The 57,671-nt window shown below is 35.7% G+C and carries 45 protein-coding genes, 3 tRNA genes and 8 pseudogenes; 32 read left to right on the top strand and 24 right to left on the bottom strand.

Translation table 11 applies throughout. The annotated features are described in order from the left end of the window. Positions 1 to 35: 35 nt before the first annotated feature. Positions 36 to 308 (bottom strand): annotated as a pseudogene (locus OOK90_RS00875) (transposase); the annotation flags it as partial. Between the two features lie 133 nt (positions 309 to 441). On the opposite strand from OOK90_RS00875, the pseudogene OOK90_RS00870 reads away from it, so the two are divergent. Together OOK90_RS00870 and OOK90_RS00865 are read left to right on the top strand one after the other, a co-directional pair. Beyond that, positions 442 to 1,274: pseudogene (locus OOK90_RS00870) on the top strand (IS982 family transposase). Continuing rightward, complete coding sequence (locus tag OOK90_RS00865) at positions 1,267 to 1,515, top strand: transposase (RefSeq protein WP_264705960.1); 249 nt, start codon at positions 1,267 to 1,269, stop codon at positions 1,513 to 1,515. The pseudogene OOK90_RS00870 and the gene OOK90_RS00865 overlap by 8 nt, the downstream one beginning before the upstream one ends. 344 nt (positions 1,516 to 1,859) lie before the next feature. Here the strand turns inward: OOK90_RS00865 and OOK90_RS00860 are convergent, their stop codons facing one another. Genes OOK90_RS00860 through OOK90_RS00850 form a run of 3 tightly spaced genes read right to left on the bottom strand, consistent with a single transcriptional unit; the run spans position 1,860 to position 3,618 of the window. Continuing rightward, a complete protein-coding gene (locus OOK90_RS00860; RefSeq protein ID WP_015589263.1) occupies positions 1,860 to 2,246 on the bottom strand; it encodes a cytochrome c-type biogenesis protein in 387 nt (128 codons plus the stop codon). After that, positions 2,243 to 3,256: a hypothetical protein gene (locus OOK90_RS00855; RefSeq protein ID WP_264705958.1), complete on the bottom strand. Its 1,014-nt coding sequence runs from the start codon at positions 3,254 to 3,256 to the stop codon at positions 2,243 to 2,245. Before OOK90_RS00855 ends, OOK90_RS00860 begins: the two co-directional genes overlap by 4 nt. 2 nt (positions 3,257 to 3,258) lie before the next feature. After that, entirely contained in the window at positions 3,259 to 3,618 is a 360-nt protein-coding gene (locus tag OOK90_RS00850; RefSeq protein WP_155969176.1) for a ferredoxin family 2Fe-2S iron-sulfur cluster binding protein, read from the bottom strand. Positions 3,619 to 3,754: 136 nt separating this feature from the next. Here OOK90_RS00850 and OOK90_RS00845 point away from each other — a divergent pair, with 136 nt between their 5' ends. From OOK90_RS00845 to OOK90_RS00830, 4 genes and pseudogenes are all read left to right on the top strand, one after another. After that, positions 3,755 to 3,892 carry a hypothetical protein gene (locus OOK90_RS00845; protein ID WP_010962879.1) on the top strand — a complete coding sequence of 46 codons (138 nt, stop codon included), beginning with the start codon at positions 3,755 to 3,757 and terminating at the stop codon, positions 3,890 to 3,892. 611 nt (positions 3,893 to 4,503) lie between these two features. Continuing rightward, positions 4,504 to 6,057, top strand: a complete 1,554-nt coding sequence (locus OOK90_RS00840) for a Mur ligase family protein (protein ID WP_007549232.1) — start codon at positions 4,504 to 4,506, stop codon at positions 6,055 to 6,057. Between the two features lie 6 nt (positions 6,058 to 6,063). Next, the gene (locus tag OOK90_RS00835; RefSeq protein ID WP_264705956.1) at positions 6,064 to 6,654 is read left to right on the top strand and encodes a COQ9 family protein; all 591 of its coding nucleotides are present in this window, start codon (positions 6,064 to 6,066) and stop codon (positions 6,652 to 6,654) included. 22 nt (positions 6,655 to 6,676) lie between these two features. Continuing rightward, positions 6,677 to 6,952, top strand: a pseudogene (locus OOK90_RS00830) (hypothetical protein); the annotation flags it as partial. On the opposite strand, the gene rsmD reads toward OOK90_RS00830, so the two are convergent. The 8 genes from rsmD to OOK90_RS00790 all read right to left on the bottom strand — a co-directional run bounded on the left by rsmD (position 6,949) and on the right by OOK90_RS00790 (position 22,679). Next, positions 6,949 to 7,497, bottom strand: a complete 549-nt coding sequence (gene rsmD / locus OOK90_RS00825; RefSeq protein WP_010082416.1) for a 16S rRNA (guanine(966)-N(2))-methyltransferase RsmD — start codon at positions 7,495 to 7,497, stop codon at positions 6,949 to 6,951. The pseudogene OOK90_RS00830 and the gene rsmD sit on opposite strands and share 4 nt — an antisense overlap. 122 nt (positions 7,498 to 7,619) lie before the next feature. Continuing rightward, positions 7,620 to 8,252, bottom strand: a complete 633-nt coding sequence (locus tag OOK90_RS00820) for a WD_0853 family protein (protein ID WP_010082417.1) — start codon at positions 8,250 to 8,252, stop codon at positions 7,620 to 7,622. Further along, complete coding sequence (locus tag OOK90_RS00815) at positions 8,242 to 11,949, bottom strand: TrbL/VirB6 family protein (RefSeq protein WP_264705955.1); 3,708 nt, start codon at positions 11,947 to 11,949, stop codon at positions 8,242 to 8,244. Before OOK90_RS00815 ends, OOK90_RS00820 begins: the two co-directional genes overlap by 11 nt. A gap of 89 nt (positions 11,950 to 12,038) precedes the next feature. After that, positions 12,039 to 15,017: a TrbL/VirB6 family protein gene (locus OOK90_RS00810; protein WP_264705954.1), complete on the bottom strand. Its 2,979-nt coding sequence runs from the start codon at positions 15,015 to 15,017 to the stop codon at positions 12,039 to 12,041. Continuing rightward, positions 15,014 to 17,401: a TrbL/VirB6 family protein gene (locus OOK90_RS00805; protein WP_208571613.1), complete on the bottom strand. Its 2,388-nt coding sequence runs from the start codon at positions 17,399 to 17,401 to the stop codon at positions 15,014 to 15,016. The genes OOK90_RS00810 and OOK90_RS00805 overlap by 4 nt, the downstream gene beginning before the upstream one ends. A gap of 9 nt (positions 17,402 to 17,410) precedes the next feature. Continuing rightward, on the bottom strand, positions 17,411 to 19,975 hold the full coding sequence (locus OOK90_RS00800; RefSeq protein WP_213863603.1) for a TrbL/VirB6 family protein: 2,565 nt from the start codon (positions 19,973 to 19,975) through the stop codon (positions 17,411 to 17,413). Further along, a complete protein-coding gene (locus OOK90_RS00795; protein ID WP_010962886.1) occupies positions 19,968 to 22,373 on the bottom strand; it encodes a VirB4 family type IV secretion/conjugal transfer ATPase in 2,406 nt (801 codons plus the stop codon). Before OOK90_RS00795 ends, OOK90_RS00800 begins: the two co-directional genes overlap by 8 nt. A 9-nt stretch (positions 22,374 to 22,382) precedes the next feature. Continuing rightward, a complete protein-coding gene (locus OOK90_RS00790) occupies positions 22,383 to 22,679 on the bottom strand; it encodes a type IV secretion system protein VirB3 (RefSeq protein ID WP_007548615.1) in 297 nt (98 codons plus the stop codon). Positions 22,680 to 22,787: 108 nt separating this feature from the next. On the opposite strand from OOK90_RS00790, the gene OOK90_RS00785 reads away from it, so the two are divergent. Both OOK90_RS00785 and OOK90_RS06615 read left to right on the top strand, forming a co-directional pair. Beyond that, positions 22,788 to 24,323 (top strand): lysine--tRNA ligase, encoded by a 1,536-nt coding sequence (locus tag OOK90_RS00785; RefSeq protein ID WP_264705953.1) that lies wholly within the window; start codon positions 22,788 to 22,790, stop codon positions 24,321 to 24,323. Positions 24,324 to 24,942: 619 nt separating this feature from the next. Next, positions 24,943 to 25,104: a hypothetical protein gene (locus tag OOK90_RS06615; protein WP_010962888.1), complete on the top strand. Its 162-nt coding sequence runs from the start codon at positions 24,943 to 24,945 to the stop codon at positions 25,102 to 25,104. A gap of 280 nt (positions 25,105 to 25,384) precedes the next feature. Here the strand turns inward: OOK90_RS06615 and alaS are convergent, their stop codons facing one another. After that, positions 25,385 to 28,018, bottom strand: a complete 2,634-nt coding sequence (alaS, locus tag OOK90_RS00775; RefSeq protein ID WP_264705952.1) for an alanine--tRNA ligase — start codon at positions 28,016 to 28,018, stop codon at positions 25,385 to 25,387. A 165-nt stretch (positions 28,019 to 28,183) separates the two neighbouring features. On the opposite strand from alaS, the gene OOK90_RS00770 reads away from it, so the two are divergent. From OOK90_RS00770 to gpmI, 7 genes are all read left to right on the top strand, one after another. Continuing rightward, complete coding sequence (locus OOK90_RS00770; protein WP_264705951.1) at positions 28,184 to 28,627, top strand: PAS domain-containing protein; 444 nt, start codon at positions 28,184 to 28,186, stop codon at positions 28,625 to 28,627. A gap of 98 nt (positions 28,628 to 28,725) precedes the next feature. Then, entirely contained in the window at positions 28,726 to 28,932 is a 207-nt protein-coding gene (gene rpmI / locus OOK90_RS00765) for a 50S ribosomal protein L35 (protein ID WP_007548610.1), read from the top strand. Positions 28,933 to 28,952: 20 nt separating this feature from the next. Next, positions 28,953 to 29,318 (top strand): 50S ribosomal protein L20, encoded by a 366-nt coding sequence (rplT, locus tag OOK90_RS00760; protein ID WP_006279340.1) that lies wholly within the window; start codon positions 28,953 to 28,955, stop codon positions 29,316 to 29,318. Between the two features lie 12 nt (positions 29,319 to 29,330). Further along, positions 29,331 to 30,230 carry a methionyl-tRNA formyltransferase gene (gene fmt, locus OOK90_RS00755; RefSeq protein WP_209472592.1) on the top strand — a complete coding sequence of 300 codons (900 nt, stop codon included), beginning with the start codon at positions 29,331 to 29,333 and terminating at the stop codon, positions 30,228 to 30,230. Positions 30,231 to 30,310: 80 nt separating this feature from the next. After that, a complete protein-coding gene (gene purH / locus OOK90_RS00750) occupies positions 30,311 to 31,822 on the top strand; it encodes a bifunctional phosphoribosylaminoimidazolecarboxamide formyltransferase/IMP cyclohydrolase (RefSeq protein ID WP_209472590.1) in 1,512 nt (503 codons plus the stop codon). Between the two features lie 803 nt (positions 31,823 to 32,625). Next, positions 32,626 to 32,697 (top strand) — tRNA-Asn (locus tag OOK90_RS00745). 33 nt (positions 32,698 to 32,730) lie between these two features. Further along, the gene (gpmI, locus tag OOK90_RS00740) at positions 32,731 to 34,251 is read left to right on the top strand and encodes a 2,3-bisphosphoglycerate-independent phosphoglycerate mutase (RefSeq protein ID WP_264705949.1); all 1,521 of its coding nucleotides are present in this window, start codon (positions 32,731 to 32,733) and stop codon (positions 34,249 to 34,251) included. Between the two features lie 39 nt (positions 34,252 to 34,290). Here gpmI and fabD read toward each other — a convergent pair whose 3' ends face one another. Beyond that, complete coding sequence (fabD, locus tag OOK90_RS00735; protein ID WP_264373760.1) at positions 34,291 to 35,271, bottom strand: ACP S-malonyltransferase; 981 nt, start codon at positions 35,269 to 35,271, stop codon at positions 34,291 to 34,293. Positions 35,272 to 35,399: 128 nt separating this feature from the next. On the opposite strand from fabD, the gene rpmE reads away from it, so the two are divergent. The 3 genes from rpmE to OOK90_RS00720 all read left to right on the top strand — a co-directional run bounded on the left by rpmE (position 35,400) and on the right by OOK90_RS00720 (position 37,884). Beyond that, positions 35,400 to 35,603, top strand: coding sequence for a 50S ribosomal protein L31 (rpmE, locus tag OOK90_RS00730; RefSeq protein WP_007548602.1), 204 nt, complete (start codon positions 35,400 to 35,402; stop codon positions 35,601 to 35,603). 38 nt (positions 35,604 to 35,641) lie between these two features. Continuing rightward, positions 35,642 to 36,436, top strand: coding sequence for an NAD kinase (locus OOK90_RS00725; protein ID WP_070356930.1), 795 nt, complete (start codon positions 35,642 to 35,644; stop codon positions 36,434 to 36,436). An 83-nt stretch (positions 36,437 to 36,519) separates the two neighbouring features. Beyond that, positions 36,520 to 37,884, top strand: coding sequence for a hypothetical protein (locus OOK90_RS00720; RefSeq protein WP_264705948.1), 1,365 nt, complete (start codon positions 36,520 to 36,522; stop codon positions 37,882 to 37,884). Between the two features lie 197 nt (positions 37,885 to 38,081). Here OOK90_RS00720 and OOK90_RS06670 read toward each other — a convergent pair. The 5 genes and pseudogenes from OOK90_RS06670 to OOK90_RS00690 all read right to left on the bottom strand — a co-directional run bounded on the left by OOK90_RS06670 (position 38,082) and on the right by OOK90_RS00690 (position 40,986). Then, a pseudogene (locus OOK90_RS06670) lies at positions 38,082 to 39,175 on the bottom strand (IS3 family transposase). Between the two features lie 72 nt (positions 39,176 to 39,247). Then, positions 39,248 to 39,851: pseudogene (locus OOK90_RS00705) on the bottom strand (transposase); the annotation flags it as partial. Between the two features lie 42 nt (positions 39,852 to 39,893). Further along, positions 39,894 to 40,250, bottom strand: a pseudogene (locus OOK90_RS00700) (transposase); the annotation flags it as partial. Next, positions 40,235 to 40,393, bottom strand: coding sequence for a hypothetical protein (locus tag OOK90_RS00695; protein ID WP_209472578.1), 159 nt, complete (start codon positions 40,391 to 40,393; stop codon positions 40,235 to 40,237). The pseudogene OOK90_RS00700 and the gene OOK90_RS00695, both read right to left, overlap by 16 nt. 520 nt (positions 40,394 to 40,913) lie before the next feature. Further along, a tRNA-Gly gene (locus OOK90_RS00690) sits at positions 40,914 to 40,986 on the bottom strand. A 180-nt stretch (positions 40,987 to 41,166) separates the two neighbouring features. Between OOK90_RS00690 and OOK90_RS00685 the strand changes: the two genes are divergently transcribed. From OOK90_RS00685 to radA, 9 genes are all read left to right on the top strand, one after another. Further along, on the top strand, positions 41,167 to 41,787 hold the full coding sequence (locus tag OOK90_RS00685; protein ID WP_264705947.1) for a ribonuclease D: 621 nt from the start codon (positions 41,167 to 41,169) through the stop codon (positions 41,785 to 41,787). Between the two features lie 116 nt (positions 41,788 to 41,903). Next, the gene (gene trxA, locus OOK90_RS00680) at positions 41,904 to 42,227 is read left to right on the top strand and encodes a thioredoxin (RefSeq protein WP_209472576.1); all 324 of its coding nucleotides are present in this window, start codon (positions 41,904 to 41,906) and stop codon (positions 42,225 to 42,227) included. 42 nt (positions 42,228 to 42,269) lie between these two features. Beyond that, positions 42,270 to 42,346, top strand: a tRNA-Ile gene (locus tag OOK90_RS00675). Positions 42,347 to 42,416: 70 nt separating this feature from the next. Then, a complete protein-coding gene (locus OOK90_RS00670; RefSeq protein WP_022626367.1) occupies positions 42,417 to 43,073 on the top strand; it encodes a CADD family putative folate metabolism protein in 657 nt (218 codons plus the stop codon). A gap of 39 nt (positions 43,074 to 43,112) precedes the next feature. After that, positions 43,113 to 43,499 (top strand): dihydroneopterin aldolase, encoded by a 387-nt coding sequence (locus OOK90_RS00665; protein ID WP_007548841.1) that lies wholly within the window; start codon positions 43,113 to 43,115, stop codon positions 43,497 to 43,499. Continuing rightward, positions 43,496 to 44,776, top strand: coding sequence for a dihydropteroate synthase (gene folP, locus OOK90_RS00660; protein ID WP_264705946.1), 1,281 nt, complete (start codon positions 43,496 to 43,498; stop codon positions 44,774 to 44,776). Before OOK90_RS00665 ends, folP begins: the two co-directional genes overlap by 4 nt. Next, positions 44,773 to 45,252, top strand: a complete 480-nt coding sequence (locus OOK90_RS00655; protein ID WP_209472572.1) for a dihydrofolate reductase — start codon at positions 44,773 to 44,775, stop codon at positions 45,250 to 45,252. Before folP ends, OOK90_RS00655 begins: the two co-directional genes overlap by 4 nt. 1 nt (position 45,253) lies before the next feature. After that, entirely contained in the window at positions 45,254 to 45,991 is a 738-nt protein-coding gene (locus OOK90_RS00650) for a putative folate metabolism gamma-glutamate ligase (protein WP_264705944.1), read from the top strand. A gap of 783 nt (positions 45,992 to 46,774) precedes the next feature. After that, entirely contained in the window at positions 46,775 to 48,118 is a 1,344-nt protein-coding gene (radA, locus tag OOK90_RS00645; protein ID WP_264374231.1) for a DNA repair protein RadA, read from the top strand. Here radA and ftsY read toward each other — a convergent pair. Beyond that, positions 48,105 to 49,016, bottom strand: a complete 912-nt coding sequence (ftsY, locus tag OOK90_RS00640; RefSeq protein ID WP_010962907.1) for a signal recognition particle-docking protein FtsY — start codon at positions 49,014 to 49,016, stop codon at positions 48,105 to 48,107. The genes radA and ftsY overlap by 14 nt on opposite strands. A gap of 191 nt (positions 49,017 to 49,207) precedes the next feature. Between ftsY and iscU the strand changes: the two genes are divergently transcribed. Genes iscU through hscA form a run of 4 tightly spaced genes read left to right on the top strand, consistent with a single transcriptional unit; the run spans position 49,208 to position 52,194 of the window. Further along, entirely contained in the window at positions 49,208 to 49,591 is a 384-nt protein-coding gene (gene iscU, locus OOK90_RS00635; protein WP_007548853.1) for a Fe-S cluster assembly scaffold IscU, read from the top strand. Between the two features lie 12 nt (positions 49,592 to 49,603). Further along, positions 49,604 to 50,017: a HesB/IscA family protein gene (locus tag OOK90_RS00630; RefSeq protein ID WP_209472564.1), complete on the top strand. Its 414-nt coding sequence runs from the start codon at positions 49,604 to 49,606 to the stop codon at positions 50,015 to 50,017. After that, positions 50,010 to 50,468 carry an iron-sulfur cluster co-chaperone HscB C-terminal domain-containing protein gene (locus tag OOK90_RS00625; RefSeq protein ID WP_209473383.1) on the top strand — a complete coding sequence of 153 codons (459 nt, stop codon included), beginning with the start codon at positions 50,010 to 50,012 and terminating at the stop codon, positions 50,466 to 50,468. The genes OOK90_RS00630 and OOK90_RS00625 overlap by 8 nt, the downstream gene beginning before the upstream one ends. Further along, positions 50,446 to 52,194 (top strand): Fe-S protein assembly chaperone HscA, encoded by a 1,749-nt coding sequence (hscA, locus tag OOK90_RS00620; protein WP_264705941.1) that lies wholly within the window; start codon positions 50,446 to 50,448, stop codon positions 52,192 to 52,194. The genes OOK90_RS00625 and hscA overlap by 23 nt, the downstream gene beginning before the upstream one ends. A gap of 7 nt (positions 52,195 to 52,201) precedes the next feature. On the opposite strand, the gene lepB is transcribed toward hscA, so the two are convergent. From lepB to OOK90_RS00605, 3 genes are all read right to left on the bottom strand, one after another. Further along, entirely contained in the window at positions 52,202 to 52,948 is a 747-nt protein-coding gene (gene lepB / locus OOK90_RS00615) for a signal peptidase I (protein ID WP_010962911.1), read from the bottom strand. Positions 52,949 to 53,898: 950 nt separating this feature from the next. Then, positions 53,899 to 54,786: an aspartate carbamoyltransferase catalytic subunit gene (locus tag OOK90_RS00610; RefSeq protein ID WP_006280416.1), complete on the bottom strand. Its 888-nt coding sequence runs from the start codon at positions 54,784 to 54,786 to the stop codon at positions 53,899 to 53,901. Positions 54,787 to 54,989: 203 nt separating this feature from the next. Then, positions 54,990 to 56,015, bottom strand: a complete 1,026-nt coding sequence (locus OOK90_RS00605) for a Fe(3+) ABC transporter substrate-binding protein (RefSeq protein ID WP_010082338.1) — start codon at positions 56,013 to 56,015, stop codon at positions 54,990 to 54,992. A 497-nt stretch (positions 56,016 to 56,512) separates the two neighbouring features. Here OOK90_RS00605 and OOK90_RS00600 point away from each other — a divergent pair. After that, positions 56,513 to 57,056, top strand: a pseudogene (locus tag OOK90_RS00600) (DUF6444 domain-containing protein); the annotation flags it as partial. 7 nt (positions 57,057 to 57,063) lie between these two features. On the opposite strand, the pseudogene OOK90_RS00595 reads toward OOK90_RS00600, so the two are convergent. Beyond that, positions 57,064 to 57,471, bottom strand: a pseudogene (locus OOK90_RS00595) (IS4 family transposase); the annotation flags it as partial. Positions 57,472 to 57,671 lie beyond the last annotated feature (200 nt).

The following is a 57,671-nucleotide window of genomic DNA, read 5'->3' as shown; positions in this document are numbered from 1 at the left end:
ATATGACATTTTTAAAATAAAGATTTAGAACCTGTTTAAAATCTTCTCAATAGAAGAGAAATGAAGGAAAGAACGACCATTTGTAGGCTAGTGTTAAGTTTTCGCTCGCAATTTTTCCACAATCGTCTGCATTTTTCTAACCAAGCGAAAGATCGCTCTACAACCCATCTTTGTGGCAATACAGCAAAGGAATGTAATTCACTTCGTTTTATTACTTCTACAGTTGCTCCAATAATCGTTTTTATTTGAGTTGCAAAATTTTCTCCTGTATAACCTGCATCAACCAGTATATTTTTAACTTCCGAGAGGTTTTCTTTTGCGCTTTCAACCATTCTCACAGCACTGCTAACCCCAGTTGTAAATTAGAAAAAATAGAAAAGGTAAGGAAATAGGGTAAACTCCGAGGTATTTGATATTCATTCCTAAAATAGGAGGTTACCAATGAAAGAGAAAGTAACAGAAATCTTTTGTATAGTCGATGATTTTTGCAATACAGTCGATGAAAATTTTGCAGAAAAACTTCTACCAAGTGGCAAAAAACCAACCAGGACGCCAGAGATTACGCATTCAGAGATTTTTACCATAATATTGCTATATCAAGTGCGACAATTTTAAAATTTTCTATGTGCATTATTTGAAATTATTATACGAATCAGCGTTTCCAAAATTGCCATCCTATAGTAGGTTTATCAGGCTAAAATCGCGGGTTTTATGGTATTTAGCGCTCTTAATGCAATGGTTTTGCGAACAGTCAAAAGTGACAGGGATTTCGTACATAATCTATCGCTGTTTGCCATCCAAAAAGGACCTCGAGAAACAAAGTTTTCAAAGGGTTGGCAAAGATTGGAAAGACTACTTATGGGTGGTTTTTCGGTACATCTAGTAATCAATGAAACTGGCGAAATTCAAGGGGTTACGGTGATAAAAGGCAACGTTGATACCTGTGCCAAATTTAACTAAGAAATTGACTGGATTATTGTTTGGAGATAAAGGATATATCAAAAAAGATCTTTTTCACGAATTATTCGATAGAGGGTTAAAGCTTGTAACCAGTATAAAAAAGGGTATGAAAAACTCATTAATGGCGCTAAATGAGAAGATTTTGTTAAGAAAAAGATCGATTATTGAGACAGTTTTTGGCTCTCTGAAAAACAAATTTGAGATTGAGCATACTCGCCACAGATCACCGATAAATTTTTTGGTACACATTTTTTCTACGCTTGTTTCATATTCCATGCAGCCGCTGCATTTCTAAGCTTTACTTCGTTGGCTAATCCGCAACTGGGGTATATAGGGTTGACACCAAGGCAATATTCTTCTGGAGAAGTTGATCGGCATGGCAGCATATCAAAGATGGGACCAGCGGAATGTAGAAGTATGTTATATGAAGCTGCACAAACAATGCTTACAGTTACCAAGAGGACATTTAAATTAAAAAACTGTGGTTGCGAAGAAAAAAGGAATGAAAAAAGCAATTGTAGCAGTAGCAAGAAAATTAGCTGTAATTATTCATAGGATGTTGGTTGATAAAACAGAATTTTATTATCAATAAACATCAAAAGAGCATAGGACAATAATTTTATTGAAAATAAAGATAGCAATGCCGATGGAAGGGACAAGCAAGAACTTAGTTAGACTTCGTGGTAAACATGTTGCCGTCCACTTCCGCCTAACAAGTATAATGCGGCTTGACAAATTTATTGTCATCTCAGACCGCGGAGAGAACCATATGCTACTTTTAACTTATGTAAAATTACCAAGGATTATGGAGAAGATATGCTGTTTTGATTTGTGTGAAAATTATTGTTGACTTATGTGCAATTAGAGAACCTAAGTCACTTTAGCTATATATAAAAGGTTTAAGTGGTTGTATTGATGTATCTTTGTATTAAAAAACACCCAATAAGCAGAGTTGTAAGTGGAATAAACCACAAAATGTAAGTGCTAGATTTTATAGGCGGTACGATTATAATTGAATTGCCGTAAGAATTTTTTAACTCTGAGATTATCTCTTCATCTGTGTATCCATCATTGATTTTTTTACGAATTGCTTCTCGCATATCATACGCGATCTGAGATCCAGATTCAGACAATGATTCGCCAGAACATATTGGACACCTTATTATTTCAAATAAACTTGTTGCTCGTTTTTCCATGCTTTTATCTCTGAGTTTATTATCCAGAGTAAAAGCATTTACGCCTGAGTGAAATATCAATATGAAAAGTAAACTAACTACTGCTCTCATCCTTGGTTAATTGGGTTGAGTTGGTTCATAAAATCAGTGATGGATAACTTTCCAATAAAGCTTGACCCTACATCATCATCGTACTTTATTGAAAATTGAACGCTGTCATCAGTTGTTTTTTCCGATAAGGAAGATATTAATTTTTCGAACGCATCTGAAATTTTTGAGTCATCAGTCATAACCGAGATTAATTCTTTATAATTTGATATGGCCACGTTAATCTTGTCTTGAAATGAAGACGTAACCAAATTGTAATTTTGCACTCCACCATCTGCAGCAAGAGAAAAATTATTACTTTGAATTAAAAATTTTTCTATATTGAAATTAATTCTGGAAGCTGAGATGTGGTTTACAAATTCAAAATCAAATTTAGTGTTGATACAACTTTCAGGACTTGCAGTACTTTTATACCGATAAGTATAAAAATCAAATCCTAGCTTAATATTTCCATTCAGTTCTTTATTGAGATGAAATTGAATGTAATTACTTTTATCATTCACCTCGGTTATAACACTTTGCTGATTTTCTGAAACATCACATTGTAATCCATAATCTTCGTAACGAAGTGTATCTATATAGTCTATTATTGTACTATTTCTATCAAACCTTAGCGAAGATGGTAAATCATTTAGTCTAACAACAAAGTGGCTGCTATCGTTTGTGTGGCATTTTATATTCTTTTTCTCATCACCATGAACAGTAATATCAACTTCATTACTTGGTGTATAAATATATACTGATTTATCAAATAATCTATTTTTTATCAATAAAGCATCAGATGAGATGGTTAATTGCTCATTGGAAAATTTTGGGTTTGTCACACGAAAAATTAGGTTAGAAGGAAATCCACTAAAATCATGTGAAATATCAAATTTTTCGTCGTTAATGTATAGTATTGTTTCAGCTAAAAGATTTTTTACCTTACATGCAGAAAAATACCAAAAACCACTATACGCTACAGGAATAAACAAAAGTAAAGAGATGATAATATAGATAAAAATCTTACGCATAGCTAATCACTCCCCTGTTTATCCAATGATATATTTCTTGTACCCCTTGGTATGGTTACACACAAGCCGTCGATATCTTTTGTGATTTTTATTTGGCACCCAAGTCTTGATGTCTCTGTTAAGCCGAAAGCTAGGTCTAACATATCATTTTCCTCATCAGATATGGGATTATGCGTTTCTACAGCATCATAAGATTTTGGATCAACAATCACGTGGCATGTAGAACAAGCAAGAGAGCCTTCACATGCACCTTCAAGCAGATCTGGATCACTTCTATGGGCTAAATTGAGCAGAGTTTCTCCCTCTGCAGCTTCATAGCTTTTCTTACTCCCATCAGGTAAAATAAAAGTAACAGATGGCATATTATTCCTATTAAAATCCTTACTAATTTCTCTATATCCTACAGGTAATAACTAATATTTGCAAACTCTTTACAATTCCAGTGCCTATTTTTTGTTATCCAAGTAGCCGACACTGGTTTCCAGAAAAAAGGGTGTTATGCAAGTAGCTGACACTGGTTTCCATCCAAGACGGCAGTGCCCTCTTCTTGTCATCCTAGTGCCTTCTTCTTGTCATCCCAGTGCCCAGACACTGGGATCCAGGAATTTTATTAAGTTAGTAAGCATAAAAGTATAGCTAACGCGAGCTCTACGTCATACCGCCGCGGTATCTCTAGATCCCGCTAACACGTAGCGGGATGACGGTTGTTGTTTAGCTACAAACGTTAAGAAATTTACTAAGCGAAAAAAAAGGCAAAAGAAGCCCCGTGGTTGGCTAATTACTTACATTATACTTTCAAGTATGGCGTTTTTTTATTCTAAACGTTTAATAACCGCGATTCAGTTGCTTTTAAGCCGCAACTAATCTAAATTATAAACATTAAGAAATTTACTAAACAGAAAAAAAGGCAAAAGAAACCCTAGGGTAGCTAGTTATTCACTATCCATTTTTTAAATCGGCGTTTTTTGATGTTTTAAATGCTTTATAAGCGCATTTCAGCTTATATTAGGTAAAAACCTAGAAATTTTATAAAGACATAAGGTGCACATAGTGCAAAAAATTAAACATGGGACGCCAGATACGTGAGTTTTTTTGTCATTTAATCTGTACAGAGAAGATAAATAAATAGCTTCAGTTTCATGATAAGGGGGCTGGCGGAGTTTGTCAAGTAAGTTTTTTGTTTCTATTGAATGACAGTTGTAACCTACGAAAGAAGTCTGTTGTAATTTGTACGATATCTTTATAAAATGGTTCGCATAAGTTATCTAGCAGTGCAACTAAACAAATACAAAAATCAAAACGTCGCGGTTTTTGGTCTTGGTAAAACTGGTTTATCCGCCATTAACGCTCTAACAAAGAGTGGTGCAAGAATATATGCATGGGATGATCATGAAGAGCAAATAGCAAATGCAAAAATGATGTATAAAAAATGTAATTTTATTCATCCCAAGGAATACAATTGGCATGAGATCAGTGCATTGGTTTTAAGCCCTGGAGTGCCAACAGAGCCACATTGGATAGTAAAACTTGCAAGGAGATTTGATTGCAAAATAAAATCAGACATTGAGCTATTTCTTGAAGCTAAAACTACGAACCAGAAGGTAATAGGCGTCACAGGAACAAATGGTAAATCAACCACTACATCACTAATAGGGCACATATTAAAATCTGCAGGGAAAAAAGTAGCTATTGGTGGAAATTTAGGCGTTCCTGTTTTGGATCTAGAAAGAGATGCAGAAATTTATGTAATCGAACTCTCCTCTTTTCAATTGGAGTTGATGAATGAAATTAACGTGGACATTTCAGCACTGCTCAATATTACACCAGATCACATAGATAGGCATGGAAGTATGGAGAACTACATAGCAACTAAATTAAAACTGATAAACGGTAGTGAGGTTGCCGTAATAGGATGTGACAATGAGATTACTGCTGATATATTCAACAAATTCACTGGAGACAAAATTCCAATCTCAGTAACATATTCCCCGATGTCATTCCAGCGCGTGACGCTGGAATCCAGAAAAGAAAAACCATTGCCAACTACTCAGATGACAGAGGGTGGTGCAAGAGATCTAATATCATTGGCAGGTAACAATTTGCTTGATTATAGTGAACAGATTACTGGTATAGATCGAAATTATCTGGATCCCAGTGTCAGCTACTTGGATGACAAAAGGGGCACTGGGATCCAGAAGATCTCGTTAAAACTAGAGAATCATAGCTTATCAGTAAGCGACGTGAAAATAAACCTAATATCCAACGCAGAAAACATAGCAGCCACATATGCCGTATGTAAGGTACTTGGAGTAGATAGCAACACTATTATCAATGGAATCAAGTCCTTTTCAGGACTGAGGCATAGGAATGAACTGCTTGGCAAAATAAGAAATGTGTTTTTCGTGAACGATAGCAAAGCAACTAATGCAAAATCGAGCGAAAAGGCGATCTTATCTTATGAAAACATAAATTGGATCGCTGGTGGAAGAAGCAAAAAAGGTGGAATAGAATCATTAAGCAAGCATTTTACAAGGGTTAGAAAAGCTTTTCTTATTGGAGAATCAACCGAAGCTTTTGCAAATGTTATGGAGAATAAAGTAGATTATGTTAAATGTTGCAATCTAGAAGATGCATTCAGATTGGCTTTTGAAGAGGCCTTAAATAGCGCAGAAGAAGTAACAATATTACTTTCTCCCGCGTGTGCTTCTTTTGATCAATGGAAAAATTTCGAGGAACGTGGTGAAGCATTTTGTAGAATGTTTGAAAATCTCAGGTACAATCACACATGCTGTTTAGTATGATGTTGCGTGGAACAAAAGTTAATAATAGATAAGCTAATTAGGGTTATTCCATTTGAAGGGATAAGCGATGAAACCCTATTAAAGGTGTGCACTGACCTTAATCTAGCTAATAGCTTTTGCAAATTTCAGAATGGAATATATAGCGCTTTGGAGCACATAGCAGAGGACTTAAATAGCTCAATGGAAGCTGAATTAAGAAATTCTAATTTAGAAGATATGAAAGTGCGAGAGCGAGTAAAGTTAGCTATTCAAATACACCTTTCAAACTATGCTAAGCTACCGAATTATAGAGAACTTTTAAAAAATGTTTTATCATTCTCCGTATCACCAAAAAATACATATTTTTCTAGTAAACTTTTATACAGAACTATTAGTGCGATTTGGTATGGCATTCATGACCAATCAACAGATTTTAACTACTATACAAAAAGAGCAATATTAGCTGGAGTGTACTTAAGTACGATACTTTTTTTTATCAATGATTATTCAGAAGATTTTGTGGATATTTTATCGTTTCTTGATAACCGTATCAACAATGTCATGACATTTCAAAAATTCAAAACTCGCTTAAAAGGAATCATAGGAAATTTCTTATAAGCTATTGATTGTTGGTAGAAAAGTACTTGAGCACGATCCTGAAAAGGTTTGTGAAAATAAAAATATTCATGCTGATCATAAAGAACATTTAGTTTATTGTGAGGATAATAATGGTACAACAAAATACACCAGTTACGAAGAAAAAGAAAATAAATTTATTGAAGAAGCACATGAATATTTAATAGACTCTGAATTTAATAAAAATTTTGATCTAGGGCAGTACAGAATAAGTAATTTCTCCGGAAACTTGACGAAAATAGAACTGGAACTCATCAATGAAAAGTATATGCAAGTTTAAGTTGATAGAGAAAGAAAAATTATTCTTGCTATACCGTAAATACGTTCCAAGATTATACTAAAGTCTTTATTGCACTCAAAACCTTCGTTTTTCCTAATCTCTAGAATTATCAATGCATCATCACTTAACCAGCCTGAGTTAGCTAGTCCATTCAACGTTGATTCAACTAGATTGCTATTGTAAGGTGGGTCTATAAAAACTATGTCGCATTTTGAAATAGGTTTTGGTAAGCAGTTAGCACTGCAGCAAATTAGCGTAACATTGTCCGTAATTCCAAAATCTTCTGCTGTTTTTTTAGGCAGTTGCAAATTGTAATAATCTGAATCCACCATGAATGCATGTTTAGCGCCGCGAGAAAGCGCTTCAAATGAAAAAGAGCCACTTCCGCAGAACAAATCAAGTACATTCAAGTTATAAATAGGTTTTCTTGAGGAAAGTATACTAAATATTGCTTCTCGAACAATACTCATAGTTGGTCGTGCAGCTAAATGCTTACCTGTAGTTATTTTTCTTCCGCGATATTTGCCTGCAATGATGCGTAGCATATTAAATAAGCTCCAAAATAATTAATTATTTATACTATATGATTAATGTCAATATGGCTTTAGCAGTTTAATAGAGAGAAGCTATCGAGTCGCTTGTAAGAAAAACACAAACACAAGACTCATCAGTTATCTTTTTCTGATTTGCCTGCTGCATTAATTGCTTGACCAATCTCATCTTGTAAATCATCATGATCATTTTTTTCATCATGATTTAGCCCTTCAATTCTGCTTTCTAACTCTAACTTAATTATAGTATTGATTTTATCTATATTATCAAGAAAGCCTCTACATTCTTCTTCACTATACTCTTCACCAGATGCTTTTTTTTCAATAAATAGGTTTTTAAATCCTGCTAGATCAGAATTCTGATCGGTATTTAGTACAACATTTCTCTCTATGAAGCTAAGATCTGACAGCAGTAAGCTAACCTCTAACAGATCTTCACTTTTCACGCTTTTAAGGTCTTCAAGACTTTCTAAAATACTAAACACCTTAATCCTTTCTTGTACAATCTCTTTGTCTTCCTTATCAAATTCAGACAATAAACTATGATTATCTACAAATTTCTCACTCAAAGCTTTATTCAATTTAGCAAAATTGACATCCTTGTCAAGTGATGTGTTATCCCGCAACAAGTCTACCCTTGCCCTACGCGCATTTAAAATGTCGTCGTAGTCATTTAACTTTATGTTGCCATCTTTGTCTTGCTGCAATTTATAATAATCAAGGCCTTTGAAATTTTTATTAGTCTTCATCTTCAATCCTCTTCTCATCTCCTTTTGCATCTGGTTTCCTCATTGGTTCCAGTAATTTCCTTTTACTGTCTTCTCGATTTCTTTTTTCCTCTCTTTCAGCACGTTTTTTTATAGCTTCCTGGGTATTCATTTCAAAAAGTGCCTTAACGTACTCTTCTGGATTTTTTGGTTCTTTAAATAAAGGCTTAAGATTATAAACTTCGTCTTTTCGATCTCTTTCTTCTTTTCTTCTAGCTCTTTCAGCACGTTTTTCTACAGCTTCTGGAGTGTTCATTTCAAAAAGTGGTGAGAGGTTGTAAACTTTATCTTGATTTCTTCTGCCTTCTCTTTCAGCACGTTTTTCCATACCTTCAAAAGCAGATCCAAAATCATCAATTTCATCTGAACCTTTTGGTTCCGTGCCTAAATTTCGTGTCACTTCATTTGATTGATCAGGCTTATCTTCTTCTGTTGGCTGATCATGCTGTAGTTGATTAGGCTTGTCTTCTTGTTCTGTGCTTAGTTCTCGTACTACCTTATCTGGCTGACCTCCCCCTCGTAGTCGAAGAGGGTCGCCTTCTTCTAGTGGCTGATCATGGTTATCTCTTACTAGTTCCGTGCCTAACTCTCGTTCTACCTTATTTGATTGATCAGGATTGTCTTTTTCCGGTTCTCTCTTACGGCCGATAGTGTAATCATGAAGCTTCTCTAAGAAATCTCGCCTATATTCTTTTGCTCTATAGAGTAGGTTATGATCATAGCCATGCTTTCCTATAGAGTCAAGACCATGCTCCCAAGTAAACTTCATAGCATCTTCTATTGTATAGCCCAAATGTGATCCTACGTATCCTTTATAATAATCTAAATATTTACCGATCCTTCTGTGTGTAATATCTTCCTTATCAACTCCAAATGCCCTGTAAATTTTTTCCTCGAGCTTATCAACATCATTTTCAGGCGATGTTGCAAACTTCGTTGCTTCAATAGTAGCACCTACAAATTTACGTGGCACATCAATAGCGTATTTCAGCACTCCTCCAACTCTTGGTACTCTCCCCAGCAGATTAGCTGCACCTCCGGCTAATCTATCCGGTAAATGAGTAGCCCAACTGCCTAAAGACTCAAGTCCTCTACCAGCAAAATTTTGCCACTGCTGTTTGAATCCTTCCATTATGCCAGTCAAAGGCGATGCCTGATACATACTAGATATATTGTAAACGCTGAATCCACCACCAGCGATACTTGAGCCCATTTGTTGTACGAACGTGCGTAAGGAGAACATTAAAAATGAAAGCAAGAATAGTATAAAGATTTCCCCTGCATTGATTAAATAACCTCTCTGTATGTCTTGCACCCTTTGGTAATCGCTATTTTCTTGATAATTTTTGCAATCCTCACAATCTTTACATTTCTGACAGTATTCACTGTTGGGATCCTTATATAAATCATGAAGTTTCAGTATTCTACAACCTTGTTTTTCTACCGCACTCCGCACTAAAGATCTTATTTCATTAATTATTTCCCTATAACTATTGCATTTATTTATATCTTGACAGTAGCGTTTTATTATTTCACTAACATCACCTATCCTTTTCTCTATATTGTTGATCAGTAATATAATGTCAGCCCTCTCTGATGCATGAGATAAACTATTTGTTAAGCGCACTAGATCTTTTTCACTACAGCCATTACTAACTACCATATCACTTTCTGCAATATAATGGTCTGCTGGATTCTCTTTAGTACCAGGAATTGGGTTAAAGAAAGGATAATCTATATAACGAAACCCTTTTTCAATGTAATCCGGTGGAAGAGGGATATACCCAGCACCGCCAGTAAATTTTATTGTACCACCTTCTCTGCTTATCTTTTCTATACCTTCTATGTTCTTATCTACGTTCAGCGGAGAAGCTTCTCCAAGAGTGTAAGGTACGAAAATTTGCCCTGGGGTCCAACCAAAGTACTGCTTATCAACGATACAAAAACCACCAAACACCCATTTTGGAGCACATAACATTACCTCAAACCATTTATTGTAGCATACAGTAAAACCTAACTGCCTATAAAAGGTATTCATTATAATGGAAGCCAGTAATGACAAGAGAGCAAATATCATAATCGACTGTAAACAAAAGCTGATGCAGAATTTTATCCAACCTTCAAATAGACTTTTCAGCGGTGAAAATAAAATAGAAATTAGAAACAGTGGCATAATGGCTATAAGAAAAGCTATACCCATAAAACCAGAGAGAAATATTATGTAAGCATATAAGCACAGCAAGAAGTATAGCACAATCCCTATGAAAATTGCCGGTATCATAAGAAGGCTTGCCCACATTTGGTAATGTAAAAACGCTGCAAACTTTTTCCAAACAGAATAAGCAAAAAACTTATTGAACATGTCCTCCATGAAGCTAAACAACTTAGCTTCATCTCCTTGAGCAATACTTCCGGTGTTCATGTTGGGAGCAAAATTAGTAATTATACTTATCAATTGTTCAAGACCTTTAACGAATAAAACAAGAAAATGATCATAGAAAAATCTAAAACTTCCAGGAGATATAAGCACTATTACTAGAGTGATTTTCATCATTCTGATGAGCATATCATGCTTAGTTTCTTGTATCATGCCAAAAAGACAAAGAAGCGATGAAATCATTACAAATAGAACAAGCAAGGAAAGAACAAAATTGTGAAAGCTCGTACTTTTTTCAGCTATATTTTCGAACATAGCTTGTGCAACTGCAGGATCATTGCTATTAAAATGTTCTTTGCAATTTTCGTTAATCAATAATACACATTTTAGATAGTTATAAATGTAATCAAAAAACCCAAAACTACTTGGCTGCTGCACTCCACTTAAGAACTCAAAAGAGTAGCCACCTACATTATCTAAGTAATATCTATCTAATATTTTTACATATATTTTCCATCCCTTTTTTAACTTCAACTCATTACAATTTCTGTCCTTTAATTTAGTGTTATCTCTGTCTAAAGTAAAAAATCCATTGTCGCCCTCTGCTGTGGAGTTATAACCTAGATGTACAGTAGGATATTGAGGATCGCGCATTAACTTTAGATTTTCGTTAGGATCATCTTTCCCCGTTTGAAACAAAAGATAAGCACCATGACCATTGGTAAACCAACATGGAGCACCACGTGATACTGTATTTGCGCTATCATCTTCATTAATGCACTTGCAATTTACAGTGCAACTTGTATCAGACTTACTTGAAAATTTTTGTATGCTAGGTTTATAATCATTACAAACTAAGTGAAAATTAGGTAAACTATTATCACTTTGTTTACCTTCAAATTTAGTTGCATATTTTAACTGCTCCAAGCTTTGTAAGGTATAACTGCCTTTTTTAGATTCCTTCTTGTTATTATTACTCCAAGATGTCCATGCACCATTAACTCGCACTTTTAAACTATCTCCATTGGTTTCGAGTCCGGTATCCTCCCACTTCACCACTTGGTTATGGTGAAAACCATAATTAATTTCGCCAGTTTCAGGATCAATAACTTCTCCATCTCCTGGAATAAACGCATCGTGGTCGCTTGAAAAATGAGCGCTTACTGCAATAGGTTTAGGACCAAAATAGTCAGCAGATATACACCTTGGAAAAGGCATATCGTTTTTACTACAACCTGTGATCAGCACATAAGCTGCAAGAAGTAATACCCTAAACCAACATTTGCCTAAACGTGATTGCATATCTAAACTTTTTCCAAATACAGAATAAATTTCTAAAACTTTACTTAAAATATCTTTTTAATTAGTTACTCCATAATATCATTTATATCTTACTCCTCTCCATTTTCTTCCTTGTTTTTAGCTTTAGCACTAGGATCACTTCTTATTGTTTCATCAGAATTTTTTTGCTGATCTGATTGTTTTAATGTTTTAGGTCTATCACTCGTTGTTTTATCAGAACTTCCTTTAGAATCTTCTTTTTTGTCTGGTTGCTTTGGTGTGTTAGGTAATTTAGCCTCAATTTTTCCCCGATCTTTACTCATTTTCTGCTTGATACTCTGTATCATACTTTGGGTCTTATCATCAAGGCCAACGGTTGACAGCATAGCTTGCGATGCGCTCTTAGCAACTGTACCAACACCGCCAGTAACTCCATAACCAGAGCTAAATAGTGTTTGTACCATAGTTTCCGATATAGAAACAAAAGCTTCCATTGCACCGGCAATAATGAGGTATATAAACGCCTGGATTAGGTCTATAGGTAATGCTGCAAAGTGTCCACCAGCCCTTTCTCCGGTACTGAGTGCAACATCAACGCTAGTGCCAGGACTGTATCCAAGAGGCAGTATTGATTTCATCAAGCACAGATCATACGATAAGAAATTTACGCTAATTAAACATTGATAGCATGCAGAAAAATTTGTGAGGTTATATAAAACTGAATACATCAACTGATTTAAAAGAGATAAAAATGAAAATAAAATGACTGGTTCTAATGAAACATGAGCCAACGTTTTTATCCAATTATCAAACAAGGGTTTAGTCTTTTGAAATAGAATAAATACGATAAATAAAGGTGTTAATGACAGTAAAAACGCCACTAGAACAGTAGATATTACATATTTAAACGTAGCGCTAATAATGCATTTTAAGAACATAAAAGTAGCATAGAGTATTGCCAAAAATGCAATAAAGCCAAAAGGACCAGAGAGCATCAACGATAAAAACTTTAGCCAAGTTTCTGTTGTGAATAATACTCCTGCTGTCAAGTCTAAGAATGCAAATTTTCTCCCCCCTTCCCCTATATAGCCAGAAAAGCTATCAACTAAATAAGTGCTACCATCTACAAAAAGTCTGGATAAAGTTGTACCAAAGAGTTCCCAGCTTCTATCGCTAAAGGCAAAAGCTATAAATGCTATCTTGAACATCCTTACAATGAAATCAAATTTACTTAGCTGTATTGTTCCAAGCATATAGCCAATGACAGTAAATATAACGTATAGAGTAAGTAAAGCTCTTACCCCCTGAAGAAGACCTCTTGCATATCCTTTGTATGAATCTTTAACGCTGTCCCCAATTACTTCTTCTTTTATAAATTTAAATACCCCGTTTACATTCGATGAAATAAAATCATTAATTTTTCTTTTGACAAATAAAGTTACACTATACTTATTGTTTTCGTAATATTTGCCATTTTTGTCCGTAATGTCATCTTTCTCTACGTTGCTTACATTGATGCCGAAATATATCTTCTTAGGTTTGCATTCATCTGTTATAGGTTTTTTGTCTTTGCATTCATCTGTTAAAAGACCTCCATCTATTATATAATATACCTTATCCTTTGTTTTATCTAAGTGCTCTACTTTTTTGAAATCATTAGTCTTTGGAGCAGATGGATCCCCTGGCGGGTTATCACCCAAATACACATACAGTTTTTCACCATTGATATATTCACACGATCTAGTCACTTTAACATGGTACCCGCCCCTATTAGCTCCATAGTAACCATAATCTGCTATAGCAAGCATCACACTACTACCATATTTTACATTGTCATTTACTGCATAGTCACTATTTAATTTCAGAGAAAAATCCTCGAAATTGTCACTAATTTGCGAACACACATTATCCTTTCTTGCACCTACTTCATTATCTGGAAGACATTGCATACCTTTATCAGTATCTTGATCACCAAGATCACCAATTTTTGCAACAAGAGCCTCAGCCCAAGATTTATCATCTTCAGTAAAACTACCTGCTTTAACATTCCCTTCCATTTTTTCTAGATAAGAATACATATCACATTTATTTCCTTTATCGTACTTCTTATACCTTATAGAGGAGACACAGTTCCGTTCTCCTGCTCGACCTGAATCATAGCTCCATATACCTTTTCTAGTATAGCATATATTCTGATAGTAACAATTAAGCTCATAAGAACTGTACTTTTTTTTCTCATCCAAACTACAGTTTTTTCCATCACATAACTCATTCAATCCTATTTTAGCTCGGCGTAAATCGAACAGCGAGCCATGTATCCATGGTTCGTTGTTTTTAACATAACCTTTATTAAAATGTACCTTATTACCATATGGAGTGTACCCATTGCCAACTAGCACTTTGCTTTCCTTTGCTTTTGTTTTATCAAGAGGTAAAAATTTTATTTTATTTCTCTTTCCATCCTTGCCCTCACAAAAAAATTCCTCTCCCTCTTGCTTGCTAACATTCAATATTTCACTTGCTGACACTTTTTCACCTCCTTCTTCAGCTCTATAACAATTGTCATCAAAGCTGATACCTTTCCCTCCTGGATTGTCATAATCAATTGTTATTTTTCTGGGAACTAAGCTAAAGCTTAACTTATCACCAGGATTTACTTTAATTCCAGTGTCTACATAACGTCTATTGCTGCCAAATCCTTTACCACCGCACAATTCGTTTTTATTTACGCCTTTTTCATCAACGCCATAATTATTAGGCACATCGTTAATATTTGCAGCTTTACTATAATTTGGTTCTGAGCCATCAGCACAAAAGCTAGCTGGCACAAGTACTTTCCTTGGATTTTTGTCTTCTTTAAAAGGGCAAAAATTTACTGATCCATCGAGGGTGAATTTGATTTCCTCACCCTTACTAATTACTTGACCAGAATCAACCCAATGAATTTTAACTTCTTCACCAGCTTTATGAACTGGAACATCCACGTTAACACTAGTGTTTCTGCTCTGCAACCCAGGTTCGACACAATCCATGTTACAACCAGTGATTGCAAGACACAGTATCAACAATAGTGATCTTTTACTTATCATTGCTGTCTTCCTGGTGGTGGTATCTGAGGCGTTGACCTTTGAGTCCCTTGTGGTATTTGAGGTCTTGACGTACCTGACTGTTGAGAAGCACCTCCTCTTTCTCTTCTTTGAACGCTTTGTTCATCTAACCCTACTGTTCCCATTAAGCTTTGTTGATACTGTCTTCCAGGTTCGCTTGCTACATAAGCACCAAACAACGAGTCAGATATTGTCGAAGAAGCTTCAACTAAAGCTTTCATAGCGTGTCCCAAAATAACAAAAGCCATCATAGCGGTAATATTAGGTGTATATTTGGAAGCATAACCATAAAAAATACAAGGGTTAAAAATCTTTAAGTTAATATTAAGTATACATGTAGAGCAGACCTCAAAATCAAATACTGAATACACAATATAATCCATAACCTGGCTTATCAGTGATATAAAAATTAAAAGCACTACTGGATGAATCGCAAATCTTGCTAAATTTTTAACCCAGTTGTGAAACATCTGCCTAGTATACGCAAATAAAAGACAAATAATAAAAATAGGTGCTAAAGAAAGCAATAACGCAACTATTGCTATAGATGTAATAAAAGAAAATAAGGCATTAAAAATAGATAAGCTCACTGTGATTAAACCCCAAATCACCAAGCAAAAAGATACAATGCCCAAAGGGCCAGAAAATATAAGAGATACTATTAACAATACTGAATGCGATGACAAGAACCTATTGAGCGGCAAATCAAGAAACTCAAAAACATTTGAAGTAGTGCCTCTAAAATTTGCTATTTCTATTAGTTGTTTTGGAGTGTTAATAAATATAGAGAATGCGTTGTTATAAAAAAAGTCCCAGCTATTATCCTGCAATAGCTGGGCGATGATTCCTATCTTTACGCATATAATTAAAAACTCATATATAGAAATATGAGTTAATCCAAAAAAGTAATAAAGAGTATATAAGATTATATATAGTACTAATAGTGATATTATAGTAGATCTAATGGTATTTGTTCTGCTTGATTTTATAAAACTTTCGTAAAGAGACTTTACAGGACTAGTATCAGAGTGAATTGCGTTAGGGTCTTTATAATTAGAGCCGAAAAATGCAGTTTTCACTTTTTCATCAAAGAAATTATATATTGCACTAAAAGTTTTTGTAGGTGGCTCTTTAGTTGTTAGGTTAATACTAAATTGACCTTCATTTTTGTAATCGCAGCCATGGTCTCTTATTCCGTAATATATGGTGCCTGTTTTGTCTTTTAATTTTCCTTTCAAGTTTTCCATGTCATGAACTTTGCTGATATCTACAGATATATCCGCTTGATTTTCACCAGGCTTATGCTCAGGGAATTTATCGGAAACACTTATATACAAGCTATTTTCCAGACTATGGTTCTTCGTTACTCTTATGTTGAACCCGCCTTTGTCATTTGTATTGTAGCAGCTCTTGTCATTTCTGCTACATAGACTAAAAGTTAAACTTGGTATTTGATGGTCATTCTCCATCTTATGATCACAACTAGTACATAAACCACCACCTGGAATGTGTTCAAGAGTTTCATTATCCATACCAACTTTTAGAAATGTAATGTCAGTTTTTACCTGTTTTCCCTTTAATACGTTACTAATAATTTCAGCAACAACAGATTCACCACTAGAATTTAAAGCATTGAATAGCTCAATTTCTATATTATTATATTCAATATACACGCAATCCTCGCCTCTACGACCAGAAGAAAATTTACATATACGTCTACAGAGTGAATTTAAAATGTGCGTATCTATCTTACTTGCACTGCTCTCTGAAAGCTTACTGCAATCTATATTCTCTCCTTGTTTTATAGAGTTAATAATATTTTCAATTTCCTTTTTTCTTTCATCTTGATCTAACTTCGAAAACCAGTACTCTCTTCCACTCAACCATTGCGCATCGCCTATTATATATTTATTAGGACATATCCCATCCTTGCCACCTTGGCATTTCTCTTGATTTAAAACATGTGCAAAATGTTCCGTTTCTTGCTCGCTACACTTTTCGTCGATTTTCAAATACCTGATTTTTGTCTCACTCTCTTTATCTTTACACACTTTACTTCCAATCACACTAAAGCTTATCGTATCGCCTTTTTTAAGTGCAAATGGTAATGCAACGTCATTTCTCCCAGGCCCAATTGCAAAATCTGCATACTGCTTAGGACAAAAATTAACCTTACTAGGCACTATATCAATCTCTGTTACTCTTATTCTATCTGAGATATTAACACCAGAATCAACCCATTTCTGCTCTGTTGACACTATATCTAGTTTTTCACGCAAACCTGATAAATTTTCTGGCTTAATACAGTGATGTTCCCCGCAGCCTGACAGAAAAAAAAACGGTATTATCAGCAAAAATTTTAGCATAAATCCAACTCATTCAGTGCTTTTGTTAACACTCTCGGAGCTACTAGAACCAGAACCTCGAGATTTACTCTTGTCTCCACCACTCAACTTCTTAGCAGCAGCACCAGCAACTCCAGCAACACCCCCAGCAGCAGCTTTGGCAGCAGATAAAGCTTTGCCCACCATTTGTCCAGGTGTCTGACCTGAGCCAAGTGCTGCTCTATGGTTACCAGCAAGTTCAGCAGCCATGCCAGGAAGAATGTTTAAAAAGTGGTAAAAGAGGAATAATACTAAACACAATTTTAATAATTCTCCGATGAGAGAGCTGCCAAACTCCATGTATGTAAAGTCGAATAGACCAAGTATGCTGCTCTTTTTAAAGCTATAATTTTGCATCATACATGCAAGAGTAGTTTCATTTTTATCACATTCCCCATCTTTCAATTTAAACCACTGTTTTTTCTTACTATATGAGATTTCTGCTTGTTTCTTTTCATATGACTTGTCCGGTTGTTCATTTTTATATGACTCGTCCAGTTCAAAATTTAAATTTTTAAAATAGATTTTATCACATGCTATGAACATAAAGGACAAAAACGCAAAAAGGATAACCGGGTATAAGCTATAGGTAATCAACTCTTTCACCCAGCCTTCAAAATATCCTTTGGTGTGTTGGAATAAAACCATAGGAATGAACAAAGGTGATAAAATGATGATTACACTTAAAGCAACTAGAGATAAAATAAATACATAGCACAGCCACAAAATAACCATCATCATCAGAACGGCCATAAATATACAGACAAGAGCTACTAAAATTTGTCCACCAGCAAAAATAATACCGATTACCGAACCTGCAACTAATAAGACAGGAGCAGCACCAAGCAAGACTGCTAACGTTGCAACACCTCCAGTACCAATTTTGCCACCAATTCCATCTAAAGGGGCACCTAAATAAAATAAAATTCTACAATCAAGCCTATCCCAAGGTGCAAGATAACTGTAAGATACCCTCTTTCCTGCACGAGTATATTCATAATCTGTACCTGCTTTATAATTACATATGCCTTTACTTTCAGATGATGCTTTTAGCACTATCTCTGACAAACCATTTGAGAGACGAGTTAATTCTCCATAATAATGAGACATGGTACTGCCTGTTGTGAAGTAAATCACTAAAGCGAATTTTATGATCAACATATACATTTCTTGAGGCCTCTGAACTCCACCAGACATGGCTTTTATAGAGAACAGTATTAAAGCTAAAACTAAAACAGCAGTTACAGTGTTTTTCAGCCTTTTCTGTGCTACAGATATAAAACTCTCACCATTTGGTGCACCTTTACCTGCAACTAAATTATCTAACGATTCCTTAATGCATTGCACTATCATAGAAGTTACGGGAATAGGAGCTAATGATTTACTCCCTGCCTGGTTATAACAAGCTTCAGAAACATACGAGCTAAAACAGCCAGCATTATCATAACCTACAAAAATTTTCCCCCCTTGTCCGTTGAGTCTTTTTTCTTTAGATCTGATAATAGTTTTATAGTCATCATTATTACCAATAGGAACTTTTTCCTCTCCTGTACCATCTTTATTTTTGAATATCATCACAGATTTTTCACACATAGGAGCAAGTGGGTCAGGTGGCAATTCCGTGCACCCCATATCAACCCCTTGCGGCCAAGGAGTCATTTCGATACCAAGCATGCTAACACTGGCTAACTCCACACATAATCTGCCCGTTTTTCTCACTGCTTTGAATGTAGCTCCATGTATGGGTTCGCTCTGTCCTGCTTTGAGAACTCTACATTCCAGACCACCATCAACCTTCGAGGACCATGACCCATCTACGTATCCAGTGTCTTTCTCCCTGACATCAAAGTCTATGTATCCAGGTTTTCCTCTGGAATTAAAGTCTACCTTATTAAAAAGATTACCAAAAGTTAAAGGGTTTCGATGACATACTTCTATATATTCACTGTATTGCACACCATTTTTTGGCCAGTAATAACTCTCTGTACTCTCCTGAACGTTAGAATTTAAGGCTTCTTTTTCTGCTCTTTTCCCGTCATAATCTTTTTTGTTCACGTCTTCCCGAGCTTTATTTTGCAAACAAGAAAAATATTCCTCTTCTGTTTGGTAATTTTCATTGGTGCAGCCACTATAACCTGTGTCTTCTAATTTAAAATTTTTGTATTTTCCATCATGATCACGTGCAACTGGGTGTTTAACAAAACTATGTTCACAAACAACAAGCCCTCCTATCGCTTTCCAGACTCCAACAATTGCAGCTATCATTCCAACAATAACAAGAGCGGTAAACAAACCAGCAGAAGAAACGATCAAAACAATGCCAGTAAATATTGCGCCAACAGCAATCGCTATTCCAGCAAGTGCTGCAGCTGTTTTAAACGCTCCACAATCAGGATTAGAGGCACGACTAAAACTGCCAGTGGAATTAAATCTGCTAACAAATTCTGTCTTGTCAGTACCACTTACTCCATCTGCAAGCACTGGATATGAGAGTAAAAAGTCTATATTTAGTAAAAATATCGCAATTAATAGCAATGACAGCTTAGTCTTAAACATTTTTTACCTTCTGATAAAATATAGGCAACCATACTTTTGGGTTGTCCCCAACTTCATTTAATATATCGTGTAACAATAGAACACTTTCTGCACGTCCGGATAATACGTTGATTATATCATCCAGGCCTTTTAAGTCTATTCTAGCTACTACAGCATTGACTCCTTGTTTCACCAAAAAGAATCTAGTACTCGGATCTGTGTGCTTAATTAATATATATTCACGTTCAGTTAACATAAAAACATCCCGATAGACACTAGTAGCTTTCAGATTTGGTAAAAAAATCTGTGTCGCTGTTTGTTGTACAAGCGTATCGCTAATAGTACTTTTACTTGCATCCTCAACACTCTGAGTAGCAAAAATCACAAAAGCATTTAGTTTTCTCAGTACCTTCAACCAGTCTTTTATCTTGGGTGCAAAAACTGGATTATCTATTAACGCCCATGCCTCATCAAGAACGATAATAGATGGAGTGCCATCAAGAGATATACTAATCCTATGAAATAAATAAATCAAGACCGGTCCAAGAGCAACAGGATCTTTGAGCAAGCTAGCCATCTCAAAACCAAATACTCTTGCTCGTGAAAAATCTAGCAAATCTTCTTTATTGTCAAATATTGCAGCATGAGAACCATTATCATGCCACATAGATATTGCCCCAGCTAGAGTATCAGGACCTGCAAGCCCTAAAAACGGTACGAGGTTTCTCAAGAATCTGTCTTCTTTTCTTAATTTAAAATTTCCTTCAATTGCATCATTAATTCGTGCAATATCTTCTGAAGTAAATTTATCATTATATACCGAAATTAAAGACTTTATCCACTCCATTAAAAATGTTCTATTATCAGAGGTATCATCAAGTTGTAAAGGATTAAAATTTGTTTTAGTTCTTGGTTCTATTACAGTATAGATACCACTAAGTGCTCTTAAGAAAATCTCTGCACCGCGATCTTTATCAAAAAAGAATATCCTTGGAGAAAACTTCATCGCTTGGGCACACAGGAAATTCATTAAAACAGTTTTACCAGCACCAGTTGGGCCAATTATCATAGTGTGTCCAACATCCCTTATATGAAAGTTGAAAAAAAATGGAGTACCAGATGTCGTGTCAAAAACTGTAACGGCATCTCCCCAGTGGTTATTGAATTTATTACCAGTAGGATAATTATGTTGAGATGCAAATCCAGCCAAATTAAGACTACTTATTGTAGCTTTTCTCACTATATAATCGAAATTACCAGGAATTTGCGCCCAAAATGCTGGTTCAAGGTTAACTCTCTCACGTATAGGGTAAACACCGCAATTAGAAAGCTCTGATTCTACCAACGACAGAGCGTTATCCAATGATTTAGGACTTTTTTCTATACATAAAATAGTCAGGTGATGTTGACCAAACGCAATCTTACCACTCATTGCGTCATCAAGCGCTTGAGAAATTTCTGCTATTTGAGAAATAGCTTTATCTGCAGACTGTATCATTCGATTTTGCTGTATCTGCATTTTTCCAATCGCCATTTGCCTGTTTATAAATTGAAAAGATTGCGTAATTATAAACTCGTAAGGAAGTTGTAAAAACGAATCAAGCATTCCTGCAGAAGTATGATTTCCATATTCTTTGATACTAATTATTCCAGCATATTTACTCTCATTATGAGTCACAACCTGTATCATCTTACGGCCAAAGAATAACCTATGTACTGGTAAGTATCTTGATATTTCAGTTCTTAGCGGAAAAAGCGTATTTGTAACGAAGCCACAATTTACAATTCTAGATAGAAACTCCATTATTTCGCAGAACAAACCATCTGGAGTTTCTTTTACTCCAAGAATTTTAGGCGAATAATTTCTAAGGCTTGTCACTACACGATTTGTCGTTTCCTCTAAATCTTCATACGTGGCACGTATATCACTTTCCCAAGCATGTTTTGAAGTTACATGTCCGAATTTTTTTAGTAGATGTGACAAAAATTCTACTCCTTTTGTGTCCGCTCTACGGATAATCGTAATGTATAGGTCATTAATAAATGATTGCCTTGTTGCGTGTTTTTCTCTCCATTTTAGATTTACGTGATTAGCGAAAAAATTCGGCAAACCTTGACTTGCAAATTCATCAGAAAAAATATTTTTCTTACGTCTGATAGTATGAAAATACAAACTAAATGCCGGAGATGAAATGCTTCTTAGCATCTGATTCCTGATGTTGTTCTGTATGACTAAATCCTCGTCATCGGCAGTTTCAAATGCAAAACCACTTAATTTTATAACCTTAACCAACCAATTTTCTTTTGTCATCAAGGTTGTGCTATTCCAATAGCAAGAATAAGGAATAAATTCAGCAGCGTGAACTTCCCTGTTCAGAGTAGATTTATTCTTTGATTGAATAGCCCTAAACCTCAGCATCACACAACGTTAAGCAATATCATAAGAATTGGCTCCATGGTAAAAACGATTTAAACATTTCGAGCACTTTCCCAATTTTACCATAAATAATTCAATAAACAACGGTTCTTTTGCAGAAGCTATATAACCAAGTCCATGTATACCTGGTAACATTAAGAGAATCACTCTTAAATCATTTGAATTAATGAAAATTAGCATGCAAATCAGGACGTTTAATATTGCAAACATATAACTCACACCAAAGAGCATTGCAGGTCTTGTAAGACCTTTAAATAATTGATCTGTTTGTATACTACCTGTGGACATATCTTTAACCTTCTAATAATAGCTCTAACACTAATACTATATCATTATATTAAAAATCCATTGAAACTAGTAGCACTTTAAGTTAAGATACATTATTTAATCCCGATAATGACAAATTGGCCATTTCAAGAAGCAGAAAAAATATTGCAAGAGTTTCCTAATAAAAAAGAAATAATATTTGAAACTGGTTATGGACCCTCTGGTTTACCCCACATAGGAACCTTTGGAGAGGTTTTCCGCACTACAGTTATTGTAAATGCATTAAAAAAAATAGCTCCTGGTATAAAAACCAAAATCATTGCAGTTTCAGATGATATGGATGGTTTGCGAAAAATACCAGATAATGTGCCAAATCAAGAGATGCTAAGAGAGCACTTAAATAAACCATTGACTATGATACCTGATCCATTTGGCACTCATCAGAGTTATGGTCATCATATGAATTCATTGTTGTATAAATTTCTTGATATGTTTGAATTTGAATACGAGTTCAGGAGTGCAACAGAGTGTTATAAATCTGGCGTTTACGATGAAAAACTTTTACTCTTACTGAAAAATTATGATAAAGTGATGGACGTAATGCTTCCATCATTTCGGGAAGAAAGACAGCAGACTTATAGTCCATTCTTGCCAATATGCCCAAAAACTTCTCAAGTTTTACAAGTCCCAGTAATTGAAACAAATACAGAGAAAGGAACAATCACATATGAAGACCCAAACGGGGAAAAAATAGAAGTTCCAGTGACAAAAGGAAAATGTAAACTGCAATGGAAACCTGATTGGGGAATGAGGTGGGCCGCATTTGGAGTAAATTACGAAGCTCACGGAAAAGATTTAACTCCATCTGCTGTGCTTTCAAGTCAAATATGTGAAATACTTGGAGAAAAGCCACCACTTCTGTTTTGCTACGAGCTTTTCCTTGATAAAGAAGGAAAGAAAATATCAAAATCAAAAGGAAATGGCATTTCAATTGAAGAGTGGCTAACTTACGCACCAACAGAGAGCTTAGCATTGTACATTTTTCAGAGTCCTAAAAAAGCTAAACGTTTATATTTTGATGTGATACCAAAATCAACTGATGAATATTTAGAATTTGTAAAGCGTTATCATGAGAACAAAGAAAAGGATATAAATAATCCTGCTTGGCACATTCACCAGGGTAATGTTCCCAGTATAGAAACTTCAGGCATAAATTTCTCACTACTTTTAAACCTAGCAGCAGCTTGTAATGCTGAAAACAAAGAGATCCTATGGGGTTTTATATCCTCTTATGCACCAAACGTTACACCAGAAAATAATAAAATGCTTGATAGACTTTCAGACTTTGCAGTAAAGTATTATCACGATTTTATCAAGCCAACAAAATCATATAAAACTCCAAATGAAAAAGAAAAAGCAGCGTTACTAGATTTGAAGGACACTTTACATTCTCTATCTACAACTGCTACTGCTGAAGAAATTCAATCTCAGGTATTTTCTATTGGAAAAAAATACGATTACACCAACTTACGTGACTGGTTTCAGCTATTATATGAAACGTTACTTGGCCAAAAAACCGGTCCAAGAATGGGATCTTTCATAAAGCTTTACGGAATAGGTAATACGATTTCTCTCATAGAAAGCGCTACTAAATGTATACTTTAGAGTTTACCTCCTTTCATTTGAGCTCTTTAGTTTTAATAAGAATTCCTTGACAAACTCCGCTAGCCCCCTTATCGTGAAACTGAAGCTATTGTATTTGCTTTCGCCAATCTGCAGATTAAAAGGTAAGGATTACTTAATGTATCGGCGTCTTATGTTCAATTTTTTGCAGTATATAGATACTGTATGTCTTTACAAAACTTCATCTACATCTAGATTTTTATCTAAATAAGCTGAACGCGCTTATAAAGCGTTACAAGACATCAAAAAATGCCAATACTCGACAGAGATAGTAAAAGACTAGCTAACTCGGGGATTCTTTGTCTTTTTTTCTGCTTAGTAAATTTCTTAAACGTTTGCAGCGTAAGTTAGTTGCAATTAAAAGCAGCTGAATTTCGCTTGTCAAGCGTTTAAAACATAAAAAACGCCAATATTTTAAAGCGGATAATAACCACGGGGCTTCTTTTGCCTTTTTTTTCATTTGGTAAATTTCTTAATGTTTGTGGCTGAACGACAACCGTCATCCCGCTACTTGTTAGCGGGATCTCTTGTTAGCGGCTGAGATACCGCGAATGAATCGCGGTATGACGGTTCGCGGCGGCATGACGATAAGGTTTATACCTTGTCATCCCAGTGCTTGACACTGGGATCCAGCTTTCTTTATAAATTCACCAAAAGTGCTTCATTCTATAACGCAAAACCCATACTCACCAAATCCAATGCATTACTTGCAATTAAGTTTCCTGGATCCCAGTGTCTGGGCACTGGGATGACACCATCATAAAGGAATCAGTGTCAGCTACTTTCATGACACCATTCTTTTTCCTGGATCCAAGTAGTCGAGCTACTTGGATGACAGCTAGCCTGACAACCGTCATCCCGCTACCTGTTAGCGGGATCTATGCTAAGAGATACCGCGAATGAATCGCGGTATGACGGTTTGCAACGGTATGACGGTTCGCGGCGGCATAGTAATTCGTCATCCCGCTGCTTGTTAGCGGGATCTCTTGTTAGCGGCTAAGAGATACCGCGAATGAATCGCGGTATGACGGTGTAGACGATGGTTAAGTATCCCGCTGCTTGTTAGCGCCGCGGCGGTATGACGGTTCGTGATGGTATGACGTAGAGTGCTTAGAAGCTGTTATTTTGCTATAAATGGCTGTAATGGCATCATCTATTTTATTGCTATCACATCCTGTTTGTGCAAGTTCAGCATTCCCACCACAGTTCTTTTTAACTGCTATGGATATTAGTTCTTTTGCGCTAATCTTATTGATTAAGTCTTTACTTACTTTAATAATCAAGACTGTTTTATCTTTTTCTGTTGCCGTAAAAGCTATTACCGTTTTTGGTTTTTGTTGCTGCAAAACAAACTCTCTTATTACATTTGCTGGAATATCAGTGAAAGTGTGGCTTATAAAATTTATTCCATTTATTTCGGTGCTTTTTATATTCTCTGCACTCACAAGCTTTTTATATAGGTTTTTTATTTTGGTTTCGGATTTTTTGTGTTCTTGACTTAAAATACTTAATCTGCTTGTTATTTCACTCACTGGCGCTTTTACGAATTCTGCAACTTTTTTTAAGTTAATTTCATTATCACGTACATAATTGATTGCTTCCTGACCAGTTAAAGCTTCAATTCTCCTCACTCCAAAAGCAACAGAACTCTCTGTTACTATCTTAAATAAACCGATTTCTCCAGTATGTTCAACGTGCGTGCCACCACACAGTTCCCTTGAATCTCCAATCTTCACTACTCTTACTTGATCGCTATATTTTTCGCCGAATAACGCCATAGCTCCTTCGTCTATTGCCTGATTCATGCTTTGAATTTTTGTAGATGCGGAAAGATTTTCTCTGATTAGAGAGTTTACCATATCCTCTACCCAAAACAACTGATCTTGAGTCATTTGAGTGTTATGGCTGAAGTCGAATCTCAGTCTATCTGGTGCAACTAGGGAACCTTTTTGAGTGACATGATCACCTAGAATTTTTCTGAGTGTAAAGTGCAGAAGATGTGTAGCTGAATGATTTCTTCTTAAGGCTTGCCTTCTTTCCTTATCTATGCTTGCTGTAACTGTGTCACCTTTACACATTGAGCCAGATTTAACTATGCATCTGTGCAAATATAGGTCATTAACCTTATTGGTATTCTCGACTATAATAATACTTCTACCAGGTTTGATCAGACTGCCAGTATCTCCCACTTGTCCACCTGACTCGCCATAAAAAGGTGTTTTATCAAGTATAATGGTTATCTTTTCTCCCTCCTTTGCAGAATCAATTACTTCATTTTTAGAGGAAACTATAGCTAGTATTTTCGCATCACTTACTTCATTGAACTCATAACCAACAAATTTTGTTTTGCCAAATTTATTGATCAAATCAAACCATACTTGCTCAACAGATTTTTCACCAGATCCAGCCCATTTAGCACGTGCTCTCTCTTTTTGTTCTCCCATTGCATCATCAAAACCCTTCTGGTCAAAATTTATTTTTTTCTCTTTTAAAATATCAAGTGTAATATCCAAAGGAAATCCGTAGGTGTCATATAGCTTAAACGCTGATTCTCCAGGCAAAGTATCGCCCGATTTTAAATCTGTAGTGAATTTCTCCAGGAGATTGATACCTTTCATCAAAGTGTCTTTAAAGTTTTCTTCCTCTGATTTTAACGTCGTTTCTATTAAGCTTTTAGCTCTGACTAATTCAGCTCCCATATAAGCCGAACTCGTGCTATCTATCAACACTGGAAAAATACGATGGAGTAGGGAATCATTATATCCAAGCAGGTGAATATAACGTGTGGCTCTCCTAATTAATCTGCGTAATACGTAATTCCTGCCCTCATTTCCAGGAAGCACTCCTTCTGCGATGAGAAATGCAGCCGCGCGAAGATGATCTGCTATGATCTTATGCGCTATTTTATTTTCCGTTCTTCCACAGTACTCTTGTGATTTACTTATCAGAGCAGAAAATAGATCAATATCATAGTTATCATGGACGTTTTGCATAACAGCCGCTATTCTTTCAAGGCCCATTCCAGTATCGATGCATTTTTTTGGCAATTTGTGTAAATTACCTTCTTCATCTTTGTTAAACTCCATGAATACCAGATTCCAGATTTCAACAATTCTATCGCCCTCTTGTAAATTAGGACTCCCATGGTCATAAAAAATTTCAGAACATGGACCGCACGGACCAGTGCTTCCCATACTCCAAAAGTTATCATCCGTTGTAATTCTTATAATTTTATCACTTGAAAAGCCACTTATCTTACGCCAAATCTCGTACGCCTCATCATCAGTATGGTAGACGGTTATGGATAGTCTGTTTTTATCAAGAGATAACTCTTTAGTGATAAATTCCCACGCAAATTCTATCGCAGTTTCCTTAAAGTAATCACCGAAGCTAAAATTTCCGAGCATTTCAAAAAATGTGTGATGCCGAGTTGTATAGCCAACATTTTCCAGATCATTGTGTTTACCGCCTGCTCTTAGGCACTTTTGACTTGAGACAGCACGTTTCATTTCAGTTTTTTGAGCACCAGTAAAAATATTTTTAAACTGCACCATACCAGCATTTGTGAACATGAGCGTTGGGTCATGTTCTGGAATCAAAGGAGAAGAAGAAACCTGCTCGTGGTCATTATTTACAAAAAATTTTATAAATCTTTCTCTGATTTCGTTTAGCTTCATCGTTTTTATTGAGGTTATCTATAAATAATAAGTTGTAATGGAAATAAAATCAATACCACTCTCTAGATCTCAGAACTTCTAGTGACATGCACCTTGTGGTAAGAAAAAATCAATATATTCACGATAAATTTACCTCATATCTGTGTTTTATATGTGGAAATTGGAATGGAAATTTATGTAGGCAAAGAAAAAAGAATAGCAAATGTGGTGACTCAACACTGGAATGACATAAAAGGATCAGACAGAGATTGGCCAGAAAGGCATGAAATAGACACTGCAGAAATAATGGAATCATGGCAGCATTGTTTTGTCATTGAAGTCAAGGATCAAGGTTATATTTGTGAAAATGCAGGAGAAAAGGCTGTTGAATTCTATGGTTTTGAGAAAAAGACGCGCATTGATAATAAGTATGCAATTGATGCACCATTTTTGCGACTATATAAAATAGATGCAGTTATTGATAAACTTGATACTGTAATAGAGAGTAAATGCCCGATCAATGAAGAGGAAGAAAGTGAAAGTGTTAAAATGAGGCAAGTATTGTTGCCACTTGGGAATAAAGAAGGTATAACACACATATTTGGCGTAATTACTTTTAAACTCCTTTAATATACAATTTTAATTTGATTCTTTAATAAAATTATTTATACTAATGCTTAATTACTATTAAAGAACTCAATAGTAGTGCTTGTAAATTTATTTGGAATATGAAGAAAATAAAATTAAAAACCAAATCTTCTGTGAAAAAGCGCTTTCACCTTACAGCTAAGGGTAAAGTTATTTCTACTCAGTCAGGCAAAAGGCATGGCATGGTAAAGAGAAGTAAATCTAATATTCGTAATCAGCGCGGTACAACGATTCTTGGTAAATCTGACTCGCGTATAGTTAAGCTTCATATGCCTTACGGTATTTAACAAAATGGAGGTAAAATAAAATGGCTCGGGTAAAACGTGGAGTCACTACTCACGCTCGTCATAAAAAAATATTGAAACTGGCAAAGGGTTATAGAGGGCGCGCAAAAAGTTGTTATAGAATTGCATTACAAAGAGTTGAAAAAGCACTGCAATATGCTTATAGAGACAGAAGAACCCGTAAACGTGATTTCCGTAGCTTATGGATAATACGTATTAATGCAGCAGCAAGAGAGCATGGGCTTACTTATGGTAGGTTTATGCATGGTCTTACACTTGCCGGCATTGATTTAAATAGAAAAATTCTTGCTGAGATGGCAGTTAATTATAAGGATGATTTTGCCAAATTAGTAGAAACTGTAAGTGGTAAATTAGCGGAGAATTCTTAAAGCAAAAACACCATGAGAATTATTTTCATGGGATCACCAGGATTTGCTGTTAATTCTCTGAGCTTGTTACTGAAATCAAAGAGCGAAGTGGTGGCAGTATACACCAAGGCTCCAAAACCTTCAGGGCGTGGACAGAAGCCAACGAAATCTCCAGTACATGTTATCGCTGAAGAAAGTAACATAGAGGTATGTACTCCTATCTCTCTAAAGTTCTCGGCAGAGCAGGAAAAATTTAGAAATTTCAAACCAGACGTTGCAGTTGTAGCTGCGTATGGATTGATACTTCCAAGAGAAATTTTGAATATTCCAAAATATGGTTGTATTAATATTCATCCTTCATTACTACCAAGGTGGCGTGGTGCAGCCCCGATACAGCACACAATTTTAGCAGGAGATCAAGAAACCGGGGTTAGCATTATGCAATTGGATGAAGGATTAGATTCCGGCCCTATTTTAAAACAGGAAAAATTTCTTATCGAAAAGAACGATAACTACAAGACATTGCATGATAAATTGTCTGAATTAGGCAGTGATTTACTGCTTGAGGTGTTAAATGAAATTGAAAAACAGGTTCCTATAGAGCAGAATGATAATGATGCATGTTACGCTAACAAAGTGGAAGACTATAAAATTTATGCAAGTGATGCCTGTGAAGTTGCTTATAGAAAGGTTAAAGCGTTTTACCCAAAAGCGTTCATCAAGATAGAGAATAAACGTATCAGGATACTTGATGCTGACTTTGAAGCTCTCGCTTCAGAACAAGGCAAGATCGTTAATGATAATATGCACATAAGTTTAAAAGGTGGCACTTTAATTCCTAAAGTTGTACAAATGGAAGGGAGAAATCCTTGCAGTATTGAAGATTTTATTCGTGGCTTGAAATCAAGCATGGTAAAAAAATTTATAGAATAGGCTGCTTTAAATTAGTGTAGAAATGTAATAGCTAAATTTCCTTTTCTTAGATATAATCTTAAAAAACTTTCCATATAAAAATGAAAATAAAAAGAGCTTTAATATCAGTATACGATAAAACGAATATAATTGATCTTGCATCGTTTTTAACGCAGCAACAAATAGAAATTCTTTCAACGGGCAATACTTATAAAGTGCTATCTAGTGCAGGAATAAAAACACAAGAGGTCTCAGATTACACACAATTTCCAGAGATACTGGGTGGTAGAGTAAAAACTTTACACCCTAAAATTCATGGAGGCATACTTTGCAATAGAGAAAAACACAAAACGGAAATACAAAATCTAGGTATTGAGCCAATAGACCTGCTTATAACTAACCTATACCCATTTTGGGAGACAGTAAGTAGCAGCTCAAATGAAGAGCAAATTATAGAACAAATTGATATCGGCGGGGTGGCGTTAATTAGAGCTGCAGCAAAAAACTTTCGTTTTACTTCAGTTATTTCTAGCATTCAAGACTATGAAGCACTAAAAGCTGAGATGATAAAAAATAACAATGAAACAACATTGGAATATAGAAAATATTTAGCAACCAAAGCATTTGCTCTCACTGCACACTACGATTCTAATATTCACAGTTGGTTTTTATCCCAGAGTAAAAATAATGAGTTGCCAGAGTTTTTCGCACTATATGGGCATAAAGTACAAGAACTCAGGTATGGTGAAAATCCCCATCAAAAAGCTGCATTTTATAGTAATCAATTTACAGAATATCCGTTGGAAAAACTACATGGAAAAGAGTTGAGTTATAATAATATAGTAGATATAGAGTCCGCACTTAACATAATTTCTGAGTTTAAAGAGCCTGCAGCAGTGATAATCAAGCACAATAACCCATGTGGCGCTGCTGTTAGTAATAATGCTTTGGAGGCATATGAAAAGGCTCTATCATGTGATGAAGTAAGCAGTTTTGGTGGCATAGTTGCCTTAAATCGGGAGATAGATTTAAAGCTAGCAGAAAAATTAAACGAGATATTTTTGGAAGTAGTGATAGCACCATCGGTAAACAATGAGGCACTAAAAATTTTACAAAGAAAGAAAAATTTAAGAGTGATTATTCATAAATCTTTCCAACAAAATGTGAAATACCAAATTAAAAATGTTGTTGGTGGGTTTTTGGTGCAAGAAAATAATGACCACACAATAAAAGCAGAACAAGTAACAAAGTGCACTACAACAGAAAAAGAAAAGGAAGATCTTATTTTTGCCTGGAAAATATGTAAACATGTGAAATCCAACGCAATAGTTATAGCAAAAGATGGTTGTGCTATTGGCATCGGCGCAGGGCAAACAAGCAGAATAGATAGTGTGAACATTGCAGTGAAAAAAGCAGGTGAAAAATGTAAAGGTGCAGTGCTTGCTTCAGATGCATTTTTTCCATTCCCAGATAGCATAGTAGAAAGTGCAAAACATGGAATTACAGCTATAATTCAGCCCGGCGGCTCGCTAAAAGATCAAGATGTGATAAAAGCTGCAAATGAAAATAAAATTGCTATGTTTTTCACTGGCGTTCGCAGTTTTTTCCATTAGGCTTTGTGTCTTATCGTCATACCGCCACAAACCGTCATACCGCGATTCATTCGCGGTATCTCTCAACATAGATCCCGCTAACACGTAGCGGGATGACGGTTGTCAGCCAAGTAGCCCCCTATGATGTCATTCCAGCGCCCCTATGATGTCATCCCAGTGCCCCCTGTAATGTCATCCGAGTAGCTGACACTGGGATGACACCCTCCTAGTAGAAACGCTTTTGTAATTGCAACATTCGTGCAATCTTTAGCCATAAACATTAAGAAATTTCCCAAACGAAAAAAAAGGCAAAAGAAGCCCTGGGGTTATTATCTGCTTTAAAATATTGGCGTTTTTTATGTTTTAAACGCTTGACAAGCAAGATTTAGCTGCTTTTAATTGCAACTAACCTATGCTGCAAATGTTTAAGAAATTTACTAAGCAGAAAAAAAGACAAAGAATCCCCGAGTTAGCTAGTCCTTTACTATCTCTGTCGAGTATTGGCATTTTTTGATGTCTTGTAACGCTTTATAAGCGCGTTCAGCTTATTTAGATAAAAATCTAGATGTAGATGAAGTTTTGTAAAGACATACAGTATCTATATACTGCAAAAAATTGAACATAAGACGCCGATACATTAAGTAATCCTTACCTTTTAATCTGCAGATTGGCGAAAGCAAATACAATAGCTTCAGTTTCATGATAAGAGGGCTGGCGGAGTTTGTCAAGTAAGTTTTTTTGTTTCTATGGGTCAGTTGGACTTAAAGTCTACACAAAAAACGTTTACAACCAACGTTCAACATGGTAAATTAAAAACGGTTTATTCCTCGGTAGCTCAGTGGTAGAGCAGTTGGCTGTTAACCAATTGGTCGCTGGTTCGAATCCGGCCCGGGGAGCTTTTCTCTGTGAAATTCTAGTGTTGATTTTATATGAACATTAAATCAGTGGTTTTATGTATACTAGATGGCTGGGGAAATGGAGTAGAAAGCAGTAAATACAATGCTATTAGCAACGCAAATCCACCCTGTTGGCAATATATTAGCTCTAATTATCCAAAATGCAGTTTATCCGCCTGTGGAACTGATGTGGGGTTACCTGGTGGTCAAATAGGTAACTCAGAAGTTGGCCATATGAATATTGGCAGTGGTAGAGTGGTAATACAAAGCCTTCAGCGCATTAATCAAGAGATTGGAACAATAGAAAACAATGTAAATCTACAAAGTTTTATTAATGATCTAAAAAGTAAGAACGGAGTATGCCATATAATGGGATTGGTGTCCGATGGTGGTGTTCATTCGCATCAAAAGCATATTTCAACTTTAGCAAATAAAATATCACAGCATGGAATAAAAGTGGTGATAAATGCATTTTTAGATGGCAGAGACACATTGCCAAATTCAGGAAAAAAATGCATTCAAGAATTTACAAAGAGTATAAAGGGAAATGACACAAGAATTGCTACTGTTTCTGGGCGTTACTATGCTATGGACCGTGACAACAGGTGGAAGAGAACAATCGAAGCTTATGAGGCTATCGCATTTGCAAAGGCACCTTGTCATGATAATGCAGTATCGTTGATTGAGAATAACTATCAAAATAACATAACTGATGAGTTTATCAGGCCCGCAGTAATAGGTGATTATCAAGGTATAAAACCAGAAGATGGAGTCCTGTTGGCTAACTTTCGTGCTGATCGAATGATACAATTAGCAAGTATTTTGCTTGGCAAAACAGATTACGCTAAGGTAGCAAAATTCTCTTCAATTTTAAGTATGATGAAGTATAAAGAAGATCTCAAAATTCCTTATATTTTTCCTCCTACTTCTTTCGCTGATACTCTAGGACAAACAATAGAAGACAATAAATTACGACAATTACGTATCGCCGAAACCGAGAAATACGCTCATGTGACTTTCTTTTTCAATTGTGGAAAAGAAGAACCTTTCTCTGGTGAAGAAAGAATACTCATTCCCTCACCAAAAGTTCAAACTTACGATTTGCAGCCCGAAATGTCAGCCTTCGAGCTCACAGAAAAGCTTGTAGAAAAAATTCACTCCCAAGAATTCGCACTGATAGTTGTAAATTACGCTAATCCTGATATGGTAGGGCATACAGGTAATATAAAAGCAGCCGAGAAAGCTGTGCTAGCTGTAGATGATTGTCTTGCGAAAGTGCTGAATGCTGTTAAAAAGTCAAGCAACACCGCATTAATTGTTACTGCAGACCATGGTAACGTGGAATGTATGTTCGATGAAGAAAATAATACACCTCATACAGCACACACTCTAAATAAAGTGCCATTTATTGTGTCTTGCGATAATCTAAAACTAAGAGACGGAAGGTTATCTGACATTGCCCCTACTATTTTACAGCTACTTGGAATTAAAAAACCAAACGAAATGACAGGCAGTTCGTTGATTTCTTGCATTACCCTCTGTCATTCCAGCTAGGCAGCGTTATGCACCGGAATGACATCAAATAGATGTGTTTTAACTTAATCCAACTTTTAAATTTTTCGCTGTTAGTACTAATGATTCATTAAAGAAGCTGTCAATATCACCAATACTATCTATATTTTTTGTACTGATAGATTGGTCAATTCTTTTGACCAAATTAGATAAAACTTTATTAGGGCCAATTTCAACAAATTTGTTAATGCCACGGCTTGACATATACAAAACCATTTCTCTCCATTTCACTCTGCTTACAACTTGCTTGGCGAGTAAAGTTTTTATAACTTTGGGATCACTCTCCTCTTTAGCTGTAACATTTGATATCAAAGGAACTATAGGACGGGTTATTTTAATACCCTTCAAAAACTCCAAAACTTTTTCATCAGCAGGTTTCATAAGAGATGAATGAAAAGGCCCACTAACCTGTAATTTAATTAGTTTCCTCACACTCGAGTTTTTGAATAAATCGGGTAACATTTCAAGAGCTTCTCTAGTGCCACTTATAACCACTTGTCCGCCACCGTTATCGTTTGCAATTTCACAAATTCCGTCAATTTGAACTGATTTCAATATATCTTCCACTTCATTTATCTCTGCTCCAAGCAACGCAACCATTCCGCCTTTACATTTCAGTGAAGCTTCATGCATTGCTTCGCTGCGAACTTTCAGCAGCTCGATTGCAGACTCAAGCGTTAACGCTCCTGCAGCACACAGCGCTGTATATTCGCCAACTGAATGCCCACAAACATATTTAACATTGTGATCAGTGAAAAGAGATTTGCCAAACACATGCTCCATAACACGTAGCATTGCAATTGATACTGCCATTATAGCTGGCTGAGCGTTTTCTGTAATGGTTAATTCTTCAATAGGACCGTTGAAGATTAAATGAGACAGCTTTCCATCCAATATGCTATCTACTTCATTAAATACTTGTCTTGCAACAGAAAACTCACTATATAAGCTCTTTCCCATTCCTACAAACTGAGAGCCCTGACCGGGGAAAGCAAAAATCATGATAGTTATTATTTATTCCTTATTAAATATACTACTTTATTTATTTTTTGTCAATATTTTAGAATAATGATTGACTTAGTGAATTAAGTTCACTAGAATATTAGCTGACTAAAAGTTTATAAACAACAATGAATTATCATAAAATTATTATAGTTATGACAGACGGTCAAGAGTTTGAAACTCGTTCCACTTATGGAAAGGAGGGAGATAGGGTAAAACTTGATAGAGATCCTCTTACTCACCCTGCATGGACTGGAAGTTTGACAAGCGGGTTAGCAAGTAAAACTAGCAAATTAGCTAAGTTTAACGATAAATATGGAAGCATTTTCTAATTCTCCTCCTCTTTAAGTTTTAGAGAGTTTACTGAAGCATGCATAAATACAAAAATATAGGCTATGTTGCTTCTCCATCACCAAAATCGCAGGAAGTATCTAAACTATTAAAGAAACTTAATTTTATCAATATAACAGAAGAAAATAAGTCCGAAATCGATCTATTGATAGTTGTTGGCGGTGATGGCTTTATGCTACGCACTTTGCACAATTACGTCATAGAAAATAAAAACATGCATGTGTATGGGATAAACACTGGCAATGTTGGGTTTTTGATGAATAAATGCTTTAGCTGCAGTGAAGATTTAATTGATCATATAGAGCATGCAACTTCAACTCAGTTAACTTTGCTAAAAATGGAAGCAACAGACACAAGTGGCAAGAGATATCATTACATAGCAGTAAACGAAGTATACGTTTTTAGAAAAGCGAACCAAATAGTAGAGATGAATATTACTATTAATGATAAGCTAAAAGTAGAAAAATTTAGAGGGGACGGAGTAATATTATCTACCCCCACAGGCAGCACTGCATACAACTTCTCTGCCGGTGGCCCAATCTTGCCGCTAAATTCAAATTTACTTGCACTCACTTCTATCAATAGCTATTACCCAAGGCATTGGAATGGAGCGTTAATATCAAACGATACAATCGTACAAATTGACATTAACGACACAAAAAACCGTCCAGCACTTGTAGTATCAGATTACAAGGAGTTTCATAATATATCACAGATAAAAATACAAAAAGACCATGAAAACACAATAACTTTGCTCTTTGACAAAGATTACCCTCTGAATGAAAGGATCTTTGATAGACAATTTCTATACTAATAATTATCCGTAAACTGGTATTTACTACATCTTAATAACTATAGCGTAATCAATGCAGCATAGTAATTAATTTTGGAGCAGATATGCATGGATTAGAAAACGGAGATAATGTCACACCAACTTCTTATACAAAAAAGGATGAAGATGGCAAGAAAGTACTGCCGACACCAGCATCTAGAAGCACAGTGCCACGAACAAACGATAAAAATGAAATTTCACACTCTACAAGTCCGTTTGATGGCGAGTCTGATGATAAAGAAACAGCAAACTTAAATATGGAAGGATCAGTTGGTGATGGATCAGAAGAACCTATTTATGCAACTATAGACCCAGATACAAAATCTTCGAAAAAGAGTTTAGACAGTGGAATAGATGGTCAAAATTCAATTCTAAGCAGATCCCCTTTTCAAGAGACAGTATTTGATGATCCTGATGATCTTGATAAAACATTAACACGGTTAAGCAGAGAATCAAGTAACAAACTTAGCAATGTACCTTCAACTTCTCCACCATCATATAAGACAGATGACTCTGAAGAGTCTTTGTCACTAAATTCTGATGTAGGTGGCACAACAAATAAAAAAACAAACAGATTCTTGCCAAGAGCAAAGTATTCCATGCAGCAGAAGGGCTTTATAATTTTTACTGCAAGTGCTATTATACTCAGTATATCTGCAGCTTTATTATATTTACAAGATAAAGCAAAATTTATTGCATTTTTTACAAACAGCCCAAAATATATCACTATACCAGTTATCGCACTTGCTGCATTGCTTGCAATTGGTCCAATATTTTTTGCAACAAGGCAATTTATAGATACTGAAGAACATTCCATTCAAAAAAAAGATGCGGATAAAATTTTAGCTGAGGTGTTGGAGCACCAGCCAAAAGATAAAGCTATAAAATCTGTAAGACTGGAATATAGCAATGGCACTCATTCAAATTTTGTACTTAATGCTTGGGAAGCTAAACAAGGCTTCACTAACATTGACGAAAAAGTAATTACTAGAACTAATAAAATAAAATCAGTAATTAACGACAGACCAATATTTACTGCATTATTTACTGGTGTAGTTGCTGCAAATATAGCGTTTCCTCTAGGGCTACTTGCAACACATGGTGTTAATGGTGTACAAAAATTTTACCAAAACCCTTTGACTAATAACATAGGATTATCATTACTTATAGGTTCTGGTATACTTGCATTATCAATTATATGTCTTGGCGTGCATTATTATAGAAAAACAAATTGCACTAACCTTATATATTCTGAAGAAGAGATTGATCCTAAAGATGTTAATGGGAAATTCATTGAGGAAATAAAACGAGAAAGAACAAATGTTCTTGGGGAAAATCACAGTAAAGACGCTAAACGCAGCAGCTTAACGCTTGAGCAAGTTGTGGTTCAATCTCATAATTGTAAGGATATTGTTTATAGTGTCGGTTAATAAAATGCATGATATAGCTAGTGCAGCCCTACGTCATACCGCTGCAGACCGTCATACCGCGATTCATTCGCGGTATCTCTAGATCCCGCTAACACGTAGCGGGATGACGATTGTCAGGGTAGCACCTCCCTCCCCTGTCATCCAAGTAGCTGACTGACCTTACCCAGAAAAAGTGGAGAGAAAGTTTGGAATGTTTTTCACAAAGAGAATGATGAATCAAAATGCTCAGGAATGCAATAGTTAATAGTGACGTTGTTTGTTATAAAAAATTTCTATGTATTCAAATATTGCAGTTCTAGTTTGTTGAGCAGAGTGTTGTGAAGTATCAATAAGTATTTCTCTTTTCAATGAGCTAAAGAAGCTTTCCACAACAGAATTGTCGTAACAACAACCTTTATGACTCATCTATGTTTTTTATGGATAAGAGATATTGATAACCTTGCGAAGTATATTGTGAACCTTGATCACTATGTAATAGTAGATTTTTGGCAGGTTTACGCTTGTTAACGGCCATTAATAAAGAGTCCATAACCAATTGTTTATTTATTGAACTGCTCATTAACTACCATGCGTGAATATAGATCGATTATTGTTGCCAAATATAGCCATCCTTCTTTGGTTTTTATATAAGTAATCCCATACTTTATTTGGTTGATCGACAATAAAGTTTTGGTCTAATATATTGGGAGCTACTGTCCGTTTGTTGTTTCTTAATTTTAAATTTTCTTCTCAATATAGCCTGAATACCATTTTTCTGCATAATACTTTGCACTGTTTTTAAGTTGCAACTTTTACCCAAAGCCTTTAATTCAGCATGAATTTTAGGAGCTCCATATCTACATTTAGAAGCTTGATATATTTTTTGAATATCTGCTAATAACTCTTTATTTGCTGATTCTCTACTGCTTATTTTCCTTGTAGTCCACTTATAGTAGCCACTAGCAGAAAACCCTACATAATTCCTGCACTTTATAGTGTTTACTATGCTCTTTTATGAAAAAATATTTTACTCTTTTTGACTGGCCAGGGCTTTTTTTAAAATGTCTCTTTCTCTTGTTACTTTTGCTAACTCTTTCTGTAAATCAAATCTCTCTTTGTCATAAGGTGCTACATCTGGAAATGCATTTGCCGCTGACTTTTTTTCGTTATATTTCTTCATCCATTTTCCTAATACACTATCCCTTATTCCTAGATCTCTTGCTACTTTTGCAACTGGTTGACCTACCTTTCTTTGTTCATTTGCCAGCTTAACAGCTTCCAATTTGAATTCTGCCGTATATTCTCTTGCCATTTCTAATCCTCCAAAATTTTATTTTACCCGAAAAAACTCCTTTCTTTCTCTCCACTTTTTCTGGGTAAGGTCAGTCTGTCCAGGTTCCAAGATCGGTGTCAAAAATTGCTCAAACCATCCATTAAAAACATCCATATTACAGTGGCCTTCAAAGGTTAACGGAACAACTATCTTTCTTCCACTTAAGGCTGCAACCATACTGATTCGTTGAGTTTTCTTTCCAGATTTTAAGGCATAAAACCGCTGTCCTTTCTGGCAATATCCGTAGTTCGGTGTTATCAATGCCAGACTCATCTATATACACTAAGTTTTTAGGTTCTTTTGTCGCTATAATTTTCAAAAATTCAGCACGTTTTTCTTCGTTTCTTTCCTTGTATCCATATGTCTTTTTTTGCGCGTAAATCCAATTTTTTTAAGGGCTCGATAGATCGTTTGGATACTAACGTTGTTCCAAAGTTTAGCCATTTCCGATAGAGTCTTTCCTCCGTGTTCTCTGGCAAATTTGGCAAAGGTATCCCAGTCGGTAATTTTGTGATTGTAACCCCCATTTCCAAGTTTTTTTGATTGAAAGTCTCCTGTTTCTTTTCTTCTTTGCTGCCACTGTTTCTCTGCTTTCTCCTTCGTCTAGCGCTTCCATTGCTTTTTTTCTTAAATCATAACTATATGCTGCTGGCATTCAACCTCCTTATCATCATCTACCCTTATCCTATCACATCCGGACTTTTATGGAAAGAGCTATATTTTTATCAATTCTGCAATCATTTATCTTAATATTAAGTTTCTTAAACCTTCTTGATGCTTGTGAATAGCTGATAACTGCCAAATCTCTTCCTATTTGTTGCAAATACCCTTTTATAAACCCGACTGTTTGTCTTAAACCAATTCTAAAGAAACTGACGATTATATGCACCAAAATCACAACTTTATCACTATAAATATAGTTGCCGCCCTGCATTTTTGGACAATTCTCGTACCAATTTTCTATGGCGTCATTGATATAACAAAAAATGCTTCCTCTTTCTTGGAGAAATTTGTTATATTCATGGCAGTTACTGACTCTCATTTTTTGTGGCATATTTTTTCTTCAACAGTTAAATGGCTGTTTATAATGAATTTTGTCAGTAACTGCCAGTTCTTTTCACTTGAGCGATGCAACAAAGCCATCCCAGTGTCACGCACTGGGATGACATCATCCTTTTTTTGGGATTCCAGCGTCAAGCGCTGGAATGACACCTCTCTTGGGCTCTCTTAGCTATAAATATTAAGGAATTTACCAAACGAAAAAAAAGGCAAAAGAAGCCCCGTGGTTGGCTAATTACTTACATTATACTTTCAAGTATGGCGTTTTTTTATTCTAAACGCTTAATAACCGCGATTTAGTTGCTTTTAAGCCGCAACTAATCTAAATTATAAACATTAAGAAATTTACTAAACAGAAAAAAAGGCAAAAGAAACCCTAGGGTAGCTAGTTATTCACTATCCATTTTTTAAATCGGCGTTTTTTGATGTTTTAAATGCTTTATAAGCGCATTTCTGCTTATATTAGGTAAAAATCTAGAAATTTTATAAAGACATAAGGTGCACATAGTGCAAAAAATTAAACATGGGACGCCAGATACGTGAGTTTTTTTGTCATTTAATCTGTACAGAGAAGATAAATAAATAGCTTCAGTTTCATGATAAGGGGGCTGGCGGAGTTTGTCAAGGGATTTTTGACGAAATGATTTTGAAAGCAAAGAGCGGGAGAAGGGGTTCGAACCCTCGACCTCAACCTTGGCAAGGTTGCGTTCTACCAACTGAGCTACTCCCGCAATTAAATTAACCTAAATTTACTTAATTATAGGCATATACAGCGATTTGTAAACCCCGTGTACACGAAAAATGTGAGAGCCCATAAATTTGCGTGGTTCCTTCTATGATCTTTTCGTATACTTAAGACTCATTTTTGATTATCATAGGTTTTCAATTGTGCCAAAAAATGTATTAATTTTATGGGAATATTTTTATATAAAGACGACTTGCCAGCTAGTTCAATACCAGATGATATAAGGTCTATAGCTGTTGATACCGAGGCAATGGGGCTACTTCATAGCAGAGATAGATTATGCCTTGTGCAGCTCTCTTTTAATGATGGCAACGTTCACTTAGTTCAACTCAAGAACGATTATACAGCGCCAAATTTAAGAAAAATATTAGAGGATAAAAATATAACTAAAATATTTCACTTCGCGCGATTTGATGTGAGCATAATACGTTATTACTTGGAAACTTGGGCACTTCCGTGCTATTGCACAAAGATAGCTTCACGTTTAGTTCGCACTTACACAGATAATCATAGCTTAAAAGAGTTGTGCTTAGAGCTGCTTGATACCAAACTAAATAAGCAGCAGCAATCTTCTGATTGGGGAAATGAAAATTTAACAGACAAACAAAAAAGTTATGCTGCATCTGATGTTTTGTATCTCCACAGGATAAAGGAAAAGCTAGACTTAATGCTGGAACGTGAAAATAGAAAAGAATTGGCCCAAAAGTGCTTTGAATTTCTTCCTACTCGTATTGAGTTAGACTTAATGGGTTGGGAAAACGTGGATATCTTTAACCACCAGATGTAATAGAAGTTTTTTGTTTGTGCAAAACACTTTAGGGCAATTTTTCAAGCTCTGCGGTAAGAATTTAGTTGATTAACTGCTAATAGATACGCTATATTTTACAAAAATTTAGGTATTTTATGAGTGATGATATTACATCGGTAAATGATCAAAATTTCAAATCTGAAGTCACTGACTATAAAGGGTTTGTTCTGATAGACTTTTGGGCAGAATGGTGTGGGCCATGTAAAAGTCTAATGCCACGTATCGAACAATTGGCTAAAGACAGAAAAGGCAAGATTAAGATCTGCAAATTCGACATAGATGAAGGGACTGAAGTGCCAAGTAAGTATGGGGTTCAATCTATACCTACTTTGATTATATTTCAAGATGGTAAGGAAATTGCACGCAAAATTGGTGCAACAAATGATCTGCTAAGTTGGGTTGATAGTGAAATAAGCTAATAGACAAATTTGCTTTTGTGTGTATTATAAATATTGATAAAAGGGATTGTAGCTCAGTCGGTTAGAGCAGTTCGCTCATAACGAATTGGCCGTAGGTTCGAGTCCTACCAATCCCACCATTGTTAGCATGATCGTAACAATGAGAAAACTATAGTATATGAACTATATATTAATGTAATGGGGGAAATGATGGAATTTACTAAGTCTCTAAATAACAAGTTAGATGAATTGCACTTACTAAATCATCCATTTTACCAGTCATGGAATACAGGAAGCTTAAGCTTGCAAGCTTTACAAACCTATGCTAAAGAATATTATCACCACGTTGCTGCGTTTCCTCGTTACATCAGTGGTATACATTTTCTGTGCCCAGATCTAAAAATGCGACAGGTTTTACTTGGTAATTTAATAGAAGAGGAACAAGGTGATGAAAATCATCCAGAGTTATGGAAACGTTTTGCTGAAGGGCTTGGCGTTGCGCGATCTGATCTTCGTGAAAGTGCACAGATTAAGGAGACACAAGAATTAATTGATGGTTACTTTGACATTGTAAGATCAGGTTTTGCAGCAGGTCTTGGAGCCTTGTACGCTTACGAACGTCAAACTCCAGAGGTTTCCAAGTCTAAAATTGAAGGTTTAAAAAAACACTATTCAATAAGTGATGAGCGTTCTCTTCAATTTTTTACGGTCCATATGCATGCTGATGAATGGCATTCTGAGGAATGTGCAAATCTTATTGAAGATCTAGATGAAAAAGAGCAAGATAAAGTTATGCAGGGTGCTCAAAAGGGAGCAAGGCTCTTGTGGGGTTTTCTTGATGGAATGATGAATGCTAGCGTGTGTTAGTAGTTGTAAGTAGCTTAAACTCAGTGATGTTGGAATGCAATGTCTGCATGTAATCTTCTTATATCTGACTTACGGCTTTGGGTTCATTTAGGCTATAGTGCAGAAGAGAAGTATCATTCTCAATTAGTTAGTGTTAATATTGATTTTACCTTTAAATCCCCCCCTTTAGGACTTACAACTGACCGGCTTGAGGATACTATATGCTACTTGGAGGTAGTCCAGAGTATTCAATCTCTCGTTCAAAGCAAGCAATTCAACTTAATCGAGCATTTAACTCATGATATATACAGGACCATTAATAACCTTGTGATGCAAAAAAAGCTTATTATTTCTTCTATAGGCGTAACTATTCACAAAGTTGCACCACCTGTCCCCAGTGTGCATGGAGGTGTTTTCTTTACTTATCGTAATGCGTTGCAAGAATGATTTACATTTCTATTGGCTCAAATATGGGGAATCGCTTTTCCCATTTACAAAAGGCTGCTCAGTTACTGCAGGAACGCTATTTTAAAAATTTAAAATCTTCAATTATTCTGGAAACTAAGGCTATTTTACCAAATGATGCTCCACCTCAGTGGAATAAGCCATTTCTAAATATGGTTGTGTATGGAAGTTGTTCTTCTTCTCCTGAAGAGCTGTTAAAGGGCCTTAAACAAATTGAGTGTGACATTGGCCGCCCGCAGGTCTATGAAAAATGGGCACCTCGCGTTATTGATTTGGATATTTTGTTATGGGATGACCTGACACTTGATACACCCTACCTTAAGATTCCTCACCCAGAATTGATAAACAGACCATTTTTGCTTCACTTGATGGCAATGCTGAGTCCCATGGCAGTAGTTAACAAAACGTTTGGTACTATTAACCCTAACATTAAGGATTGCTTTTTAAGGAGTTTTACGCTTTCACCAGAGCTTGTAGGTATTGTTAATATTACTCCTGATTCATTTTCAGATGGTGGTCTTTATTATGATGCAGATCAAGCAACCAAGCAGGCACTGCAGCTGTTATCAGATGGTGCAAGCATAGTTGAACTTGGTGCTCAATCAACAAGACCTGGCTCCTCAATACAAACTCCAAAAGCAGAATATGCACGCTTAAAACCAGTGCTTGATGACCTTAATCAATATATGAAAGTTGGTGACATTAAAGTCAGCATTGATAGCTTCTGGTCAGACGTTATTTTAAATGTTTTGGAACACTACAACATTGCCTGGGTAAACGATCAGAAGGGAGATCTAGATGATAATACCTTAAAAGCGATTGCTAGCAGTGGATGTAGTATCGTTATTATGCATTCACTCTCCATACCACCACATAGTGACAACATTATCCCAAGTGACATTGATCCAATTGATACCATAAATAATTGGGCAGAAAAGAGCATTAACAGGTTACTTGCCCTAGGTTTTGATCAAAGCTCGATCATTATTGATCCTGGTATTGGTTTTGGCAAATCTATGTACCAGAATATCCAGATTTTACGCAGTATAGAAACGTTACAAAATTTTGGCTGCAAAGTTCTGGTTGGTCATTCTAGAAAGTCATTTATTTCTTCTTTTTCTACAGAACCTGTCTTTAACCGAGATTTAGAAACAATTGCTTTATCATCTGCATTGCACAACAAGGTTGATTTCCTTCGAGTGCATAATGTGCGTGATCACATGCGATTCTTTGTAGCTCAAGCTGCTTTACAGGGATGATAGTTATCGGAATTATGGCTGTTGATCCCAAGGGGGTAATTGGAATAAATAATGGATTGCCCTGGCATTATCCAAGTGAGTTAGATCATTTTCGTCAGGTGACTGACAAACAAGTTATTGTTATGGGAAGAAAAACATTTGAAACTATGTCTCAAAACATATTAAAGGATCGTATCCCTGTTGTTTTTTCTCGTAACAAATTAAATTCTTGTTTTAACAGAGGAGTAAAATGCACTATTATTTCTTCTATGCAAGAGTTTTTGTCAATCCAAAGTAATTCTAAAGTCTTCATGATTGGTGGAGCACAAATAGCGCATCTTTTTTTGGAGTATGATCTAATCTCAGAATTTATCATAACAGAAATTCACAAACCCTATAAAGGTGATGTATATTTCAACTTAACACTTCTTGATGGATGGCATAAAACTATTCTCACCAAAACGAAAGATTATACTATATGTAGGCTAATACGTTAATATGCATGTTAAAGCAATTTATACCCACCGCATTGAATGTGGGGAAGTATTAGAGCAGGTTCTTGATCGCTATGTTTCAGAGTTGCTAGGAGAGGAAGTTGTTCTTGCTATCACATCAAAAATCATTTCTATTTGTCAAAAACAAGTGGTTTGCAAAACTGCTTGTTCTAAAGAAGAGCTAATCAAAAGAGAAGCTGATGCAATTGTTGATGTAGACCATAATTCTTACGGCATCTATTTAACAATCAAAGACAATATCTTAATTCCATCTGCTGGTATTGATGAATCAAATGGTAATGAAATGTATATTTTATACCCAAAGGATGTTCAGAAAACAGCTCTATCAATATGGAACTATCTCAAGACAAAACACTGCATAAAACATCTTGGTATTTTGATTACAGATAGTAACATAACACCTATGCGCCTTGGGGTTACGGGCGTTGCTCTTGGTTGGTGTGGATTTGAACCATTTTATTCCTATATAGGCAAGCCAGATCTTTATGATCAACCACTGCAAGTAACACAAGTCAATCTTCTTGATGCGTTGGCAACGTCTGCTGTTTTAGTTATGGGAGAAGGGGCGGAGCAAACACCAATGGCAATAATTAGTGGTGCACCAAAGATTCACTTTCTTACTCGTCCGCCAACTACAGAAGAAGAAAAAAGTGTGAAGATATCTATGGAAGAGGACCTTTACTCTCCTCTCCTCATGCGAGCCCGCTGGTTAAAGAGTTAAAGAGGAACTTAAAAATTTGCTATTAGACTTCTTACATAACCATATAACATTGGGAATAGAAACAAAAAACTTACTTGACACCCTTCGCCAGCGCCCTTATCATGATAGTGAAGCTATTGTATTTGCTTTCGCCAATCTGCAGATTAAAAGGTAAGGATTACTTAATGTATCGGCGTCTTATGTTTAATTTTTTGCAGTACATAGATACTGTATGTCTTTACAAAACTTCATCTACATCTAGATTTTTATCTAAATAAGCTGAACGCGCTTATAAAGCGTTACAAGACATCAAAAAATGCCAATACTCGACAGAGATAGTAAAAGACTAGCTAACTCGGGGATTCTTTGTCTTTTTTTCTGCTTAGTAAACTTCTTAAACATTTGCAGCGTAAGTTAGTTGCAATTAAAAGCAGCTTAATCTTGCTTGTCAAGCGTTTAAAACATAAAAAACGCCAATATTTTAAAGCGGATAATAACCCCAGGGCTTCTTTTGCCTTTTTTTTCATTTGGTAAATTTCTTAACGTTTGTAGCTAAACGACAACCGTCATCCCGCTACGTGTTAGCGGGATCTATGCTTTGAGATACCGCGAATGAATCGCGGTATGACGGTTCGCGGCGGCGTGACGATAAGCTCGTCATCCCGCTACTTGTTAGCGGGATCTAGAGATACCGCGAATGAATCGCGGTATGACATAGGGAACCCTTTCTTGGGTTAGCTATAGATTTACTTCGCATATTCAGCTAATTTTTATTACAATTACAACAAAATAATTTTGGCTTTGATGAAAACTGTATATGTATGTCAATCCTGTGGTCACAGCACTGGTAGGTGGGTAGGGAAGTGTATTGCATGTGACAATTGGGATACAATTGTTGAGGAAATAGCAGTAAAAACGGGCAAAAGAAGTATATCTGCGCCAATTTTAATAAAGACGTTATCAGGTAGCGAAATTATCACTCCAAGTCGTTTTCTAACAGGAATAGAAGAATTAGATAGAGTTTTTGGTGGGGGTATCGTTCAAGGTGCTAGCATTTTAATTGGAGGCGAACCTGGAATTGGGAAATCCACCCTTTTGCTTAGAATTGCAGCTAATGTTGTGCAACTTTCCTCTTTTGAATGTCTTTATGTATCCGGCGAGGAATCTTTAGAGCAAGTGAGTCTCAGAGCAAAGCGTCTTAAGATAAATGAACCTAAAATTAAGCTTTTATCTACAGTGTCTTTAACTGATGTAGTAGCAACAATAAAGGAAAACAAAAGTATTAAATTCTTAGTAATTGACTCTATACAAACAATGTATGATAGCAGAATTACATCAGCACCAGGAACTGTAACTCAGGTCCGCACTTGCGCACATGAATTAACCATTCTTGCGAAACAATATGGTATTTCTCTCTTAATAGTTGGTCATATAACTAAGGATGGACAAATAGCTGGACCTAAAACTTTGGAGCATATGGTGGATACGGTATTATATTTTGAAGGTGAAAATAGCAATCAATATCGCATTTTGCGTACTATTAAAAATAGATTTGGCCCTGCAAATGAAATTGGTGTTTTTGAGATGTCTGAAGCAGGACTTGTGCCTGTTGATAACCCATCATCATTGTTTCTGATGGCCCATGACAGAGAAGTAGTTGGCAGCGCCGTATTTGCAGGAATTGAAGGTTCAAGACCAATTTTAATGGAAGTTCAAGCATTAATAGCAGGAACTAATATGGCAACCCCAAGAAGGGCAGTAGTTGGGTGGGATATTAATAGATTGGCTATGATCATCGCGGTGCTAAATGCTCGTTGCAAAATGTTTTTGCATGATAAAGAGGTATACCTAAACATTGCAGGGGGACTCAAAATACAGGAACCATCGGCTGATCTTGCTGTTGCTGCTTCCCTTATTTCAAGTATAGTAAATTTACCGCTGCCAACTTCTTCAATAATCTGCGGTGAAGTTGCACTTTCAGGAGAAATTAGGAACATCTCGCATGCTGATCTCAGACTAAAAGAAGCACAAAAGTTAGGATTCAAAAAAGCAATTATGCCTAAAAATGGTAACTATTCTTCTCATGATATTGAAATAATCAAGCTTGGTCACGTAAGGGAATTAAGAGAAGTCTTTAATTACAATTAAATAACGCTTCAGCAAATTCTTTGCTAGTAAACTCCCTTAAGTCCTCTATATTTTCGCCAATTCCTATAGCATGTAACTTTATCTTATAAGCTTCTGCAAGTCCAATTACCACTCCGCCCTTAGCAGTGCCATCTAACTTTGTTACGATTAGCCCGGTAACATTAACCATTTTGCTAAATGCTTCTAATTGGCTATAAGCATTTTGGCCGGTAGTTGCGTCAAGAACTAAAATAACGTCATGAGGGGCAGTGTCATCCAATTTCTTTATCGTTCTATATATTTTTGATAACTCCTCCATAAGGTTCACATTATTTTGCAGCCTTCCTGCTGTGTCAATTAGAACAACATCAACGTTATCTTTTATAGCTTGACTTACAGCTCTATATGCCACACTTGCAGAGTCGCTACCGTACTCTCCAGTAACAATCAAGCAATCAGAACGTTCTGCCCAAATGTTTAATTGTTCACTAGCAGCAGCTCTAAATGTGTCGCATGCAACAAGCATAACGGATTTTCCCATTTCCTTATATTTATATGCGAGCTTACCTATAGTCGTGGTTTTACCGTTACCATTTACTCCGCATACCATTATTATATGTGGTTTTTTGTTTAAAATTAGCGGTTGCACAGCAGGGTTCAATATCGATTCTATTTCGCTCATTAGCTGCTGTGTGATGGTATTATACTCAACTTCCTTGTCAAATTTGATGCTTGTGAGCCTATCGATAATCAACTTGGAAGTTTTATGACCAATATCCATGCTAATTAGCAATTCTTCTAATTCATCTAAAAGCGACTGATCTAATTTTTTTTTGCCAGAAAAAATACTTTTCACCCCGTCGCTAAAGCGAGAAGAAGTTTTTAACAGGCCCTGATAAAGGTTACTAAACAAACTCAAGGGATACTCCTTTTTAAATTATAAACTTAATTACAATATAAAGAATGACATGCACTACGTGAATTTGTAAAGTAAAATACACTCAAAAACTACAATTTTACCTTACAAAAATTACACTTTTTGAGTGTATTTTACTTTAGTTTTTAACCTAAATATGTTATAATGTAGAATAGCGGTTCACAGGTAATTTTATGAGTTATAATGAGAAAATTTTAGATCATTACGAAAATCCAAGGAATGTTGGCTCTCTGGATAAAAATGATCCAAATGTTGGTACTGGCCTAGTTGGTGCACCATCGTGCGGTGATGTAATGAAATTGCAGATAAAGGTCAATGACAAAGGTGTTATTGAAGATGCAAAATTTAAAACTTTTGGTTGCGGTTCTGCCATTGCTTCAAGTTCCTTGTTAACAGAGATGATAAAGGGAAGAACCATCAGTGACGTTACACAGATAAAGAATACTCAAATAGTGGAAGAGTTGTCTTTACCTCCAGTGAAGATACACTGTTCGGTACTTGCTGAAGATGCTATAAAGGCTGCTATTCATGACTATCAAAGTAAACAAAAGAATTAAGAAGCTACGAACATGGGTGAATATCAAGAAGTAGGCGGAGGTGAAACTGTAAAAAAGAATAAAAAACTTATCACTATAACTGCGGAAGCAGTAGAAAGGATAAGGTATTTATTGGATCAAAAAAAGCATGCTAACCTTGAGAAACCGGAAGAAGCAATAGGAATAAGAGTGCTAATTAAGCAAAAAGGATGTTCTGGTTTAAAATATGATATTGAATATGCATATGATACTCGTCCTTTAGAGTCGATAATTGAGGAAAACTGTAGTGATGGCCAAAAAGTTAAAGTGTTAATCGATCCAAAATCCGTCATGTTTATTCTTGGCTCTGAAATGGATTATGTAGAAGAAAAATTTTCATCGGGTTTTGTTTTCAAAAATCCTAATGAGAAAGGAAAATGTGGTTGTGGAGAGAGTTTTCATGTCTAGCAACTATTTTGCATTGTTTGAAATTGAACCAGCTTTCAATATCAGCTTTGATGAGTTAGAGAAAAAATATATCGAGCTAAGCAGGACTGATATAAATGAAAGACAGTCCCAAAACATGGAAAATATTAACAGAGCTTATCAGATACTAAAGTCACCGCTAAAGCGTGCTGAGCATTTGCTGGATTTTTTTGATGTGAAAAGCCAAAAGGACCACTTAAATTCTGAAATATTAAGTGAATCAATGGAAATAAGAGAGTATTTGCTGGACTGCGACGATCTACAATTTGCAAGCAGGATGATTGATGAAAAAATAAAAGATTGCGTTAAAAACCTAATTAACACTTTTGCTGTAAAGAATTTTGATGGAGCTGCTACACAAGTCTTAAGATTGAAATATTTATATAAGTCATTTGAGGAGGTGAAAAAGAATGCAACCAATTCAAATTTCTGAACCAAATTCAAGTGAAGTAGTTTTTGGTATAGACCTTGGCACCACCAATTCTTTGATTGCTATGGTAAATAAAGCTGGCAACGTGGAGATATTTAAAGATGAACAAGGAAGAGAACTGCTGCCTTCTGCTCTTTCATATGAAAATAATACATTGAAAACTGGCTACGATGTCGGTCAAAATGCAATCTACTCAATAAAGCGTTTAATGGGTAAAAGTGTTGAAGAATTAAATAAAGAAGGCGTCAATTTTGAAATAGATCATGAAAGCGAAAAAGTTATTAGAATAAAATGCGCAGAGGAAAAGTATCTTACTCCTATTGAGATTTCTGCTGAGATATTAAAAGCTTTATGTGAGAGGGTAAAAAAGTCTAAGGGGCTGGAAGTAAAAAAAGCAGTGATTACTGTGCCAGCTTACTTTGACGATTCAGCACGTAACGCAACCAAATATGCGGCAAAATTAGCTGGAATAGAAGTTCTTCGCCTCGTTAACGAGCCAACCGCTGCAGCGCTTTCTTACTCCATTGAAAAGAACAATAGCAGTGGAATATATGCAGTTTATGACCTTGGTGGCGGAACGTTCGATATTTCGATATTGAAATTGCACCAAGGAGTGTTTCAAGTCCTTGCGGTTGGTGGTGACACCAAACTCGGCGGTGATGATTTTGATCATTTGCTGAGTTCAATTGTGATTGATAAGTATAGAGAAAAGACGGCTAAGCAACTAAATTCCTTACTTATCGAATCACGCTCTGTGAAAGAGTACCTAAGCAATCACACTATAGGTATCTTTGAATTTAATGTTAACGGCAAGCCATTTGAGTGCAAAATTACCAGAGAAGAATTCGAGCAGGCAATCAGTTCTTTGGTCAATAAGACTATCAATATAGTCACTCGTACTATAAGCAACATAGATCTTAAAATTGATAATATAAAAGGAGTAATTTTAGTTGGTGGTGCAACTAGAACACCATTGGTTCAAAATTCACTAGTCAAACTCTTTGGAAATAAAGTACTAAATGACGTGGATCCAGATAAAGCAGTTGCCATTGGGGCAGCTCTGCAGGCTCATGATTTAACTTCGAGCTCAAAAGATAGGAATATTCTCCTGGATGTTTTACCTCTATCACTTGGCATAGAAACTATGGGAGGCATAGTTGAAAAAATCATACCAAGAAATACGCCACTGCCAGTTTCAGAAACAAAAGAGTTTACAACTTATATTGATGGGCAAACAGCAATGAAAATTCATGTTTGTCAGGGAGAACGTGAAATGATAGAGGATAACAAATCTCTAGCGCAGTTTGAACTAAAAGGTATACCTCCACTGCCTGCAGGTTCTGCAAGAGTTGAAATAGAATTTACAGTTAACGTTGACGGAATCTTGACTGTTACTGCAAGAGAAAAAACTACTGGAATTGAGCAGACAGTTAAAGTAAATTCAAGTTTTGGCTTGAGTGAAGCTGATGTTCAAAATATGGTTAACCAGTCAATAAACAGTTTTGACGAAGATATGAAGGCTCGTTCCCTTGCAGGTGCTAAAATTAATGGAAATAAACTCATACACTTGGTTGAAAACAATAATAACCTTTCCACTGATCAAAAGTTGAAAAACCTATTACAAAATGCAAAAAACGCTTTACAAGGCAATGACTTGAATGAAATTAACAACACTATCGCCGAGTTAGAAAATTCTTCTTTAGAGTTGTGTGAATTAACAAATAGGTAGAAAAAGCTTACACAACCTTGTGCAATACCCTATTTAATCTCAAAGCAACAGGTAACCTGAAATTAAATGGTAACCAATCGACCTTTCCTAATTTAAATGATAAACCAACTATGCTTACACGCCCAATGATATTTTCCATTGGTACAAAACCAACTTCAGGAAACCTACTATCTAAAGAATTATTTCTATTGTCTCCCATAACGAAAAATTGATCGTTAGGTACATAATAAACCGGAGTGTTATATGATAGCTTATTAGAAATGTCATCTACCAAAATCTCATGTTCCTTGCCACTTAAAAGCGTTTCTATATATCTTGGTATGTTACGATTTGACTCATAATCAAAAAAACTTTCAATTTGCCTTCGCTCTACTTTCTGATCATTTAGGTATAATTCTCCCTCTATCATTTGCACTTTGTCACCTGGTGTTCCTATTACTCGCTTAACAAACCTGATGCTGTCATTTCTTGTGGGTTTGAAAACTACTATGTCGCCACGCTTTGGAGGGGTATAAAAAATCCTGCCGCTAAAAATGTTTGGAGAAAATGGAAAGGAGTGTTTACTGTAACCGTATGAATATTTACTAGTAAAAATGTAATCCCCTTCAAGTAGGGTGCTTTTCATTGAACCAGAAGGTATATGAAATGGCTCGAATAAAAAACTACGTATTGATAGCGCAATCAACAGTAAAAAAAACAATGAAGATAAAAATCTTCCCGTTCTTATCACCCAGTTTTTGCTTAGTTCTTCCAACTTTTCCAACTTTGTTTTTCTTATAGATTAAGCTTATTATAATACATAAATTAAAAAATGGTAATATGAAATTTTACTTGTGAATGTTATTCCTCTATTCAAAACAATTTTGAAAAGGCGGTTCATTTCTTTCAACGGTGTCATCCAAGTAGCGTGACACATAACTGTACGAACATTGCAATTTGCAGGTGGCAGATGAAAGTAGCTGATGCACATCTGTACGAACATTTGCTTTTGTTAAGGTAATATGGTGTTATGAAAGTAGCTGACACTGGAATGGCTTTGTTGCATCGCTACTTATGAAAGGCTAACTATAGTTAGGATTATAAGCAACCTATTGAAAATCTTGTTTTTTTTGCAATCAATCTGATCAAATTTAAGAATAGTAATTTGTTATTTATATTAATAAATTTAATTCTATTGAAAATAGCTAAAGCATTGAAATTCTTGAATTTTAGCCGGATTGGTAAATGGTAGTGAAATTTCTTTTACTCAAATTTAGGTATTCATTGACCGTTCTTGTTATAAATACCAGAATAATAAGCTACTGATATTCCCTATCTTTTTTATCTTTAATCCATCATAGCTAGCGATGCAACAAAGCCCACTGGAATCTAGGTTGTAACCGTTCACGGATTGTGAGAATGAATAAAGAACTAAGCAGTCGTAACTTTTGGAAGGGATTTTGGCCATTGAGACGTGATGTCAAAAATATCGACAACATTCTTTCCACAAATCTTTCTCCATGTTCCGACCAGGTGAAAAAGCTGTTTTTACGATAGCCGTCTAATTTGCCGTTCTGCAAGGTTGTTGATTGACTTCAGGCTTTCGTAAAAACTTCCACACCATATCCTCGGCCTTAACATCTTAATGGCCATTCTCAAACCATTTACAAGCCTTGTCATTTCATGCCCCCCCTTTTTGCATTAGTTGTGTAGCATCTTTTAATATTAGCAAGGCCTATAATAGTGCAACACTGCCTTACGTATTGCCAATCCAAATTCTACTTGCTGTAAAATAACACAATCTGCTACATCGCTGCTAATCTCAATCCCTCTGTTTATTGGCCCTGGGTGCATAACAATCGCATCTGGTTTTGCGTATGATAGCTTTTGTGAATCAAGTCCATACAAATAAAAATATTCTTTCTCTGAAGAACTATTATTCATGCGCTCTTTCTGCAATCTCAAAAGCATAATTACGTCAGCATCCTTTATACCTTCAATTAATGAATAATGGACTGAATCTACTTCAGGAAAATGCTTACAAATCAAAGTTGGTGGTGCGACCAAGTTTATCTCTGCTCCAAACATTTTTAGCAATCTTATATTTGATCTTGCAACTCTACTGTGCAGAATATCTCCACATATCACAACTTTGAGGTCCTTTATTTGCTTTTTGTGATTGCTGATTACAAGATAGTCTGCAAGAGCTTGAGTTGGATGTTCACTACTTCCATCGCCTGCATTGATTAGCGAGCAGTTAACATACTTTGCCAGTGTATTAATGATACCACTACTTTTATGCCTGATTATTATGTAATCAGGATTCATTGCATTTAATGTTTTGATCATGTCTTTTAGATCTTCTCCCTTGTTAATAGAAGAAGATCTTATTGGCAAAGTTACAACATTTGCTCCAAGGCTTTTTGCTGCTATTTCAAAAGACGCAAGTGTACGCGTTGAATCTTCAAAGAATAAATTTATTACTGTCTTATTTTCCAAGATATGACTATTTGCAACTTCTTTTTTAAGGTACTGGTTGGCCAACTTAGTTATATTTTCTACATCATCGACTGTAAGGTCTGAGATGTTTAACAAATTCCTTCTCTTGTTCATAGTTTCCTTTTCAACTACTTGAACCTATTCTACTTTCTTATTACCTTTTTTCAATAGACTTCTTGTGCAGCAATTGTTTTGGTGAAAGAACGGAAAAAGATAGTAAAGTCAAAATTAAGTTAGAAGGAAGAAAAAGTTCAGCGAGTCAAGAGTAAGGTATATCAGCATAAATCTTTCATCCCAATGTTTAGTGGCGCTGGGGATTACTTCCACTTACACTCATCCGCTATCATAACAGCCTCAAAAAGATGCTTCTCAAGTTCACTTAGAGGCAAATCACTTTGTGAATAATTTCCCCAAGATTTTAGTATATCGGAAGTCTCAACGCCTTCAATAATAGGATATTCTTGGTTTTTTTTAGCGTATAACTCTTGAGCCTGCTTGCTTACTAAAAATTCCAATAAGACTATAGCATTTTCCCTGTTTTTTGCGTTTTTTGTTACTGCTGCACCACTGATGTTTACCATTACACCGTGATCGTTGCGATTAGGAAAAAAAGCCCCTAGCTTGTCTGCAACATTCTTTTTATTTTCTGATGAAAGAATTCTCGCAAAGTAGTAGCTGTTTACTATTGCAACATCTCCCTCACCCGCTGCTACGGCGTAAATTTGATCAGTATCACCACCACTTGGTTTTCTTGCCATATTGCTCACAATTCCGCTTACCCATTCTTTCGTCTTTTCAAAACCATTATTTGCAATCATAAAAGCAATTAACGATCTGTTATATGGACTTGTAGAAGAACGCACTAATATTTTTCCTTTCCATTTTTCATTTGCTAAATCTTCATAAGTACTTAAGTCCTTAGGGTCTACTGACTCTTTATTGTAAACCAATATCCTAGCTCTTTTTGTAAGACCAAACCAATAATCTTCACTGTCTCTAAATCTTGCAGGTATAACACTTTTTAAAACCTCTGAATCTACTTGAGATAAAAGTCCTCTTTTTTTTGCTAGAATTAAGTTGATTGCATCAGCAGTCAAAAATAAGTCAGCTTCACCACCGTTTTCCATTCGTGAAAGTAGCTGAGAATAATCATCAATGATGTAACGTACTTTAATACCTGTATTTTTCGTGAATTCATCAAACAAAGTACGTACTAATTCTTCTTTGCGCGATGAATAAACATTTACCACTTGTGAGTCATTAGTTCCGTCGTTTCTGTATAAATAAGTAATAACTATCAATATAATTGCTATTAAGGATGTGAATATAAAGGCTTTTTTCATATTGGATAAAAAATAACTTCTTTCAGTTAAAGTTACCAAGATGGTACAACTTTAGCAAGTGTAAAGTTCGTTAGATAAATCATAAAAACTTCCTTGACAAGCTTCGCCAGCCCCCTTATTATAACACTGAAGCTATTTATTTATCTTCGCAATCTCTGCAGTGGATTAATGACAAAAAACTTAATGTACTTGGCGTAAATCATGCTTAATTTTTTGCACTATGTGCACCTTATGTCTTTATAAAATTTCTAGGTTTTTACCTAATATAAGCTGAAATGCGCTATTTAAAACATTAAAAAATGCCAACTTAAAAAATGGATAGTGAATAACTAGCTACCCTAGGGTTTCTTTTGCCTTTTTTTCTGTTTAGTAAATTGTATCCGTTCAGCGGAGTGGTAGAATAAGGTAGACAAAGCAAGATAATAAAGATAATCATAGAGCAAAAGTGAGGTAATGTGGTAAACCTTTGAGAACTTTGCAAAAATTTACAGCAAAAAATAGAAAAACTGAAAGCAGAGATAGAAAACTTAAAAGCAGAAAATAAAGCTTTAAAGATAGAGAACGCTGAATTAAAGGAAAGGCTCGGTTTAAATTCAAAAAACTCATCCCTGCCCAGCTCAAAAGAGCTATACAAAATAAAAAAGGACAAGCCAAAAAGCGAAAGGAATGTTGGCGATCAGGTTGGGCATAAAGGAAATTTTCATGCCACAATGGAAGCGGATAAAGTAGTAAAAATAGAGTTGCCTAATATTTGCGAATGCGGAGGAGAGCTTGTAATATGCGAAAAACCTTATGTTCACCAAAAAGTTGATCTTCCGGAAATTAGGCCTTATGTAGTAATTGGAACATGGTCGTTGTTGGAGATGCAGAAAAAGAAAAAGTAGCAAGTTACCAGAAGGTGTTACGCCAGATACATTTGGTCCAAGGGTTAAGTCTATAATTGCAGCACTCAGCGGATTTTACAAAAACTCAAAGCGTGAAGTGGCTAGTATCATAAATGACATTTTTAATTTGAACATAAGTGTTGGCAGCATATCAAATCTTACTATTACCCACAAATATGAGGTTCGTGAGCAAGTCGCCATCCTTCTGCTAAATCAAAGAGACGTTTATATCCTTTCCAAAGAGTAATTGGTCCTGGTTTTGGGTCATTTTTTCTTGCTAAATGGCCTCCAAGTTCATGAAACAGCTTCTTTTATGTTGGGAACTACACTTGGACATGGTTTTCTGTGTATTTTAACGTATAAAACTTTCCATTCTTCTTCAGCTAATAAGGTAGTACATGGTAATGTTGGGTTAGCTCTTGCAATTGATGTAATAAAGAAGATCCTCCAAGCAATAATACTCATAACTGTTAGATATCTCATTAGTCTTTCTGCTATTCCAAGCCTACATTCTTCAACTTTGAGACCGGATTTAAAATTTTATGTAATATCTCTATTTTCCATCTAAGGCAATTGTAAGTTAAAAACGTGATATAAAAGAGATAAGAGAGAAAGATAACCCTGCTCACTAGGAATAGCGGGCGTGCGCGACCGAAAGGAAATTGGTATTACAACCGTTGGTATCAAGGTACGCTAGCCCTATCTCTCGATACGTTTGAATAGTTGCTTGGGACATATATATGCACCCGTTTACAATCTTAAATTAACTAAA

This window comes from Wolbachia endosymbiont (group A) of Ancistrocerus nigricornis (assembly GCF_947250785.1).
Lineage (GTDB): Bacteria > Pseudomonadota > Alphaproteobacteria > Rickettsiales > Anaplasmataceae > Wolbachia > Wolbachia pipientis.
This window is presented reverse-complemented; position numbering and strand designations above follow the sequence as displayed.

Excerpts from the sequence above, each read along its gene's own strand:
- OOK90_RS00860 (WP_015589263.1), bottom strand. The coding sequence starts at position 2,246 with ATGAGAGCAGTAGTTAGTTTACTTTTCATATTGATATTTCACTCAGGC.
- OOK90_RS00855 (WP_264705958.1), bottom strand. The coding sequence starts at position 3,256 with ATGCGTAAGATTTTTATCTATATTATCATCTCTTTACTTTTGTTTATT.
- OOK90_RS00850 (WP_155969176.1), bottom strand. The coding sequence starts at position 3,618 with ATGCCATCTGTTACTTTTATTTTACCTGATGGGAGTAAGAAAAGCTAT.
- OOK90_RS00845 (WP_010962879.1), top strand. The coding sequence starts at position 3,755 with ATGCAAGTAGCTGACACTGGTTTCCATCCAAGACGGCAGTGCCCTCTT.
- OOK90_RS00840 (WP_007549232.1), top strand. The coding sequence starts at position 4,504 with ATGGTTCGCATAAGTTATCTAGCAGTGCAACTAAACAAATACAAAAAT.
- rsmD (WP_010082416.1), bottom strand. The coding sequence starts at position 7,497 with ATGCTACGCATCATTGCAGGCAAATATCGCGGAAGAAAAATAACTACA.
- OOK90_RS00820 (WP_010082417.1), bottom strand. The coding sequence starts at position 8,252 with ATGAAGACTAATAAAAATTTCAAAGGCCTTGATTATTATAAATTGCAG.
- OOK90_RS00815 (WP_264705955.1), bottom strand. The coding sequence starts at position 11,949 with ATGCAATCACGTTTAGGCAAATGTTGGTTTAGGGTATTACTTCTTGCA.
- OOK90_RS00810 (WP_264705954.1), bottom strand. The coding sequence starts at position 15,017 with ATGATAAGTAAAAGATCACTATTGTTGATACTGTGTCTTGCAATCACT.
- OOK90_RS00805 (WP_208571613.1), bottom strand. The coding sequence starts at position 17,401 with ATGCTAAAATTTTTGCTGATAATACCGTTTTTTTTTCTGTCAGGCTGC.
- OOK90_RS00800 (WP_213863603.1), bottom strand. The coding sequence starts at position 19,975 with ATGTTTAAGACTAAGCTGTCATTGCTATTAATTGCGATATTTTTACTA.
- OOK90_RS00795 (WP_010962886.1), bottom strand. The coding sequence starts at position 22,373 with ATGCTGAGGTTTAGGGCTATTCAATCAAAGAATAAATCTACTCTGAAC.
- OOK90_RS00790 (WP_007548615.1), bottom strand. The coding sequence starts at position 22,679 with ATGTCCACAGGTAGTATACAAACAGATCAATTATTTAAAGGTCTTACA.
- OOK90_RS00785 (WP_264705953.1), top strand. The coding sequence starts at position 22,788 with ATGACAAATTGGCCATTTCAAGAAGCAGAAAAAATATTGCAAGAGTTT.
- alaS (WP_264705952.1), bottom strand. The coding sequence starts at position 28,018 with ATGAAGCTAAACGAAATCAGAGAAAGATTTATAAAATTTTTTGTAAAT.
- OOK90_RS00770 (WP_264705951.1), top strand. The coding sequence starts at position 28,184 with ATGGAAATTTATGTAGGCAAAGAAAAAAGAATAGCAAATGTGGTGACT.
- rpmI (WP_007548610.1), top strand. The coding sequence starts at position 28,726 with ATGAAGAAAATAAAATTAAAAACCAAATCTTCTGTGAAAAAGCGCTTT.
- rplT (WP_006279340.1), top strand. The coding sequence starts at position 28,953 with ATGGCTCGGGTAAAACGTGGAGTCACTACTCACGCTCGTCATAAAAAA.
- fmt (WP_209472592.1), top strand. The coding sequence starts at position 29,331 with ATGAGAATTATTTTCATGGGATCACCAGGATTTGCTGTTAATTCTCTG.
- purH (WP_209472590.1), top strand. The coding sequence starts at position 30,311 with ATGAAAATAAAAAGAGCTTTAATATCAGTATACGATAAAACGAATATA.
- gpmI (WP_264705949.1), top strand. The coding sequence starts at position 32,731 with ATGAACATTAAATCAGTGGTTTTATGTATACTAGATGGCTGGGGAAAT.
- fabD (WP_264373760.1), bottom strand. The coding sequence starts at position 35,271 with ATGATTTTTGCTTTCCCCGGTCAGGGCTCTCAGTTTGTAGGAATGGGA.
- rpmE (WP_007548602.1), top strand. The coding sequence starts at position 35,400 with ATGAATTATCATAAAATTATTATAGTTATGACAGACGGTCAAGAGTTT.
- OOK90_RS00725 (WP_070356930.1), top strand. The coding sequence starts at position 35,642 with ATGCATAAATACAAAAATATAGGCTATGTTGCTTCTCCATCACCAAAA.
- OOK90_RS00720 (WP_264705948.1), top strand. The coding sequence starts at position 36,520 with ATGCATGGATTAGAAAACGGAGATAATGTCACACCAACTTCTTATACA.
- OOK90_RS00685 (WP_264705947.1), top strand. The coding sequence starts at position 41,167 with ATGGGAATATTTTTATATAAAGACGACTTGCCAGCTAGTTCAATACCA.
- trxA (WP_209472576.1), top strand. The coding sequence starts at position 41,904 with ATGAGTGATGATATTACATCGGTAAATGATCAAAATTTCAAATCTGAA.
- OOK90_RS00670 (WP_022626367.1), top strand. The coding sequence starts at position 42,417 with ATGGAATTTACTAAGTCTCTAAATAACAAGTTAGATGAATTGCACTTA.
- OOK90_RS00665 (WP_007548841.1), top strand. The coding sequence starts at position 43,113 with ATGTCTGCATGTAATCTTCTTATATCTGACTTACGGCTTTGGGTTCAT.
- folP (WP_264705946.1), top strand. The coding sequence starts at position 43,496 with ATGATTTACATTTCTATTGGCTCAAATATGGGGAATCGCTTTTCCCAT.
- OOK90_RS00655 (WP_209472572.1), top strand. The coding sequence starts at position 44,773 with ATGATAGTTATCGGAATTATGGCTGTTGATCCCAAGGGGGTAATTGGA.
- OOK90_RS00650 (WP_264705944.1), top strand. The coding sequence starts at position 45,254 with ATGCATGTTAAAGCAATTTATACCCACCGCATTGAATGTGGGGAAGTA.
- radA (WP_264374231.1), top strand. The coding sequence starts at position 46,775 with ATGAAAACTGTATATGTATGTCAATCCTGTGGTCACAGCACTGGTAGG.
- iscU (WP_007548853.1), top strand. The coding sequence starts at position 49,208 with ATGAGTTATAATGAGAAAATTTTAGATCATTACGAAAATCCAAGGAAT.
- OOK90_RS00630 (WP_209472564.1), top strand. The coding sequence starts at position 49,604 with ATGGGTGAATATCAAGAAGTAGGCGGAGGTGAAACTGTAAAAAAGAAT.
- OOK90_RS00625 (WP_209473383.1), top strand. The coding sequence starts at position 50,010 with ATGTCTAGCAACTATTTTGCATTGTTTGAAATTGAACCAGCTTTCAAT.
- hscA (WP_264705941.1), top strand. The coding sequence starts at position 50,446 with ATGCAACCAATTCAAATTTCTGAACCAAATTCAAGTGAAGTAGTTTTT.
- OOK90_RS00610 (WP_006280416.1), bottom strand. The coding sequence starts at position 54,786 with ATGAACAAGAGAAGGAATTTGTTAAACATCTCAGACCTTACAGTCGAT.
- OOK90_RS00605 (WP_010082338.1), bottom strand. The coding sequence starts at position 56,015 with ATGAAAAAAGCCTTTATATTCACATCCTTAATAGCAATTATATTGATA.